Consider the following 57,671-nt stretch of genomic DNA (forward strand, 5'->3'; position numbering starts at 1 on the left):
AAGAACAACTGGAAGATTACCTTATCCTTACCCTGAACAAAGCCATCGCAAAAGCCACCAATATCAATGAAACCGAATTGGCCGCTGTGGCCAAGGAAGGTATGCCCAACATTCCGGGGTTGGATTCCTTCATGAAGTAGCTAGCTGTAAGTATTCAGATTACTGGATTACTGGATTACTGGATGTTTTCTACTTGAGCATGATACTTGAACTTTAAATGTCAGGTCGAGCGCAGTCGAGACCAATTTGTAATCCTTCTCCCCTACGCTCAAAGTGACAAATTCAACCTATGGTTGTCAGGATGTTTAAGAAATGCTGGTGCATCTCGTCCGTATAATCTAGATGGGTGACAATACGCAATTTCCCCTGACCCATTCCGATAATCGATACTTGGTTTTGGCTCAATTGTTCCAAAAATGTAGCAGAGGACATTTTGATTTCATCAATTTCAAAAATGATGATATTGGTTTCAATGGGCTCCACTTTTTTGATGAAATCCAAGGTAACGAGCGCCTCCCCTATTTCTTCTGCTTTTTGATGGTCCTCGGCCAATCTTTCAATATGGTGGTCCATGGCATAAATTCCGGCCGCAGCCAAAAATCCTGATTGTCTCATACCTCCACCAAATACCTTGCGAATGCGTAGGGCTTTATCGATATGTTCTTTACTGCCTACCAATACCGAACCTACCGGGCAACCCATGCCCTTGCTCAAACATACACTGATCGTATCGAACAACGTACCATAGTCTTTTGGGTCCTCCCCTTTCTTGACCAAGGCATTCCATAATCGGGCACCATCCAAGTGGTATTTGAGATTATGGTCTTCACAGACTTTACCAATTTTTTGTAGCTCCGTAAAATCCCAGCAAGCGCCACCGCCTTTGTTCGTTGTGTTTTCAATACAGACCAAAGTGGTCAACGGACTGTGGTAAAAATCGGGCGGGTTAATGGATGCTTCCACCTGCTCCGCAGTCATCATACCTCTATTTCCATCTACCAGTTTACAAGAAACCCCACTATTGAAGCTGACACCTCCCCCTTCATAATTGTAGATATGCGCATACTTGTCACAGATCAATTGGTCCCCTGGTTGTGTGTGGATTTTGATTGCTGTTTGGTTAGTCATGGTCCCACTTGGAAAAAATAGGGCCGCTTCCATACCAAAATACTCGGCTACTTTTGCTTCCAACGCATTTACCGTGGGATCGTTTTTAAAAACATCATCGCCCACCTTGGCATTCATCATAGCCTCCAACATGCCCGGAGTGGGCCTGGTGACCGTATCACTGATTAAATTTATTTCCATGCTGATGTAGACTAGTCCATGCAATCCATTCCAATGGGCGAACCATCCGGAATTTGTGGCACCTCAATAAGTTTAAATTTGGAAGGGTCTTTCATAAAATCATCAATGCGCTGCACCATTTCTGCTGCTATGGCATTCTTACCATTGCCTAACAATTGTGTCTTCAAATTCTTGAGGGCCTCCAAAGCAATGGCATTCACCTGTGGATGCACATCGGTATGGGCCGCCAAATTCATGATATGGTAAAGCACCCTAAAATTGACCGTGTTCTGTACTTCCTCCTCATAATCATCCCTGTGAGAAAGATCAAAAGTGCCCTTGATGGTTTCGTCCAATACTTCCTTGAGTCCCATTTGATTTTTGTCCAAACTTTTTTGTTGGATCAGGCGGGAAGCACGCTCGGGATGCAACAATAATCCAAGCGTCATATCCGCGGCCGTCTCGGCTACTGACAAGGCATCAAAGCTTACCCCTGTGCGTCCCTTAAACGATTCCCTTGTTCTGTTGAACCCAATGGCCCTTGGCGGAAAAAGGTCCAACTTGTCTTTAGGAACGGCGATGACTTCGGCATCCAAAGTTTTGAGGATAGATTTCATGGCCTGCTCCTGTACAGCAGCATTGATGGGTTTCACGGCAAATTGGCCACCTCCCTTAACCGCATAGTTATAATCCAAGCCACCTATGATCTTGGAAACTGCTTCGGCTTGGTACCTATGGAAAAAATACAGGGGAACAAACACATCTTCCAAAGTAGAATAGGCTTCTCCACTTCTAATGTTGTCTATGGAAAAATTATCGATGGCTTTTTTACGGATTTCGAGCATGCTCTCCAATTCTTGACTAGCACTTTTTCCATTGTCCCATAAATGGGCCAATAAGTGTGCCCCTCCTGTTGGGCGGGCATCCTGATCGGAGATGTAACGCAATCCTTCATCTTGGGCTTTTTTCAAAATGGCGTTCAACGCTTGCTTTTCATTTGTTCCCGTTGGAAAATCGGAATAGGAATAGGCTACGATCATCTTGTCCCACTCGCCTATACCGGTATCATATGCATTGGCGAAGCTGATGTTGTTCCCGTCCAGTTCAAATTGTGGATGTGGGTAGTCCATTACCGAAGATCTGTCCACGGTGCTTGCCGCAAAATTGTGCGCAAATCCAAGGGTGTGTCCAATTTCATGGGCAGAAAGCTGCCTGATCCTGGCCAAGGCCAGATCCAGCATGGGTTGATAGTTATCGTCACGTTCCGCAAACGGTTTGTTCATTAAAGCTTGAGCTATCATAAAATCCTGACGAATCCGTAGACTTCCCAAACTCACGTGACCTTTAATGATTTCTCCCGTACGTGGGTCGGTCACACTACTACCATAGCTCCATCCCCTAGTGGAACGGTGCACCCATTGCACCACATTGTACCGAACATCAAGGGGATCGGCATCATCGGGCAATATTTTCATTTGGAAGGCATCTTTATATCCCGCGGCTTCAAAGGCTTGGTTCCACCATTTGCCCCCTTCCATCAAAGCGGAACGAATGGGCTCTGGGGTACCATTATCCAAATAATAAACAATAGGCTCCACAGCTTCGCTCACTGCAGCACTTGGGTTTTTCTTCTCCAAACGATGTCTTCTGATGAATTGCTTCAAAATAGGTTCCTGAACCGGAGTAGCATAATCATAATAGGAAAAAGGATAGGAACCGCTACGTGGGTCAAAATCCCTTTTTTCATATTTATTGTCGGGCAACTCAACAAGGGAATGGTGTTGGGCCACAGTAACCAAGCTTGGGTCCGGGGTCACGGAGCGAATCCAGGCACCTTCCGGGTTGCCTTTAAAGGTAAGGGTTACATCAAACTCCACATTCTTTGGGAATGCCTTGGTACGTTCAAAGGCCAGGGCACTTTTGCTGGCGTCCACACTATAGGAACCTTGTTTGGACCTTTTCAGTCTGTTGGCCACTCCATGGGCATCGCGCATCAAAAAATCTGTAAAATCAATAAGGTAGCTTCCTTTGGACTCTTCCTCTATTTTAAATCCATGCAAAATGGATTTTGCAAAAGCCTGCTCGACTGACTTGCGTTCCAGTTCATTATCAGTAATCGCCCTAAAGGTTAAATTGGGTTGTACCAATAACAGTTTATTTCCTGCTTTTTTGAAGAATACCACCTGCTCGTTCCCCAATTGTCCACGATCTAGGCCAATATCGTTGCTACCTATCCCGCTACTTAAGGAATAGACGTATAAAAAATCCTTTTCAAGATCGTCGACCTGCAGATAAATCTTGTCAGTCTTGTCATCATAGAAAAAATTGAAATAGCCACTGAACTTTTGAAAATCCTTGGCCTTTTCAAAGGTCTGTGCACCTAAAGCGGAGCACACAAAATAAAACAATGCAATGAGGGTAGTTGAGTTCTTCATAGTTGGTTTGTAATAGACCTTAAAAGTATGGAATTCATTTTAAAAAACACGGTATCTAAAAAGGGATGGGCACAAAACTTAATTTGTTAAAAATTAAGGTTGATTTTTATCTGTTTCTTTGTTTGAGCCCCTCATTTTTATACAATGTTTATTTCATAAAATATTGAAAATCCATATTTTAATAAAAAAAGTATATGGGGCCAGATACAAATAAAACCATCTTTTCCAGTTATGTGCGGAAAGACGGGCTGTTCGATGAAGTTTTTGGAAAGGACGGAAACGTTAAATCAGTGTACCAGAAGCTATTGGACCTCTATGGGGCCAGGTCCATTGATGATTATGTTACCTTGAACAACAAGGCAAAATCTTCCTTTTTTAACCAAGGAATTACTTTTCAAGTGTACGGGGACAAGCAAAGCCAGGAGAAAATTTTCCCTTTTGACCTGTTTCCCAGAATCATCGACCCCAAAGAATGGGAAATCATTGAGAAAGGTGCCATTCAAAGGAGTTTGGCCCTGAACCATTTTCTGTGGGACGTTTATCATGATAAAAAAATAGTAAAGGATGGAATTGTGCCCATTGAACTTTTGAGCTCCTCGCCCAACTATCTGCACCAGATGATGGATGTGGACCCGCCCAGCAGGATTTACAACCATATTTCCGGTACCGATATCATCAAACATTCCGATGGCAACTATTATGTGTTGGAAGACAATATCCGATGTCCTTCTGGGGTCAGTTATGTAATCTGTAACCGAACTGCCCTGAAACGTGCCCTTTTTGGCGTGTTCAACCATTATAAAACGCACACCGTTACCGATTACGCCGAGAATTTGCTCAACCTGTTGGAAAGCGTAAAACCGCCTGGTGTGGACTCCCCTGTTTGTGTGGTGATTACACCGGGCATGTTCAATTCCGCCTATTACGAGCATTCCTACTTGGCCAAGGCCATGGGAGTTGAACTGGTGGAAGGTCGAGACCTTTTTGTGGAAAACGATTTTGTCTACATGAAAACCACACAAGGTCCTGTACGGGTGGATGTGGTATATCGAAGAATCGATGATTTGTTCATTGATCCTATGGAGTTTTATCCCGATTCTTCCTTGGGCGTACCCGGATTGTTCGCCGCGTACCGAAAAGGAAATGTGACGTTGGCAAATGCCCCAGGAACCGGTGTTGCGGACGATAAGGCCATTTATACCTATGTTCAGGATATCATTAAATATTATTTGGATGAGGAACCCATCCTCAAAAATGTCCATACCTATCATTGTAGCAGACCTGATGAACTACAATATGTATTGGACCATATCAGTGAACTGGTCATAAAACCCGTAGATGAAGCCGGGGGCTATGGTATTTCCATTGGAAATAAACTTACCAAGGAAGAAATTGAGGAAGTGAAGGTCAAATTAAAGGCCAGTCCAAGGAAATTTGTGGCGCAGCCCATTATGTCATTATCCGTACATCCTACATATATAGACGCCAAGGAATCTTTTGAACAAAGGCATATTGACCTTCGAACTTATACCGTATTGGGCCAGGACAAACAATTTGTATTGAAAGGCGGTTTGACCCGCGTGGCATTGAAAGAAGGAAATCTGATCGTGAATTCTTCCCAAGGTGGGGGTTCCAAGGACACTTGGGTATTAAAACAATAAGAACACTATGCTAGCAAGAGTAGCCAACAACCTGTTCTGGATGGGCAGGTATATTGAACGGGCCGAGCACGTGGCCCGTTTTATGAACGTGAATTATTTTTCTTCTTTGGATGCGCCCAACCAATTGTCCCAATCCAGGCAATTTGTGCTTCGGTCCATGTTGTTTATGGTCGGGGACCCTGTGTACGACGACTCCCTTGAACTGGATGAGGAAAGCGTGCTGTATGATATTGGATTGAATCCCGAAAAAAACTTTTCTATTATAAGTAGCATTAAGACCGCAAGGGAGAACGCCAATAGCTCACGTGATTTGATTTCCACGGAATTGTACGAAAGCTTGAACAAGTTCTATCACTTTGTGATGAACTATTCCAGGGAATTATTTGTGAAAACGAATCTGTACGATTTCACCGTGAACGTCACCGAAATGACAGCTGTACTGAGAGGAAAGATACGGGGTACGCTTTTACATGATGAAGTATATGCCATCATCATGTTGGGTGTCAACATTGAACGGGCCATTCAGGTAACCCGCATCATCAATACCAAATTCAACGATGCCCTTATGGCTCAAGGAAGCTATGGAGACACCATTGGCAATAGTTTTGAATGGAGCACCTTACTCAAATGCGCCGAAAGCTATGATATGATGCGTCGATTGTATAAAAAGTCGCCCAACAGCACCTCTACCATGGAGTTTCTGATCCTTAACGGTAGATGCCCCCGTTCCTTCATGAACTGCATCAACCAAGTGTACAAACACATTCAGGAACTGGACAAAAAAGTGGAATATGAGAAAAGTTCCACGGCCTTTATGGTCGGAAAAATAAGGGCGGAGTTCGAGTTTAAACAAATTGAGGAGATTCAGGACGACATTCAGGGCAACTTGGATATGATCCTTAATAAAATGTTCAAAATTAGTGAGAACATGGAGAAGGAATTCTTCAACTACTAACTAACTTGGCAGGATTGAATTGCGCTCACATGTTCTATGAATATGAAATAGATTATGATACCCAGAACTCCTATGAAAAAGGGCTGAGCGAGGCCTTTTGGCAGTTCATGGTGATTCCTGAGGACAACGACACCCAAGAGGTCACCTACTGGCATTTTGAGAACGATCTAGGGGAACGGAACAGTGTTTCAGAGAATGGATTGGGTTTTAAAACGGTACAGGTGCGGTCCAAAAGAGTTATTGACCATATCAAGTTCAATGCACATTTCAAACTGAAAAAGAAAGAAATCAACCCCTTTGATTTTGATCTACCCTTAAACTTAAATGATGAAATTGAGATTTTGAACAGTCTCGATTTCAAGGTGGACCATGAACCCTACTTGAGAAAAACCAGACTCACCATCCTTCCCGAACAACACAGGGACATATTCCTTTTCGATTCCGATAAATCCGTATTCGAGAATTTAACGGACCTAAATTATTGGGCATTCGGACATCTTTATTTTAAAGTTGGGGTCACCGATGTGGATACCCCTTTGGCGGAAATCATCGAAAAAAGACATGGGGTATGCCAAGATTTCACCCACCTGTTCTGTGCCATTGCCAAACACAACGGTATTCCCTGTAGATATGTCTCCGGATACCTGCATCAGGGCATTGGTTTTTTTGGGGATTCCCAAATGCATGCTTGGGCCGAGGCCTTTGTTCCCAATGTGGGTTGGATAGGGTTCGACCCCACGAACAACCTTTTGGCCAACCACAACCACATAAAGGTTTGCCATGGTAAGGATTACAACGATTGTGCACCTTTGAAAGGCGTTGTCTATACCTTGGGAAACAACGAGACCAAATATTCCGTACTCGTAAAAACTGCAGAAGAACAGCAGCAACAATAGATTATTTTATCTGCCGAAAGAAACCTATTTTTGCCCCAAAATTCAATTCATGGTAACTACAGATCACCAGAAAGATCTTATTGAGCGCCTTGGTGCGTTAAGGAGGTATCTTTGACATCGATGCCAAACTTATCGAAATAGAAAACGAGGAGGAAAAAACACTCGAACCCGGTTTTTGGGACAATCCACAAGAAGCCCAAATTCAAATGCAGACACTTAAATCCAAAAAGAAATGGGTAGAAGACTTTAATGAGGCTGAGGCCTTGGTCGGAGACCTTGAGGTGCTTATGGAGTTCCAGCAAGCTGGTGAGGTCACTGAGGCCGAAGTGGAACAGCAATACAAAAAAGCTGTCGACCTTATTGAAAACCTTGAGTTCAAAAACATGCTTTCGGATGAAGGTGATGAACTAACGGCCGTACTCCAGATTACCGCAGGTGCCGGGGGTACCGAAAGTTGTGATTGGGCTTCCATGTTGATGCGGATGTACTTGATGTGGGCCGAGAAACATAAATACAAGGTCAAGGAACTCAACTATCAGGAAGGTGATGTGGCCGGTGTAAAGACTGTAACCTTGGAGATTGAGGGTGAATATGCCTTTGGGTGGTTAAAAGGCGAAAACGGTGTGCACCGTTTGGTGCGCATCTCCCCTTTTGACAGCAATGCCAAAAGGCACACTTCTTTTGCATCCGTTTATGTGTATCCCTTGGTTGATGATACTATCGAAATCGAAATCAATCCCGCCGACATTGAAATCACCACGGCCCGTTCCAGTGGCGCCGGTGGACAGAACGTAAACAAGGTGGAAACCAAAGTACAGTTGTTCCACAAACCTACGGGCATCCAAATTTCTTGTTCCGATTCCCGTTCACAGCACGACAACCGAGCAACCGCCATGAAGATGTTGAAATCACAGTTGTATGAAATAGAACTGCGTAAAAAGCAAGAAGCACGGGCTGAAATAGAATCTTCCAAGATGAAAATCGAGTGGGGATCACAGATCAGGAACTACGTGATGCATCCCTACAAATTGGTGAAGGATGTGCGTACCGCTGAAGAAACTGGCAACGTGGATGCCGTAATGGATGGGGATATTGATGCCTTTTTAAAGGCCTACCTGATGATGATGGGCCAAAAGCAGGAAGAATAATTTAAATGCGGGCATCTGATGTCTGAAAAAATAAAAATGATCAAAATATATCATAACCCCCGGTGTGGGAAATCAAGGGAGGGATTGCAGATTCTGGAAAATTCCGGGAAGGATTTTGAAATCATCAAATATTTGGAGGATGTACCTACCAAAGAAGAACTTAAAACCCTGTTAGGGTATTTGGGCATTGCCCCCATAGATTTGGTTCGCCAAAACGAAACCATTTGGAAAGAAAAGTTCAAGGGCAAAAAGCTATCCGATGACGATATTTTGGAAGCCATGGCCAAGAATCCCAAACTCATTGAACGCCCCATCGTAGTGGTTGGAAAAAAAGCGGTCATTGGCAGGCCTCCAGAAAAAATCAACACCTTGTTATAATATTGATTGCCAGTGGAATTTAACATTCAATTTTCGTAATACATGTTACTAAATCATATCTTTAAAATATGAAAAACATAAAGACCCTAATCGTTTTATCCTTTGTTTTGGGATTGTTGTCCGTAAATGATGTTGCCGCCCAATATGGATACGGTTATGGATCCCCTTATGGTGGGCGTTATGGGAGACAGCAGAGTATGGTGCCCAACGGCGGACCTACCGAATCCAAAAAGGATGAAACCCCGCCGACTGCCGAAGAAATCGTCGACGGGCAAATGCCCTCGATTTCCGAAGAGTTGGGTTTGGATCCCTTTGAACAAGCTGTCGTAAGAACTGCACTATTACAATCCGTTCAACAAAAAATTGAACTCCACATCCTGGAATTGGAGCCCCTTAAGATGAAGGAAGAGTACCAAAAAATCGACAGCAAAATGCTGGAGGAGTTGAAAATGGGCCTTCCAGAGGAAAAATATAACGCTTTTATAACACTACAGGAAAACAGCTTCAAAACCAAAAACAAGAAAAAGAAGAAAAATAAAAAGGATTAACAATTCTTTAAGGTCATTCGCAGGCCCAAACATGTTGTTGGGAGACAAATATTTCTTCCCTACTTTTTTTCCGCACATTTTTGCCCCACTAAATTTAAACTATGCATAGGATTGTTATCCCATTGCTGTTACTGACCTTATCCACAATCAAAGGACAAGTAAGGCAAAATGAGCAAAACATAACCATATCTGGTAAAGTTATTGATGCCGAGTCTGGTCAACCCCTGGAGTATGCAACTTTTGTCCTTCAGGATGCCGACAATCCCGACAAAGTCACAGGAGGTATTACGGATACATCCGGTGAATTTTCCATTGAAACAGCCCCAGGCAAGTATAATATCAGGGTAGAGTTTCTTTCTTTCAAAACCTATTCCTTAAATGGACAAAACTATACTTCCTCAACAAATTTGGGCCCAATTCGCCTTGAAGCGGATGTTGCACAATTGGAAGCTGTAGAGGTTGTGGGGGAACGAACCACAGTAGAAGTCAGACTGGACAAAAAAATCTACAATATTGGGAAGGACATCACCACGAGCGGAGGAAACGTAAGCGATGCCCTGAACAACATCCCCTCTGTTTCTGTGGATGTGGAAGGTGCCATCAGCCTTCGTGGCAATGACAACGTTAGGATCTTGATCAATGGTAAACCTTCTGCCTTGGCCGGTTTTGGTTCTACTGATATTTTGCAACAATTGCCCGCGGATGCCATTGAAAAAGTGGAAGTGATCACCAGTCCATCGGCCCGATATGATGCCGAAGGAACTGCAGGTATCCTGAATATCGTGCTCAAAAAAGAAAAAACATTGGGTATCAACGGATCCGTGAACACTACGGTCGGTGTGCCCTTCAATGCCAGGGTGACCACCAATTTCAATATCAGGACCGAAAAGTTCAATATTTTCAACACCCTGGGTTATTTTCATAGGGAATCTCCTGGAAGTGGTTTGAACGACAACCGATATTTTTCCGATGCCAGTGATTTTGACAGAATCATCGAGGATAGGGACATTACCCGAAACGATGACGGATTCAATATCAATATTGGGATGGAGTATTTCCTGACTGATAAGTCCTCTGTTACCGGTAGCTTTTTCTACAGATGGTCAGATGAGAACGATGTGACCGAAAACGACAACCAACGGTTTACGGATGGCGATTTAAACAGTAGAACTTTAAGGACCGAAGATCAAGCACAAAAAGAAAATAGTAGACAGTTTTCCTTGAACTACACGAACAATATCAATGATGAAGGCCACAAATTGACCGCCGACCTTCAGTATTCGTATGACAATGAAGATGGATTGACGGGAATACAGGAAAACAACACCATTCCCAACAACGATCTTCTGGCCTTGGAAAACATCTACGATAACCAGAAACAGGACGACTTTTTGGCGCAAATAGATTATGTGCTACCCATGGGTGATGCCCAGTTTGAGGCCGGTTACCGTGGGAATTTTGAGAAGGAGGTAAACGATTATCAATTGGATACCCTAAACCAGAATACCGGACAGTTTGAGACCAATTACGATCTTACCAATGTATTTACCTATCGTGAAAACGTGAATGCCCTGTATACCCAATACGGCAACAAATACGGTAAGTTCTCCGTGTTGTTGGGTCTTCGTTTGGAAAATACCCAAATGAAGGGAAATGTGGACGCCAACATCGATAGCGAAGCCTTACAGGAAATTATAGGACAGGATGTGGATCTTAATTTTGATAAGAATTATTTGGGACTTTTCCCTACCGTCAACCTTATCTTTGAACTCTCCAAGACACAGAACATTTCCGTTGGGTACAACCGAAGGATCAATAGGCCACGCGGCTGGTTTATCAATCCTTTTCCTTCCAGATCTAGTAGAACGAATGTTTTTCAGGGGAATCCGGATTTAGATCCGGCCTATGCCAATGCCTATGATATTGGGTATATGAAAAGATGGAAAAAATTGACGCTTACCTCTTCCATCTATTATCAAAAAGAAACAAGGTCTTTTGAATTCATTAGGGAAGAAACGGGACAAGTAACTTCAGATGGGATTCAGATCATACGGTCATTGCCCATCAACCTATCCACCAACGAACGTATTGGAGCGGAAGCAGGTGTTATTTACAGCCCAGCCAAATGGTGGCGATTGAACAGTAGCTTTAACTTTTTCACCTTCACTTCGGATGGTGAGTTCAACGGGGTTGAGTATGGGACCACCAATTCAAGCTGGTTTGCCAGATTGAGCTCCAAGTTTACCCTCCCTGCTAAAATTGAGCTTCAGGCCAATTCGTTTTACATGGGTCCACGACAAACGGCACAAAGTGATACCAAAGGCATGTTCTCCATGAACCTGGCCATGAGCAAGGATGTGTTCAAGGATAAGGCCACGGTTTCCTTGAATGTGAGCGATGTGTTCAATTCAAGAAAAAGAAGATCCTTTACCGAAACACCTACTTTTACCTCGGATAGTGAATTTCAATGGAGAAAAAGACAAATAAACCTTTCTTTTATCTATCGTTTCAATCAACCTAAGGAGAAAAACAACCGAAGAGGGCCACAAGAGGACGGCGAAGAAGAGAGACAGTTTGAAGGATAAACCAACTGACCAACCTATACCAAAGAAAAAAAGAAGCCGAAATGGCTTCTTTTTTTATGCTATAGTTTTACGCAAACTAATTTATTTTCAAATGCTTTTATGGTAGGTATAAGAGCTGTCACCATAAAAACACCCTATCTTTCAAAACAAAAAAGAAGCCAAATTGGCTTCTTTTATTATTCTTCTAGTCTGGCCGCTTGCCTGGCCTCCTTTTTTTCTTTGTACAATTCCCTAAGGTTACCGATCAACCAATAAGGTACTACGAAGGTCAACAAGAAAATCATCAACCAAAAACCTATTGTCAAAATCGTTAAAAAAGCTAGAAAACCTAAATATTGGTCAAATTCGAACATTTTTTTTTCCTTTAGATGTAGCAAAGATACAATGAAAAAATAGTTTTAAACAAGGCCTCTTTTAAATTTTATGCGTTTTTCGAGCCAAAAAGTCTTTTCCTCAAAGTACCAAAAGCTGCTACGACACCTACGGCAATAATCTTCCAAAATTTGAGCAATGCAGCAAAGAACCCTACTTTGGCCAATACTTTGCCTGCAATCAATCCGCCTATACCGTAAGCTGCCACTTCGTCAAAATCTGGATCAAAATCCGAATAACGATTACCCGGATTGAATTCGGCACTGGATATGACCCTGTCTATGTTGTTCTGTACCAGATGTAATTTATCCATATCGCTGATGGCGTTCAGGTTCAAATATCCTTTTCTGCCCAATACCCTAATGTTGTAGTTGAGGGTGTTCATATCCATCCCTTCAAATTTTATCTCCTTGGCCCAATGCAATTTTTTGGCATTGTGGTCATAAAAAGGTTCAGCTGCCCATCCAACAATATCCGCGGTGGGATACCCCTGTTTTTTGCGCTCCTTGTTTTCTTCGATGGCACTCTCTTGCATATCTTCCAAAAGGTCATCATAATCAATATCGTCCGCATCGTCATCATCAATATAACCTTCTTCTGAGTAGGTGATTTCGATGGCATAGGTAAAATCATCGCCCAAAACGGAAATATCCTCGGGAAACAACATGCCTAAAGTTTCGGATGGCGGATTGCCCCAAAGTTCCGTAAGTACGTGTTGGCTCTGTTGGCCGTCCAAATATTTAAAGCCTTCGGGCACATGTAGTGTGGCAAGATCATTCCCAAGTTGTATGTTACCTTTCTGGAAAGTATAGGAATTATTGATGCTGTCCAGAATTTTTAAATAGATTTCTTCGTCCAATTCAAGACCTGTATCGGTTGAATCTGTTTGCGAGAAGACATGGGAAATACATAGCAAAAATGCTAAAATGGTTAAGTTTTTCATGGTTGGTGTTTTATACAAAGCCCAATTAAAACATAAAAGATGAAAGAAAAAAACTACAATGTCAATTTTAGTTGAAAAACAATATTATTCGGTTGACTTTTACATATGATACTATGATGGTTTATCTTTGTGGAACAACAAAATCATCATATTCCAATGAGTTTCAGAATAGAAAAAGATACCATGGGCGAGGTGAAAGTGCCCGCGGACAAATATTGGGGTGCACAGACAGAACGCTCCAGAAACAATTTTAAAATCGGCACCCCTGCCTCCATGCCGATGGACATCATCTACGGATTTGCCTATCTGAAAAAGGCCGCCGCTTATGCCAACCATGAGCTTGGTGTACTCAGTGTAGAAAAAAGAGACCTGATCGCACAAGTCTGTGAGGAAATCCTGGAAGGGAAACTCGACGACCAATTTCCATTGGTAATCTGGCAAACAGGCTCCGGCACGCAAAGCAATATGAACGTGAACGAAGTAATTGCCAACAGGGCGCATGAAATTGCCGGAAAAAAAATTGGGGAAGGTGAAAAAACCATCCAACCCAATGATGATGTGAACAAAAGCCAATCTTCCAATGATACCTTCCCGACCGGAATGCACATTGCGGCCTACAAGAAAATTGTGGAGGTCACCATCCCTGGTGTGGAGCGGCTCAAAAATACGTTGGACAAAAAATCCAAAGAATTCAAGAATGTTGTGAAAATTGGCAGGACCCACCTAATGGATGCCACTCCCCTAACCTTGGGGCAGGAATTCTCCGGATATGTTTCACAACTGGAGCACGGCATCAAGGCCCTTAAAAACACCCTGGCCCATCTTGGAGAACTGGCTTTAGGTGGAACCGCTGTGGGTACTGGATTGAACACCCCAAAAGGGTATGATGTGCTTGTAGCCAAATACATTGCCAAGTTCACAGGCCAGCCTTTTGTTACGGCTGAAAATAAGTTCGAAGCTTTGGCCGCACATGACGCCATTGTGGAGAGTCACGGGGCATTGAAACAATTAGCTGTTTCCTTAAACAAGATTGCGAATGATATTAGAATGATGGCCTCAGGTCCACGTTCCGGTATCGGGGAGATCATTATTCCTGCCAACGAGCCCGGTAGCTCCATTATGCCCGGTAAGGTGAACCCAACACAGTGTGAAGCCTTGACCATGGTCTGTGCCCAAGTAATGGGCAACGATGTGGCCATTAGTGTAGGTGGAACCCAGGGACATTATGAGCTTAACGTGTTCAAGCCTGTAATGGCTGCCAATATTTTACAGTCGGCCCAATTGTTGGGCGATGCCTGCGTAAGTTTTGATGAACATTGCGCCATGGGTATTGAGCCGAACCACGAAGTGATCAAGACGCTTTTGAACAACTCTTTGATGCTTGTTACCGCCTTGAATACCAAAATAGGATACTATAAAGCAGCAGAAATTGCGAATACGGCCCATAAAAATGGTACCACATTAAGGGAGGAAGCCGTTAACCTTGGTTACGTTACCCCAGAAGAATATGATGCATGGGTACGTCCAGAGGATATGGTGGGCAGTTTGAAATAGCTTTTCAAAAAATATTGAAGCATAAAAAAGGCCCGTCCAAATTTGGACGGGCCTTTTATTTATGATGGATAGTGTGTATTATTTCAACTCGAACTTGGAAGTACCCAACAATTTCAATTTGCTGTCATAAACATTTACCATGTAGTTACCTTTTTGGTAATCATCGGCTGGTTTGTTCACATAGTCACATACATCCAAGGCATCATTTTCGTAGTAGAAATTGGTTCCTTTGCTGTAAGTGATGGAAGCACCTTCCTCGGTTGACTTGCTGAAGCCATCACCAAGAACGTTTCCTTGTGGTCCCAAAACTTCGATGTAGAATTCCCTGTCACCAGCTTCGGCAATGGTATTGCTAGCCACGGTAAAGCAAACTTTAAGTTTATCGGTAGCTTTAGCTCTTGAAGTGGACACCAATTTACCGCTGCTTCTTTCTTTAACAGCATCTACACTGATAGTGGAAAGATTAAGGGCAGAACCTCTTTCGACGGCATCGGCCAATTGAGTGTTCTGAACGATCAAAGAATCGTTGAAAACGGTTTGTTTTTCCAATTCAACAAACGTGCTGTCCCTTTGCATGGCCAACAAGCTGTTAGATTGTGTCAAGGAATCTACTTGCTTCAACAACTTCTCCCTTTCAGCTTTAAGAACGCTTACTTGTCTCCTGTATCGAGAAAGAGAAGCAATATCAGCTTTCATCCCTTGTACAGAGTCAATGTACTTTGCAATATTGTCCCTAGCGGCAACCAATTCTTCGTTGGTAGCGTTGCTTTCCAAAATGGCCTTGTCATACTCGGATTTCAAGTTGTTCAAGTCCTCAACAACCAATTCCTTTTCTTGGGTAAGCGCTTCGGTTGTTTTCTTTTTGTCTTGGTAAAGGCTCACGGTATAGATAATGGTTCCCAAAAGAACTACACCCAACAACCCGGCAATTACCTTCAATCCATTGTTATTGCTTTTTGTTTCAGTCATAACTTTTTGATTTAATTGATTCTCGTTTAAATGTTTTGATCAATCGTGTTTGGTTTATATACGCTTCAGATTCTAGTTTGGATTATTTAACCAAAATTTTTTGTAAAAAAAATCATCATAATGTTAGAGAAACCTTATTTTTAGTGGAACTCAAAAATTCCATGATGAAAAGAATCATACCCATAATAGCATTAATGCTCTTCTTTGCCTGTAAACAAAACAAGCCTCAGAATGAAGCATCTACAGAAGTTGCCACCGAAGTGGAGACGGAGGTTCCCGAGGAAGCCACCATTATTCCGATAGAACATGCCACCGCTGTTTTGGAATGGGATGGAAATACCGTTTATATAGACCCTGTAGGTGGCAAAGAGGCTTTTGCGGGGCAAAAATCACCCACTTTAATTTTGATTACCGATATCCATGGTGATCATTTTAGTTTGGAGACCCTACAAGCGTTGGATACCGTAAAAGCAACCGTGGTGGCCCCAAAAGCAGTAGCTGACCAAATTCCAACCGATTTTGGTTCTCCTGTCGTTGTAATGAACAATGGGGATACCAAAAATTTCTCCGGAATCACCGTTGAGGCCATTCCCATGTACAATCTTCGTGAAGAAGCCCTTGATTTCCATACCAAGGGAAGGGGTAACGGATATGTGCTTACCGTTGGCCAAGAGCGTATTTATTTTTCTGGGGATACGGAAGATATTCCAGAAATGAGGGCATTGCAGAACATTGACAAAGCCTTTATTTGCATGAACCTGCCTTATACCATGACCGAGGAAAGTGCCGCCGATGCTGTGTTGGAATTCAAGCCCAAGGAGGTGTATCCTTACCACTATAGGGGCCGCCCCGATGTTAGTGATGTAGCGAAGTTCAAAGCCTTGGTCAATGAAGGAGACCCCAATATTAAGGTAGTCCAATTGGATTGGTATCCCAACGATGATTTTTGATTCATTATAATAATGCCGCCTTTTTGGCGTTAGCATAACAAACTATTAACCAAATCAAATACTTGACCATGGCCCCCAAATCCCATGTTTTAGTAGTTGCGGTATTATTTTTTGCCGTTCAAACTACCTTCGCAAACCAGTGTGATGCCTTTTATTCCAAAGTGACCTACGCACTCAACCATTGTAAAAAGGCGATGTCCGCCACCAATTTTGAACACCAGATGTACTTTGCCGAAAGGGCATGGGAAGCCCTGGAAAAGGCAAAAGCTTCCAAAGGTGAATGTGTTTGCTCCAAAGCAGACGAAAAAACCATAGATGCCATGGAGTCTTTGGACAAGGCCATTGAACCTGCAGACTGGGAAGCAGGAAGGTTCTTTACCAAAAAAGCACTGGGGCAGATCACCGAGTTGATCACGTTCCTTGATGAATGTACCATCGGTATTTCAACAACCGAAACCGTTGTGGAAGATACCGATACGGCCATTTTTGAAAACGAGGCACATCCACAACAAGAGGACACGGAATCCGTGAACAGCATGGAATTGGAAATGATCAAAATCTTTGACAAACACGCCCAAGATAAACTGCATTCCGCAGAAAGTGCCATTTCCCAATTGGTGGAACTATCCAAGACCATTGGAGCCAATCCTGCACAAGACAATGGTGACCCCAATAATTTGGCGGCCCATCAAAAAGCCTATTTGGAAAGGGCCAAGAAAATATTGGAAGAGGGAATCAAAAATCTCGGTGGAGAAGAATAATCCTCTTCTTATCTTATCAATTTTTTATACTTGATGCGCTTGGGCATGATATCACCGCCCAAGCGTTTCTTTTTGTTTTCCTCATAATCCGAGAAGGATCCCTCAAAGAAATAGACTTGCGAATCCCCTTCAAAAGCAAGAATGTGGGTACAGATCCTATCCAAGAACCATCTGTCGTGGGAAATTATTACCGCACAGCCTGCAAAGTTTTCCAAACCTTCTTCCAAAGCGCGGAGCGTGTTTACATCCAAATCGTTGGTGGGCTCATCCAAAAGTAAAACGTTGCCTTCTTCCTTTAGCGTCATTGCCAGGTGGAGCCGGTTTCGTTCACCACCCGAAAGCATGTTTACTTTCTTGTTCTGCTCACTTCCAGAGAAATTAAATCGGCTCAAATAGGCACGAGAATTTACCTGCTTGCCACCCATCATCACCAATTCCTGTCCATCACTGAAGTTTTCCCAAATGGTCTTTTCAGGATCGATGTTGGAATGGCTTTGGTCCACATAAGCAATTTTAGCCGTTTCTCCTACCACAAATTCACCTTTGTCAGGAGTTTCCTCCCCCATGATCATTTTAAAAATGGTGGTCTTACCAGCTCCGTTAGGTCCAATGATCCCAACGATACCCGCCTGCGGAAGGTTGAAGTTCAATCCTTCGTACAGCAATTTGTCCCCAAAAGCCTTACTGACACCTTTGGCCTCGATTACGTTGGTTCCCAAACGAGGACCATTGGGGATGTAGATCTCCAAATTTTCCTCTATCTGTTTTTGATCTTGGCTGAGAAGCTTGTCGTAGTTCTTTAAACGTGCCTTTTGTTTGGCCTGACGACCTTTGGCACCTTGTCGTACCCATTCCAACTCTCGCTCCAAAGTCTTTTGTCTTTTGGATGCCTGTTTGCTCTCTTGGGCCAATCGCTTGGCCTTTTGATCCAACCAACTGGAATAGTTCCCCTTCCATGGAATACCCTCTCCCCTGTCCAGTTCCAGAATCCAACCGGCAACATTATCCAAGAAGTAACGGTCGTGGGTCACGGCAATTACCGTTCCTTTATATTGTGCCAAGTGGTGTTCCAACCAATGAACCGATTCTGCATCCAAGTGGTTGGTAGGTTCATCCAACAAAAGTACATCGGGCTCCTGCAACAACAGACGGCACAAAGCCACCCGTCTTCTTTCCCCTCCGGAAAGCACACTAATTTTTTTGTCCGATTCCGGAGTACGAAGTGCATCCATGGCAATCTCCAGCTTGGTGTCCAGTTCCCAAGCATTGGTAGCATCGATTTTGTCCTGCAAAGCCGCTTGTTTGTCCATCAGCTTTTGCATCTTATCCGGATCTTCATACACTTCGGGCAAACCGAACATATCATTGATCTTATTGTACTCATCCAGAATGGCAACAGTTTCCGCAACCCCTTCCTTTACAACTTCCAGTACAGTTTTGTTCTCATCGAGAAGTGGCTCCTGCTCCAAATAGCCCACTGTATATCCTGGGGAAAAAACCACATCTCCTTGATAGTTTTTATCGACCCCCGCAATGATTTTGAGCAAAGTGGATTTACCAGAACCATTGAGACCCAAAATACCGATCTTGGCACCGTAGAAAAAACTGAGATAAATATTTTTAAGCACAGGGGTATTAGCCGTTTTATAGGTCTTGGTAACCCCGGACATTGAAAAAATGACCTTTTTATCGTCTGACATTTGGTTGTAATTAAAATGTTATGAAAAATTGAGCCTACACCCTACCCTTAAGTGCATTGAATACCCAGGCCACGGCAAAAAAACCAATGCCCACGGCCCCGAAACCATATCCTGCCACTTCGTCGTATTTGAATGCCCCAAGTGCTATCATTCCTATTCCCACAAAAATCATAATCCATGTGGCCCATGCGAGCACCGTGTTCTTGTTCATTCCCATTGTCTGTAGTTCTGAAGAGGTTCAAATATCGTAAAAAATGAAATAATGCAAAGGCAAAGCTTAGGATTAAGTTTCAAAAGGAAAGGTTATGCCGCATTTTTCACGGATTGTGTCCAATAATTCGGACAGATCTAAGCTGTTTTGGTGCGACCAAAGGTCACTTTCTATCTTTTCTTCCTTGAGACATTTGTTGACCTCCAAGATCTCATAGTAGTAACCAATCCCAGTCAACGGCATGGGAAATTCTTGTTCTTCCCCTTCTTTTACCAGTCTATAGCCATCCGCTTCATGCCATCTAGAGTTCAATAGCAGTTCTCCTTCAGTACAGGAAACTTCGGCTATCATACTAGACCGACTGGTCAGGCCAGAGTACAAAACCGCTTGCGCCTGGTCGTAGTCAAAAATCATGCTGGTCTGGAGTTCCGTTCCATTGGGGTGGAAATTGGAGGTAGCCAAAATTTTATCTGGCATCCCCAATAACAAGTATGCGAGAAAAACGGGGTAAATTCCAATATCCAATAATGAACTGGAAGCTAGTTCAAGATTCCAAATTCTGGAACCTTCATCCCTATCCAAAGCATAGAAGGCAAAATCAGCATGCAGGTAACAAAGCTTGCCCAACTCTCCATCATCGATCATTTGCTTTACCTTTTGGATGGTAGGATTAAATCGCGACCACATGGCTTCCATCAAAAAGACATTATTCCGTTTTGAGGCAGCCACCATCTCCTCCACCTCGGCCTTGCTTATCCCCAACGGTTTTTCGCAGAGCACATGTTTTCCATTTTCCATGGCCCTAATGGCCAAATCCTTATGAAAATTATGAGGTGTGGCAATATACAGCACGTCTACCTCAGGGGATTGAAACAGTTCTTCATAAGTACCAAAAACATGTGGCACCTCAAATTCATTGGCAAACTCCTGTGCCCTTTGCAAATTTCTAGATCCCACTCCTGTGAGTTCTGCATCTTTCACCAGTTTCAGGTCCGACGCAAATTTCCGTGCTATTTTTCCCGGGCCTACAACGCCCCATTTGATTTTGCTATCCATATATCCCAAAAGTAATGATTATAACTCCTTATCTTTAGCCGACTAAACGAATTTGGACAAAATGGACCTTACCTTCAATAAAAACGAAGACCATAATAAGCTAAAACTCTCCGAGTTACGAAAAATACTTGCAGAAGTAAAACTGGGTGGTGGCAAAAAAAGGATTGAAAAACTCCATGCCCAAGGTAAAATGACGGCAAGGGAGCGCATTGAATATTTGTTGGACAATAATTCCGCTTCCATTGAAATAGGCGCCTTTGCTGGCGAGGGCATGTATGCAGAGCACGGTGGTTGCCCTTCGGGTGGTGTGGTAGTGAAAATAGGTTATGTAAAGGGGAAACAATGTGTAGTGGTCGCCAATGATGCCACCGTAAAGGCCGGGGCCTGGTTTCCCATCACCGGGAAAAAGAATTTGAGGGCCCAAGAAATAGCCATGGAAAACAGATTGCCCATTATTTACTTGGTGGACAGTGCCGGGGTATACCTCCCCATGCAGGATGAGATCTTTCCAGACAAGGAGCATTTTGGTCGTATTTTTAGGAACAATGCCATCATGAGCAGTATGGGAATCACACAAATTGCTGCAGTGATGGGTAGCTGTGTAGCCGGGGGTGCCTACTTGCCCATCATGAGTGATGAAGCTCTGATCGTTGACAAAACAGGAAGCATTTTTTTGGCGGGCAGTTATCTGGTAAAGGCCGCTATTGGAGAAAGCATAGACAATGAAACACTCGGTGGGGCTACCACCCATTCAGAAATCAGTGGGGTTACCGATTACAAAGCCAAGGATGACAAAGATGCTTTGGACAGAATCAAAAACATAGTGGACAAGATTGGAGATTTTGAAAAAGCTGGGTACAACAGAGCTGAGGCCAAGTCACCCATCGACAATCCGGAGGATATTTACGGACTTTTGCCTTCATCCCGAAGTGATCAGTACGACATGTTGGAAATCATCAAACGCTTGGTAGACAATTCCGAATTTGAACAGTACAAAGAGGGCTATGGCAAAACCATTCTGACCGGTTATGCCCGTATTGATGGCTGGGCCGTAGGCATTGTGGCCAATCAGCGAAAAGTGGTAAAAACCAAACAGGGAGAGATGCAGTTTGGAGGCGTAATCTATTCCGATTCTGCCGACAAGGCCACCCGTTTTATTGCCAATTGCAACCAAAAGAAAATTCCATTGGTGTTTCTTCAAGATGTTACGGGATTCATGGTGGGAAGCAAGAGCGAGCATGGAGGCATCATAAAAGATGGTGCAAAAATGGTTAATGCCGTGAGCAATTCCGTTGTGCCCAAATTCACTATAGTGATCGGGAACAGTTACGGCGCCGGTAATTATGCCATGTGTGGAAAAGCGTATGACCCACGTTTAATTGTGGCATGGCCCAGTGCGGAACTTGCTGTGATGAGCGGGAATTCAGCGGCCAAGGTATTGCTTCAGATAGAGAAAGCCTCATTGGAAAAAAATGGAGAGCCTCTCGACCCTGAAAAGGAAACCGCACTTTTTGACAAGATTAAACAGCGTTACGACCATCAAATATCCCCATATTACGCTGCAGCCCGACTTTGGACCGACGCCATCATTGATCCTTTGGATACCCGCAAATGGATTTCCATGGGTATTGAGGCAGCCAATCATGCACCGATTGAGAAGAAATTCAACTTGGGTGTTCTTCAAGTTTGATGGAATTAATTTCGAACCACTAGCGAAGGTAATTCCAGGTCGAACAGAAACTGGTTGGCACCTTTTAATCCCAATCTGAATACTTTGATTTCCTTACTTTGCAGCTTGCTTCCATAATTTCTGTATATGGTAGCCTTTAAGTAAGTAGGCGTCAATTGCTTATTGCCATGATACGTAGCGTTCACTTTCCAGGTTCCCGGCAGTTCATCATCCAAGAGAAAGTCGGCCATGGAATAGCCCAGCTTCTTTTCGGAACGAATGCGCTCTGGCATGTCCTCTATGGTATGCTTCCAGTTGAAATATTGATTGTTTGGGTTCACAAACTGTAGGTCGAACTCCGCTTCGGAATCGTTCCATTCAAAAACCAATCTTGTGCTTATTCCCTGCTCCTCCAAGTTGAAGGTTCGCTCCCTAATTTTGGTAGCATTGTTATCGATAGCAAACAAATTATCAAGCTCCCGACCCACTATCTTGGACAAATCCAGACTATCCGTTGGCAATAAACCTTCCTCCTGCAAATAGGCATGCCTTGCAAAAAGTGAAGTGGCGGATTCCGTTAACCCCAAGTTCCGATAACTATTGGCCATATCTACAAAGCTTTGGGCATATTCCGGACGCAGCATATATACGCGTTTATAGAGCTCATGTGCTTTTTCAAACCGATTTTGTGACTCGTACAAATAGGCCAGTACCTTCAACCAAACAGGATTTTCTTGGAACTGGACAACGTTTTCATCCAAGATTTCATCGGCTTCTTTCCCACCATATTTTTCAAACATCAACCTGTAACAATCCAAATAGAAATAGGGAACCTTGGAGAACAATTTTTCATATTCAGTATAGATTCTAAGGGTCTCTTCCAAACTAGTTGCGCCATCCATCATTTTTAAATAAGAAGGGTATTCTTCCTTCAATTCTGTATTGGAGATCACCTTCCCAGTCACAAAATTGTTGCGTAGCCTTGCCCTGTCATAATGCTTGTTGCTGTTCTCCTCCCGTAAACCATGCACACCATTGACCGTATTAATGACCACAACCCCGCCGCTGGCAATATGGCCATAACGCCAAACGGCCTGTAGTCCTGGGATGATCCCAACCCGAAGTACCATGGAAACATCCAACCAGTTCGGTGGATCGGTATGTATCATACCATCAACCTCGTAGAGCACTGGTATTTTTTTCAATGAAGACCCCAAAGTTCTAGTCATGAATAAGGTGCGAACGGGTACTTTATCCGGGTAATATGTTTCAACATTTATACCTGACCTTCTACTGGCAATGGCTGACAACAAATCCAATCCCGGATGGAATTCAGAGCCGTCTATAACCTTAAGATGATAGGCGCTTGTAGCTGGACTGATATAACCGAAGGAAGTATTGACCACTGTAGAATCCGTAAAATAATCCATGGCCAATTTTTTCTGTCTACTGATTTTCTTTTCAACCACGACTTCATCCAACTGTTCCACCTTGGGATACATTTCAATATTCAGAATATGGGTGACATCCTCCACAATAATTGAAATTGTGTCCATGCCAAGGTAGGTGAACATCAATTCCTCCTTTGGCCGAGCCTGGATCACATATAAACCATTGTCATCAGAGCCTGTTATTGTACCAGAAGCAATATTGGTAATATGAACACTGGGCAATGGTTTGCCATCACTGGTAATGCGGCCCTTAACGATATTTTGTCCCAAAAGGGTTCCAATGGAACAAAAGATAATTATTAAGGATGTACAGATTCTCATCATGAACAAATCCGATGGCTTAGTTGTGGGCCACCACAGAGGGTAGCTTCAGATTGAACAGGTGTTGGTTGTAGCCGGTCAGTCCCAGCTTGAACACTTTGACCTCCTTACTCTGTAACTTGCTCCCATAGTTTCTATAAACAGTAACTTTTAAATAGGTGGGAGTGAGTTGTTTGTTTCCTAAATAATTTGCATTGATGCTCCATGTCCCTGGAAGTTTATCATCCAATAAAAAGTCGGCCATGGAGTAGCCCAGTTCTTTTTCGGAATAGATTCTGTCCGGCATATCTTCCATGGTATGTTTCCATTGAAAATATTGGTTTTCGGGATTTACAAATTGAAGGTCAAATTCGGCCTCCGAATCGTTCCATTCAAAAACCAATCTTGTACTGATGCCCTCCTCTTCCAACAAAGCTTTTCTTTTGTTTATTTTGAGGGTTCCATTGTCCAAAGCGAAGAGGTTTTCCAGTTCACGTTCCATAATCTTGGCAAGGTCAACGGTGTCCCTAGGTAATAATCCTTCATCCAAAAGATAGGAATGTCTCGCATACAGGGAAGCTGCCGCTTCCGGTTTTTTTAAGTTACGGTAGCTATTGGCCATGTCAATAAAGCTCTGGGCATATTCTGGCCGTAGGGTGTATACCTCTTTGTAAATTTCGTGAGCCTTCTGCCATCTTCCTTCTGATTCATAGCTATAGGCCAATGCCTTTAGAGCCACTGGATTGTTTTCAAATGCACTTTTTTGGTCGGAAATGATTTTATCCGCAAAATCCTGATCGTTCCATTGCTCCATAAAGTATTGGTAGTTATCCAGTGTAAACCAATAGGAACCAGAATAGGTCTTGGCATTCTTTTCGTATAAAACGATGGCATCGGATTTCTGTGGACTGGCATAAAGATCCTTTACATATTGAGGGGCATTATTGGCTACCTTTTCAGTCCCCAAAGCCTTTTGGTCATAAAAATTGTTCCTGAGCTTGGCACGATCAAAAGGTTTGCCATCGTTTTCTTTTGATGTGACTGTTCCTGCTTTAGTATTGATGATTACTACCCCGCCTTTTCCCATGGCCCCATATCGTGTAAGGGCGGCATAGGAAGGTATAAAAGCAATCCTTTTCACATTTCCATTGAGCCAGCTGCAATTCACTTCGGTCAAAATTTGCCCGTCCACATCAAAAATGGCATCGCCAGCAAGCGTTAAGCTATTTGTTGGTCTCATGGCCACAATGAACTTATCTGTATCCGGTCTGCAACTTGCGTATACCCCTGCAAACCTTCCATTGACCAAAAAATTAAGATTAGGGGCCTTGTCCACTTCTTCCTCACCTATTATCCGTAATGAAAAATTGGATGTGTTCTTGTCCATAAAACCAAAAGCCGTTTTGATAACATTGGGATTGGTATCATATTCCAATTCCAGTTCTTTTTGGCTTTTTAAAATGGTTTTGGATACAGTAACCTCGTCCAACTCTTCCATTTTTTGGGGTAGTTTCACATTCAAGACTCTGGTCACATCTTCTACCTTTATCTTTACCGTTTTCATCCCCACATGGGAATACACCAAAGTCTCCCCTTTTTGGGTTTTTATCTCATACTTTCCACCACTATCCGAAACCGTACCCTTTTCAGTGCCTTCAATTTGTACACTTACATTTTTAAGGGGACCAAAATCATCGGAAATGGTACCATAGACCTTTTTTGGGTTTTGTTGGGCCAAGGAAATGGCCATGAATAGAAAAAAGGAACAGAATGCAGCAATTTTTTTCATAGCAGTTTTTTTAAGAAACGTAATATTTCCATGCTTAAGTTACTAAATAATGGCATTCAATTGACATGCAGGGACTTGATGTTACGCTTTTCGTTCGGCTGGGTAAAGTACACCACAAGCTGTTCCTCCTTCTGGTTCGGCTTGCCAAAGTTCGTGTAGAGATGACATTTCAAAACCAAGGGCAGGGTGTCCGTTTCCGATAGGTTCTCCAAAAATTTGGCGTTCACCACCCAATTGCCCTTCGCCTCTTGGCCGTAAAACTCGAACTCCTCGATGGTCAGGCCCTCCTCGATGCCCTGTTTTATCCTTTCTGGTTTGGCATTGGAATATTCCCAGTTGAAGAACCGGTTCTGCGGGTTCACGAACTGGATCTCAAACTCCGCCTCCGGGTTGTTCCACTCAAAGACAAAGCGTGCATCGTACATCACATTGTTTTGGTATTTGGGGTCCACTTGGGTCATATCCATCTGTCCCCCTTTTTGATGAATCAGGTTTTTGATGTCCCTATCCAAGGTCTTGGATATCAAGGAGGTACTCAAATTCTGAAAGCCCTGTCCCCTGTTGCGCAGGGCGATAAGGGCATCCAGTTCCCCTTTAGGTGAGCCATTACCCAAATAATGTGCCTTGTTGTACTGGGCCATAATATTGTTGCCGTCCAGTTCTAAAATTTGGTCGTTCACAAGGGCCGCTAGTTCATTTTTCCCCAATTGGGACAGACATAGCTCCACCATCTTGAGGGTACGGCCATCATCAGGGTGCAGTTCCCATAGATCGGTGATTACTTTGGCGGCCCTTGTCTTGTCCCTTTCCGCAAAAAACGCATAGCTGTCCAGGTAGAACTTCGTATTGTCCAGGTTCAGACTCCGTAGGGAAAGATAGGTCACAAAAGATTCCTCTAGGTTTTCTGCCTGTGCGAACAGATTATAAAAGGGGGAATCCCCGGGTGCTGCCAGTCGCTCCTCCTTGTCGTACACGTTGTTCTTCAACCGGGCCCTATCCTCCACTTGGCCCTCGTTCACCGTGGGCACCTTGGCAGTCTTGGTGGTGATGAGCAACACCCCGTTGCGGCCTATTTCACCATACTTGTTGGTTGCAGCCAATCCCTTAAGGACGGTGATACTGGCAATACTATTGGGATCCAAGAAATTAAAGCGTGCCACTGCCGCACCTCCGGACCCAGATTGTTCCATAGGAATCCCATTGACAACAACAAGCCCGTAATTGTTGCCCAGCATGGTCCAGTCCGTCCGCATTTTCACCAATCCCAATTCCGGTTCCTGGCCCGGAGCCGCGGATTTCACTTCCACACCGGAAAAACGGTTCTGTACCACCGTGGAGACATTGGTGTTGATATCCGTGATCTCGTCTTCCCCTATGGTCTGTATGGCCACCCCTACCCGCTTCTCGTCAATATCCCCATACGCCGTGGTCTTGGTGACCAATTTTTCCTTGCGCTCTTCTACCAACACTACTTCGTCCAAGGCCACAACCTTGGAGGATAGGAAGATCTTGTTGTTGTCCATATCGGACACGGCATAATCCAATACCACCCCCTTTTCACCGCTGCGTATGTATAGACTGTCGTTCCTGCCCGCGGGAATACTAAAATTCCCTTCCGCATCGGTATAATAGAACTCGTCCGTTCCCTTGATTCCAATAGCCACATGAGGAGAGGGCACATTATCAATATACACCCTTCCCGTTACCAAACTGCTTGTGGCATTAGCATTTTTCTGCCGGTTTCCAATATCCAATATGGAAGCGTAATCCATCAACCTAGCACGATTGATCAAAGCTGTCCGCTTGAGAAAATCCTCGTTCCTTGCCAAGGCACTGTTCACAATTATACTGCCCTTCTCCAACAACAGCCTGTCACTCTTGAAAAGGGTGTTGCCATCGGTGAACACATACACCTTCTTTCCCTCTATTCTTTCATTGAGCTTGGAATAAATTGTCGCACCGACATAAGGAAGATTTTCCAGTCTTTGTTTTAGACTTGACCAATCGCCTCCTTGTACCCTATATCTTTCCTCTACCACTTCCGTCCCGAATAAATAAAGGACGATTTCCTGGTCTGGTTTGTTCGCTATTGCCTTACCCAAAAATTCGAAATCTTTTTCCACGTCCCTGTCCATCATGGAAAGGGAGGTGTCCCAACAAATAAACAATTGTCCAGGATCTGCCTGCGGATACATTTTCACGGACAGGCAGCAGAGTAGAATACAAAGAATCATAGGTAGCCTCATATCTTTTTTGTTGGATGGTTACCTAAGTTACAAAAAATCAGTTGCCCAATTGAGGTTTTGGTCTTGGAATGAGAAGCATTTTAGTTTGCCTTCCATTCACGTATCTAAACCCATCTTCCCCATAAAATCCAGGTTCTTCGAGCATGATGCGGATATCACGATTCCATTCGGGGATATTCACGGTAGCATTGAGCTCTATAGCATAGGCAGTGTTGGGGTTTAGGGGATAGTTTTCCCCATCATCTTTCATGACACCTCCCTGTGCATCCCACATGCCAATAGTGGTTCCGGCTGAGTGGCCATAGGTTCCCAAGGGATGGGTATAAATGGATGGCCGAAGACCGGCTTCTTTGGCATCTTGTAAGGCCTTGGCCAAAATAGCATTGCCCACCTTTCCTTTGATCATGTTCTGTGTCAAGAAATCCTGTACGCGATTGCCATCTTTCAAAGCATTTACCAAAAATTCAGGGGCATCTCTTTCTTCTGGCAATAAAACATAGCCCATTTCTTGGCAGTCTGTATTGAGTCGTAGGTAAGTAATTCCAAAGTCGCAATGCAACAAATCCCCAGGTAAGATCACTTTTTCTGCTTCACCTGCTGAAAATGCGGTCAGGTGACTTACCAATCCTTCATTGTTTCTTTGGATATCCACAGTGGGATGGAACCATGTTTCCAACCCAAGGTCGGTGACCTTTTGGCGCATCCACCACACCACATCATCTGTTGTGGTAATGCCAGGGGTAATTACTTTTTCCGAAAAAGCTTCCGCAACAATGCTATGGGTGATATCCGTCAATTGGGCAAATATGGCCATTTCCCGAGGGGTACGGGTTTCAATCCAACGTACGGCCAGTTGTTCAGCAGAGCCTACCCTAGAATGGAATTTCTTGGGAAGGTTGGCCATAAACTCATCATAATCCGTTTTGTCCAGTCCATCGGCTATATTGTGGTCCTTGGAAAAATTGAGTCCAATTTTTTGGGGATTTCGTTCCGCTATCAGTTCCATCAAACGTTTCCACTGATCGGGTTCCTTTTCCTTGTCCCAGGCCGATATAATACTCTTACCCACATTGTAACGGGCCACTGCCAATTTATCGATCGTGTTTTTTTCCTTGTTTCGATAAAACAGAAGAATGGTTCGCCTTCTGGCATTCAACCACGTGGCAGGTAGCATGGTCCTGATCACGGGGTCCTCATTGTATTCCCTGGAAATAACGACCCACATATCCAAACCTGTATCGTCCATCAGTTTTGGCAGCAAATGGTTGAATCGCTCCTCCAATATTTCATCCGCTACCCGAGCCCTTTCTTTTTCTGAAAGGATCTCTTGTGACATCACAAAAAAGGGAAGAAGAAGCAGAATTAGGTTAATGGTTTTTCGCATGGTTGATTTTTGGTTTATGAAAATACTGAAATTATAAGATTTGCTGTACTGTTTTTTCTCGGTGAATTTTTTGCGTCGTGGTTTCCACAAAAGATTTTACAAAGTAAATCTCCTTGGGAACTTCATATTTTGAGATATCCTTTAAGGATTTAATCTGTTTAAGGAGTGCTTCTTTTGGTGTAGGCTCCCCTTCAATGACCAGTACCAGTTTTTGTCCCAACGCCTGATCGGGTACGTCCGTGACAAAAAAACGCGAATTCATGACAGGGGCTAACTTGGCTTCAATGGTTTCTGGCATCAATTTAATGCCGCCAGAATTGATTACACTATCATACCGACCTAGCCATTTAAATCGGGTTTCACTAACCAATTCGACCAGATCATTGGTAACAACTTTCTCTTCGGATATTTTGGGAGCCTCGATTACCAAACAGCCCCTATCATCCGTTGCCAAAGTAACATGGGGAAGGGTTTCAAAATAAGGGCTTGGTTTAGGAACTATTTCTTTTACTGCTATATGGGTAATGGTCTCCGTCATACCATAGGTTTCATAGGCCTTCAAGTGAATTTTAAGCAACTCAGAGCGCAATTTTTCATCCACTGGGGCTCCACCAATGATCAAAGTCTTGATTCGTGACAAATCCTCCAAGGAGTTTTGGACCTGTAGCGGAACCATCGCGGTAAAATCGTACTGTTTTTGATTGTGGGACAAAGGGGTTGATGTAGGTTCCACTTCATCCAAATGCAGACCAAGGACCATGGCTCGTACCAACATCATTTTTCCTGCAATACCTGTGCAAGGCAAACATAAAAGGGCAGATTGTTTGGGTCGTAACTTAAAATATTCCCCAGTGGCCAAGGCGGAATTGACCATATGTTCCTTGTGCAGTACAATTTTTTTGGGCTTCCCAGTAGAACCTGAGGTAAACACTTCCAAAGTGGGTCTGTTCGATATCCAATCCAACAAAAAATCCCCCATTGGAATTTCATGGCCATTGCCCTCCTTCACGAGGCTGTATCCTATCTCGGACAAATCATCCCAATCGTAGGTTACCCTATTTAATTTGAAATCAGGGTGTATGTTATGCCAAATCGGAATCTCCATCAGTGAGGGCTACAAATTCTTCCTTTGTCAATACTTTTCCAAAAAGTCGTTCCTTCCAGTTTTTCCAACCATACTTCTTTGAAAAAATAAGGATGAGGATGGGATAGAATACAAAAACAGGTACCAGAACATCCCACCCCAACACAGGATCGGAAACATCCTTGTAAATGGAATTGGTATGGAAAGCGGTCCAGTCTGCGGTGACCAAAAGTGCTGTGAAAAGGTTGTTGGCCGCATGAAAACCAAGTGGAAGCTCCAACCCTTCGTCCATCAAGGTCAAGATGCCCAAAAAAAACCCTGTGCCTATATAAAATACCAAAATTCCATAGCCCAATTTTTCAACTTCCGGATTGAAGATATGCAGAAGCCCAAAAAGAGATGAACTGATGACAAAGGGCAACCATCTGGTCTTTGAGCCAATCCCAATACCCTGCATAAGATACCCTCTGGTAAAATATTCCTCAAAACTGGTTTGTATGGGTACAAAAATGATGGAGATCACAAAGAGGACAAAAAATGGCATGGGTTCAAAATTGAACACATAGTTTTCTGGAGAGAGATAAATATCCAGCACAACCATGACCGATGAAACAATGCCCCAAAGTCCGAATGCAAAAAGAATACGTTTCCAGTCCACTTTTTTACGGGAGGTCGTGAAGCTGGTAAAAGATTGCTTGTGCAGGAACCGGACCACAACCCAAAGGCTCCCCATGGCCGCGACAAAGGTGAGCAGTACCAAAAGGAAAAACAGGTTCAACCCCAAAATATTGGCCATGGCCCCATAATCCGAGGGGAGGTTCATGGAGTCCGATTTGAGCAAGAGAGCAGCCACAAGTGGAATCCCCCCCAATATCTGCCAGCCAAAAAAGATGATCAAAAGCCCAACCACGTAGCGCCATCCTTCGCTAAATCCTTTATATCCTTGTTCTATGTACATATTTTCTCAATTTCTTCCCGGTTCCAATCCCTAGATCGGTTATAACATACTTTACCTTGGAAAACCTCCAAAGGACTCTCAAAATTATTCGTGTACAAACTTCCCGTGCCCAATCCCTGTGGCATGGCGGGATGTAATGTGTAGGTCCATTGTGCAATGGCATTCAACCCAATATTGCTCTCCAGCGCGCTGGTGACCCACCAACCTATATTGTACTTTTCCGCCAAGTTGATCCATTGTTTGGACCCTGCAAAACCACCCACTAAACTAGGTTTTAATATAATATATTGTGGTCTTATGGTTTGTAGTAATCTTTCTTTTTCCGTTACGTAAAAAACACCGATCAATTCTTCATCCAAAGCTATGGGTAGCGGGGTTTGCTCACATAGCCTTGCCATTTCTTCCCACTGCTTGGGTTTTATGGGCTGTTCTATGGAATGTAATTGAAATTCTGCCAAGCGTTCCAATTTTGCCATGGCTTCATCAGGAGGAAACGCCCCGTTGGCGTCGACACGCAGCTCTATTTCCTCTGGGCCAAAATTCTCGCGAATGGATTTTAATATGGCAATCTCCTTTTCAAAATCAATGGCGCCTATCTTCATTTTGATACACTTGAACCCATCCTCTAATTTTTGCTGCAATTGTGATAACATAAAAGCTTCATCACCCATCCAGATTAATCCATTAATGGGAATGGGTGCTTCTTTTTGAGTAAAGTCTGAAGGGAAAAGTTCAAAAGGATCATTGGATGAAAGGGAAAGCAATGCCTGCTCCAGACCAAACTGGATGGAAGGAAATTCCATCAATTCCTCCAATAACCGTTCTTTCCCTAAATGGATATGGCTACAGACCCAAGCCAATTTCTGCTCGTACTCGGGGACATCGTCAATGCTCAATCCCTTTAATAGGCCACACTCTCCTATCCCAAAACCATGATCACCGTGCAAAACCAGGAAATAGGTTTCCTTCTGTGTCAATATGCCACGCGAGGTTCCACTGGGAACTTTAAAAATAAGGGTGTACTTTTTATAGGTCGCTTTCATCCTGTGCCCTCAAATTTAACTATATTTTGCCTCTAAAAGGGAAGTTATGGCAAGTATCAAAGGAAAAACAATTTGGATAACCGGGGCTTCATCCGGCATTGGAAAAAGTTTGGCTTTGGAACTTTGCCGATATCCTTGCAACCTTATTCTATCATCAAGGAAAGAAGCGGATTTGATCAAGGTGAAGGAAGCCTGTGGAGGTTCCGATAATATTTCGATATTGCCCATAGACCTTAAGGATCATGACCAAATGGTCCAAATCTCGGAAAAGGCCATCTCATTTTATGGAAAGGTCGATATCTTGGTCAACAATGCGGGAATCAGTCAACGTTCGTTGATCAAGGACACGGATTTGGACGTTTACAAACAACTTATTGATATTGATTATTTGGGAACCGTGGCCTTGTCCAAGGCAATCCTTCCCCATTTTTTGGCCAATGGGATCGGGCATTATGTTACCGTCACCAGTTTGATGGGAAAATTTGGGTCTCCTTATCGTTCAGGCTATTGTGGGGCTAAACACGCCCTTCATGGTTTTTTTGATGTGATGAGGATGGAACATGAGAAAGATGGCATACAAGTGACCTTAGTGTGCCCTGGCTTTGTACAGACCAATGTGGCCAAAAATGCACTTACGGCAGATGGTTCTCCCCAGAAGACGGACGATACGGCCACACAGAATGGGATTACCCCAAAATTAGCAGCAAAAAAGATGGTTTCCGCAATAGAAAAAGGAAAATTTGAAGTGTACATTGGAGGTAAAGAAGTAAGCGGAGCTTACTTAAAACGATTTTTTCCCAAACTGCTACACAAGGTCGTTCTCAAAAGCCAAGTGAGATGATTCAACTAAAGTTGAACCAAAACCTGACTCCCTCGGATTGCTTGTCGATGTTGAGCTTGGACTGCAATTGGTTCACCAATCGGTTGATCAGGCGTATTCCCATGGAGGAATGGGTTCTTTCCTCGGTATCTTCGGGCAGTCCCACCCCATTATCGGTATATTCAAAATAGCCTTGATCCCCATTTTTGCGAAGGTGGATGTAAATTTTTCCATTTTCATCATTCTCCGGGAAGGCATATTTGAATGAATTGGAAACCAGTTCGTTCAAAATCAATCCAAATGGAATGGCCCTATCAATATCCAATTCGGTTCCTTCGGCATCTATGGTAATGCTAATGTTGTGCCCACCTTTTTTGTAAACGGACTGTACACTGTTGATCAAACTTTCGATATAGCCCTGCATTTCGATGACGGATAGGTCATCGTTCTGATACAATTTTTGATGGATCAAGGCCATGGCCTTCACCCTACTCTTCCCTTCTTCCAAAGCTTCAATGGCAGCCTTGCTTCTCGTATTTTTGGTTTGGAGACTGAGCAAGCTGGATACCATTTGAAGGTTGTTCTTTACCCTGTGATGGATTTCCTTCAAAAGAGAATCCTTTTCAATCAAAGCATTCTCAATAATGTGATTTTGCTCAGCAATCAATCGTTGGTTCTTGATACTCTTCAAATAGGCATATACCAAACCGGCAAATCCCAACAAAGTGAATATCAGCGATATGAAAACTAGGTTGATGCGCTCATCCTTGGCCTTCATTTCACTACGAGCCAATTCGTTTATCCTTTTCTGTTCATCGATCAACCGCTGGGAGTTTTCCAGATCCTCGTTGGCCACAATGGTCACCAATTGCTGCTTTATGAGGGCAGATTGCTTTTGGGACATGGAATCCTTTATTCTTTCATTTCGTTTGTAGTATATGGCTGCGTTCCTAAAGTTTTCTACCTTGTCATAATAAGCAGCCAGCAAACTGTTTCGTTTAATGACCTGAAAAACGGTTATGTGATCAAATTCAACATCCAGGTATTTTTTGGCTTCTGTGTAGTGCTCCATTTTTAGATTGGCATCGGCCAAATACAGGGTGTTCTCCACTACTTCGCTCTGGTCACTGTTCTTGGGTGATGTCTTCAGGACTTCGATGCTGTTCTGCAATAAGGGCAATGCTTCCTCATACTCCCCGAGCATTACATGACATTTGGCAATGTTCCCTTCAATTTCGGCCTTAAGAAGATCACTTTCAAAAATATCAGATTCGCTTTTTTGGGTAGAAATGTCATTGAGGTACACATCCAAGTAGGCTTTGGCCTTTTTTAACTCACTCAAGGCCGTAGGGGCAGAATTGTCCAACCTGAGATAGTTTCCAACCTTGCTGTGGTATTTGGCCAGACCATAGGAGTCATTATCCGCGATGGTCGGCTTTACCTCCATGATATATTGGTTCCTTGCCTTTGTGTACAGTCCAAGGTTACTGTAGATATCGTAAAAGGATACGTTGTCCGTAATACCCAATTCGCGTTTTTTCTTCCTGATTTCAATCTGCTTGTCGTACAACTGCAGGTTGGCATAATTGTCGTCCAAAACGTCCAGGATAATCTTTTTGGATTCGGTATCCAAAGAATCCTTTGACTCGTACAACTCCTTGGCCAGGGCCGTACTCTTGTCATATTCCCCCAAATCGTTGTACACCTGCGCCTCCATGACCCTATAGAGTTTGGATGCTATGGTATCGTTGGTTTTTTCGGCGTTCGCCAGATATATTTTGATGGTATCCAACCAATCGTACGCGGAGTTGGTATTGTAGCGGTTTACCGAGTTGAAGAAAACATCGAACCTGCCGGACGGCATGTTGGAATCCTGGAATTCCTTTAACACACTCCGTTCCTCATCAGTTGAGATTTGAGCCGAGGCATGAAAAAGAAAAACGAAATATAATGTGGTGAATAAAAATCTTACGTAACGTCCCATTAATTTTCTTGATATAGCAACCACAATCCATAGGATGCAGTCCCATATTATTTGTGCCCTTTTTTCCTTTATAGCCCCAATACACAAATCACTTCAGAGACGAAAACCATCAGCTGAAAAACAAGTATGGGGTATATAAAGAACGTTAGTTTAGTCCCAAAATTAAATTCCATACAACAGACTTGTTCACTATTGTTGTGAAAACCCCGTATTCTGTTGTGAAAAGTACATCGATGTATGTCAAGTGGTATTATATCGATGTTTTGTGCACTTCATGGAATTCTCCAAGGTTTACTTGGCTATCAAAATCAAAAAAGGCCTTGCCGATTAAACAAGACCCTTTTACGAGAACACTATATGAAAATGAAAAAATTACTTTCTGAATTATTAACACTGCTAAAGTATGGGCATGCTCGTAGATGCTGAAATTTATGTTGTGAACGCCATAAAAGTTGTGGTCTTTTTCTTTAAAAATAGTTGTGGTATAAAAAAAGCACCCTTAAAGGGTGCTCTGAATATATTTTAAATAAATGTCCGGTCTTTTCTTTCCTAGCTGTTCATGGACGAAAGAATGAATTCCTTAAAGTCCTTGGAAATAGGAATCAAGTTGTTATTGATTACAATATCCTTTGAATTGATGGCATCAATATGATCCACATTCACGATATAGGACTTATGAGCCCTATAGAATTTATTCTGTGGCAATTTTTCCAGATAATCCTTTAACGGCGAACGAACCAAAAATTTCTTGTCTGCGGTGTTCACTTCCAAATACACATTGTCCGCCTTGATGAACTGGATGTCCTTAAACTGTATCCTGTAATAAAGGTGTTGCTTCTTCACAAAGATGGAATCCTTCAGTACGGAGTTGGATGTGAAGCTTTCTCCTGCTTCCTCAAACTCCTTACTGTTTTCCTTTCGGGCGTAGCTAAAATTGGAAAGGGCAATCTCGATAGAGGTGTAAAGATCTTGTTGCTCAAAAGGTTTTACCAAATAACCATCAGGCTTCACCGTTTTGGCATTCTCCACAGTGGCCCTATCGGAGTTGGAGGTCACGAATATGAACGGAATGTTATAATTCTCCCTGATATGTTTTCCTAGGTCGATACCTGTCTTGTCCGAAGCCAAGATGATATCGATCAACACCAAATCAACATGGTTGTTCTTCAATACCTCTACGGCTTGTTCGTATACAATGACATTATCCACAATCTCATACCCAATTTCCTCGAGCATCGATTGCATGTCATCCGCAATGATGACATTGTCCTCTACGATTAGAATTTTGATTGGATGTTCCAAGTTCCTTTAAGTTTATCTGGTTGTTAATCAAATTTACAAAAAAATATTTACAGCTATGAAGAAGAGTATGGCAAGTAAGAAAGTACTCAATGCCAACTTTTTCAGTTCCCCATCCAGCTTCACCGGCTCGTGGGTCAACATCACCTTTCTCAAGTGGATCAATAGAGGCACAAAGGCAAGCATAAAAAAGGAATGGCTCCAATGGATGCCTTCCCATACGATGTAGACCAAAAAGAGCAACAACGCCATAGATATCAAAAAGAAATGGTACCGTTTCCCATTTTCATACCCCATTTTAACTACCAAGGTATTCTTACCATGTTTTTTATCGGAAACCACATCCCTCAAATTATTGAGATTGAGCACTCCTACGCATAGCAGTCCAATGGCCACTGCGGGTAAAATGGATGGCCCATCTAACCTTTTTGTGAATAAGAACATGCTTCCCAACACGCCAAGCAATCCAAAGAACAAAAACACGAAAAGATCACCGAGACCCTTATATCCATATGGATTAGAGCCCATGGTATACTTGAGTGCCGCCCAAATGCTCAGCACCCCAAGTACGGTAAATAGGATAATGTAAGGAAGGTTTTCCCATCCAAAAGCTTGATAGACCAACACCAAGGCCAAAGCCATGGAAATTGCAATAGAAATGATGATACCTTTTTTTAGCGTTGCCCTAGTAAGTAAACCGCTTTGCAATGCCCTTGCTGGCCCAATTCGATCTTCATTGTCGGTGCCTTTTACTCCATCGCCATAGTCGTTGGCAAAATTGGAGGTCACCTGAAAACCTATAGTAGTAAGGAGTGCCAATATAAAAATGGAAAGTTCAAAAAAGCCTTGTTTTCTGGCCAAGGCAGCACCTACAATAATTCCGGACAAGGAAAGTGGAAGTGTTCTTAATCGAGCGGCCTGTATCCAGGTCTTAATATTTCCCAAGCTTAAAAAGGATCTTCTATTTTAACTCTTTTACCGTCTTGATATGAGGCCACAAATGCATCCTTAAAGCCCATCTGTACCAATTGCTTTCTGAAGGATTGGGCTTCCTGCAAGGTTTCAAAATTACCCAGGGAGTAGGCATAAAAGGGATTTGTTTTTACAAAAAGGGTGTTGGTCAAAGCTTCGGATGCCAAGGTCACATTGTTGTCCACAAAAGATTTGACCTGAACGGAATAAATTTTTTCCTTGTTCAGAAACTCCTTGGCCAAATAGAATTCCTTGACCAAACTCAACTCCTCATTTTGTGATTTTAGGTTATCGATCCTTGCCTTGATCACATCCAAACTGTCAATGGAGACCAATACGTTGCTTTGGTTTTCGAAGGATTGTTTGCTAGTGAGTCCGGCAGTAAAGGAAGTGATGGCCAACGTTCCAATGACGAACAATCCCACAAAACCCAATAGAATGTTCCTTTGCACTTTCAATTTGCGCAAATCTTTATTCTTATACTTTATCTGATCCAGTAGTCGTTCGTTGATAATCTGGGCCTTATCTATATCCTTATGAAGGTCCAACAAATCGCTTTCTTCAATAAAAGGCATATTGTCAAGGGGTTATGGGTTAAATGTTATGACAAATACATAACAATCAATAAGTTGGTACGTATACCTACAAATGTAAAATATTTAGTTAAAGAAAAAAACTCAACGGTATGGAAATAACTCACTTACCAAAAAAAAAACATATTGATGGAATTGATCTTCACAACAATCGAATGCCATCTTCTTGAATGGTGATCTTGCGCTGTCTGTAAAGAATGCCTACTCCTTTTTTAAAGGCCTTCTTGCTCAAATGGAGTTGGCTCTGGATTTCTTCGGGTGAAGACTTGTCATGCAAGGGTAAAAAACCATTGTTCTGTTGCAGTTTATCAAAAATGATCTTGGCAGTGGGCTCCAACATTTTGGCCCCAATGGGCTGAAGGGAAATATCAATTTTATGATCGTCCCTGACTTTCTTGACATAGCCCTTGATTTGACTGCCAACCGATACGGGTTTAAAGATATCGCTGTCGAAAATAAGCCCTTTGTACTTGTTGTCCACTATAACCTCCCAGCCCAAGGGGGTTTTTCGGTATACCAAAAGATCCACCTCTGTATTGGGTTTGTAGTCGGCGCCTTCATTGACAAGAAATTTATCCAATTTACTGGATCCTGTCAGCCTCATACTCTCCTCATCCATGTAGCAATATACCATGTATTTCTTCCCTTCCTCCATGCGCTGGGCCTGTTCCCTAAAGGGAACCAAAAGATGTTTTTCCAATCCCCATTCTAAAAATGCACCATAGGCACTTACCTCCGCTACCTTCAAATAGGCAAAGCCATTTCGGAATATGTACGGCTTCAAGGTAGTGGCAACGGGGCGTTCGCTGTTGTCCAAGTAACAGAACACCTCCATTTCGGTATCGATTTTAAAATCTTCTGGGACATACTTGTTGGGCAAAAGAATTTCCGTGCCCTCTTCATCTTCCAAAAAAAGACCGACACTGGTAGCCCTAACAATTTTCAGCGTATTGTAATCCCCTAATTTTATCATGGCACAAAGGTAGATGTAAATTGTGTGTATAAAAAAAGCCGCCCGTAATGGACAGCTTTATTAAGCGGTTAACCATTTTAATTATAAACGGATTCCTTTCCAAAATGTTTGGCCAACATATAGTAGATGACCGCCCTATGCTTGTTTTTTTCAGATTGTCCGTATTTGGCAATGACTTTGTTGATGCCCTCCATTAAGGCAGGACTATCCACAAGCCCTAATTTTTTGATCAAGAAGTTGTTCTTTACGGTTTCCAGTTCCTTTTCGTCAGATCCAGAAACTTTGGAAGCATCCAGGTTATATATGGCAGGGCCAAGTCCAACGGCAACCTTGGTCAATAGATCCATATTAGGGGTCTCCCCAAATTTGGACTTGATATCCTCTGCGTACTTTTCAATTAACTCGTCTCTTTTGCTCATGATCGATCAGTGTTTTTATGATTTATAGCGTAGCCCCTAAGATATGAAATCGAAGTAGCCAAGCAAAATTTTATTGTTCAGGTCCCTAGGCGTGAAAATCTCCAATATCCTTGGTTTTTGTGATGGATCATAAAGATGTTGCAGGTTTCCGATAAGTTCCATTTCATTTTCTGCCTTGAAATATTCAAACCCATACATGTTGGCCAAATGCTCGGCGGAAAGATCGTGATGGGTCTCAAAAAAGGTCTCGAATTCTACTGTGTCCTCCTTGCCCGGCAAGATCCTGAAAATTCCCCCTCCCCCATTGTTGATAAGGATTATCCTGAAATCGGGTCGTATGTGATTGTTCCAAAGTGCATTGCTATCGTAGAAGAAACTGAGGTCCCCCGTAATCAACAGTGTAGGCTCTGGGTTGTGTATCGATGCCCCGACAGCCGTGGACGAGCTACCATCGATACCACTGGTACCCCGGTTGCAAAAGACTTTAAGAGACTCGTGCATGGGGAATAGCTGTGCATAACGCACTGTGGAGCTATTGGCGAGATGCACCTGATACCCTTTGGGTATGCTTTCCATGATTTTGTCAAAAACCGTAAAATCAGAAAATGGAATCTGATTTAGGTAGGCCTGTCGTTTTTCTTCATATTGGGTTTTCACCCCTTCCCAATACGTTTTGTATTCGCTCACTGTATCTTGCGAAGATCCCAACACCTTGAAGAACTCATTCGGGCTCGTTTTTATATGTTCCGAAAGGCAATAAAAAGTATTATAGGCCTTCTTTTCATCTATATGCCAATGATGTTTGGGCTTGTATTTTCGGAGAAAGGCCTTGATTTTTTTGGAAACGATCAAACCGCCGAAAGTTACCAACAAATCGGGTTGTAACTTTTTGAACAGTTCATCCACGTTTGTTGATTTTTCAATGGGAGCGATAATGCTGTCGATGCTCAGGAAAAAATCAGGATGGTGCAGATTGGACGTGGTTTCCGTAAATACCAAGGTATTCCCATCTTTGGCCAATAAATCCATAACTGTTTGATCCGTGGTTCCGGGATGATTTACGCCAACCAAGACCATTTTGCGCGGACTTTCATGCCATATTTTGGCCAGCTCTTCCCAATTTTGGATCTCAGGGGGGGGTGGAAACGAAATCGCGCTTTTCCCTATGGTCACTGACGGGGATTCCATCCTTCCGTACAAAGGTTCCTCAAAAGGTATGTTGATATGGACAGGGGCTTTTTCATGAAAAGCTGTTTGCAGTGCTTTTCCTATTTCGTTTTCATTAAAGGCCTGAACGGCTTCCTGGCTTTCCTCCAACAGGTTTGGGCCATAGGCGGCAACTTTCTCGGTGGCATGCGAAATATCCTGCTTTAAATTGGCCGCATAACCGATATGCCTGTCCAAAACGTTTTCTTGTCGAATGGTCTGTCCATCCCCTATATCGATTCGATAACCAGGGCGGTCTGCTGATACCACGATCAAAGGAATGTCACTATAGAATGCCTCGGCCACAGCTGGGTAGTAATTTAAAAGGGCGCTCCCCGAGGTACAGACCACCGCCACCGGTTCCTGCAATTGTTGGGCCATCCCCAGTGCAAAAAATGCTGCACAACGCTCATCCACAACGCTATAGCATTTGAAAAATGGGTTTTTGGTAAAACTGATGGTCAACGGAGCATTCCGAGATCCAGGCGAAATGACAATATGTTTAACTCCCTTGGATTTGAAATACAGCACCAAGGTCTGTGCAGAGGGAATATCTGAGTACATCATGGACCACAAAAATACATTTGAAAAACATATTCCCATAGCATGGAAGCAACTTATTACAAGATGCCGAGCATGGTTTTGCTTTTGTTCTGTGTCTCAATCCATTCCTGTTCCGGGAAAGAACTAGCGGTTATGCCCCCTCCTACGAATATGGTGGCATGATCGCCCAAAAGTTCCATGCACCTCAAATTCACGAACAGGGAGGTCTCCTTTGGTGCCCAAAGGTTTAATTCCCCCAAAAAACCCGTGTAAAAAGTACGCTGGTAATTCTCGTTTTGTAAGATGAAATCCTGGGCTTCCTTGGTAGGTATGCCGCATACGGCCGGGGTGGGATGTAAAGAGTTGATGATTTCCGATAGACTGGTATTGGGGAGTGGTACTCCCTTGACCTCAGATCTTAAGTGCCAGAGTTTCCCTGCCCTGATGGACTCAGCTTTTTCAATGATAAGGTTTTCCATCAAGTTGCCTAAGGAATCCTTGATATGGTCCGATACCATTTGCTGTTCTTCGATTTCTTTTGCACCCCATTGCGGCTGTTTATTTTCCTCGTAGGGCAAGGTAGCGGCCAAGGACATGGTTTTCAGTTGTCCATCCTTGGTCCTGACCAAGGTCTCCGGAGTGGCCCCGCACCAGGCACCCACTTTGGGATGGTGGAAGAAATAGCAAAAAGCATTGGGGTAATTCCCCAACAAATCTTTGAGAATCTGGATTGGATTTTTTGAAATTTTCCGATCAATTTTTCTGGAAAGAACCACTTTTTTCAATTCACCCGACTGGATGGCCTGTATGCCTTTTTCCACAAGATGGATATGCTCTTTTTGTCCATCTTCGGAAATGACAAGTTCTTTGTTTCTTACTTCACTTTCAAAATGAGCATGGGTTTGAAATACTTCATCCGGTTGGATAAGGACCACTCCTTCCTCAAGTGAAAAAGGTGCAAAAACAAAACCGCTGTCTTCAAAATCTTTGGTGGTATTTAAATTGGCATTGGACTGAAAAATAGCCGTGAGCAGCTGTGCATTGGGTTTTCTGAATGCTACAAAGGGTAGTCCTATTTCCAGGCCTAAACCCATTCTTTTAAAAATGTATTCAGGTTCCTTATTTTCTGGGTAAAGCAATGGTAGTCAATTTACAGTTGGAAATGAGGTCGCCCTCCTCATTGGTAATCTTTATTTCCCAAAGTTGGGTGGTACGGCCTTTATGGAGAATGGAAGCCCTTGCGTACACATAGCCTTCCTTAATGGATTTCACATGATTGGCCGCAATTTCAATCCCTCGGACAAAAAACTCCTTGCCATCCAAAAAAATATAAGATGCCGCACTACCCACACTTTCCGCCAGCGCTACGGATGCCCCACCATGGAGCACCCCGTCAGGTTGATGGACCTTTGGCGTTACGGGCATTCGGGCCAAGAGAAAATTTTCACCTACATCGATGTACGTAATGTCCAGTGTTTCCATCAAGGTGCCTTTGCAGATTTCGTTGCAAACGGCCAAAATCTTCTCTTTGTGCTCGTTCATTCTTGTATTTTTTGTAAAATTACATAAAGCTTTGGCAATTTCTAATCAACCCCCGTGATTATGCCCAATATTGAAAAGTCGGTTACCTATACCTCTGAAAACACGTATTTAACACTCAATAAAATAACCCCAAAGACCCAAAATGTTTGGTTGGTCTTTCATGGAATCGGTTATCTGAGCCGTTATTTTGTCAAATATTTTGAAAGTTTGGATTCTGATGAAAATTATGTCATTGTTCCCCAAGCTCCTTCCAAATATTACTTGAAAAACGAATATAAGTATGTGGGTGCCAGTTGGCTTACCAAGGAAAATACTGCTGCGGAAATTGAAAATGTCATCAATTATATTGATGCCGTTTTAGCAGAGGAAAACCTACCAAACAACCTGAACCTTAATTTATTTGGCTTTTCCCAAGGCGTTTCGGTTTTGACACGCTGGTTGGTCCGAAAGAAATTATTTTGCAACATGGTGGTGCTTTACGCCGGAGGCATCCCAAACGAGCTTACCGCAGATGATTTTGCATTCCTGGATTTCGATACCACTAAAATCAAGATCATTTATGGGGACAAGGACGAGTTTCTGACCCCGGACCGATTGGTAGCCGAGCACGCCAAAATTGAAACTTTGTTCGGAGGACACGCAGAAACCATCATTTTTGAAGGGGGGCATGAGGTTAAACCAAAAATTATCCGAAAGTTACTTTTAGAGCCTTCTGATTCTACATCCGCCGATTAACGGTCAATCTTCTCTTTAGGAGTTTCTTCCTCGGGATAATATTTAATGACCCTTGTGGTATACGTATTATCTGGGGTTATAATCTTTTTTACCCAGTTCTTTGGTGTATGGCTATCAAATTGAAAGATATATTCGTCCACGGCTTCCGTGTTCAAGGTCTTGGTGATCACTTTTTGCAACACCCCTTCTTTGTATTGATAGAACAGTTTTTTTTGCGAAACGAACTCCTTCTCTCCAATATCATATAAAAAATCCTCTTGGGTCAACAATTTGCCTTCGGGACCATAAACCTCTTCCACAGCGGTATTGGGTTCACCATCCAAATATTCCTTGGTCAAGACTACCTTTTGGGTACCCTTCGAACCCTTTCTTTCTGAGGTTCTCACTGATTTTTCCAAAATACCATTGGTGAAGGTACTTATGGTCAATTCATTCTTATAGGGAGTATACTCAAAAGCGGTCTCATCTACCCCATCAACGTTTGAAGAGATGATACGCACTAGTTTTCCTTCCTCATTGTATTGGTATTCCTCCTTTTCCAAAAACTGTTTGTCGTATGAAATAATCTTTTCCACCACTTTACGTGTGGGTACTGTATCCACGGTATAAAAGTTGGCCATGGAAGTAGATTCGTCCAACACATTGTTCTTGTAACTCTCCATGCGTTTTTCCAACAACTCCCCGTTACTATACCTGTAATCGGTGATGTCCTGGTCGGAATCATTATATTGGGTGATGGTTTTTGTAAGGATGCCCTCTTCGTTGAACTCGAAAAATTCACGCCCATAATCTGTGATCACCAGACACGATTTCACTTTCCCTTTTAGATCAAAGTCTTCTACCTTGAAAATTTGGACATCTTGGGACCATACTCCAAAAACTTGAAAAAAAGAGAAAAATAAAAGGGTGGTGTAGTGTCTTTTCATACTGTAAAATTAGCTCTTAATACGGCAACTAAAAAATTTATAGCACACACTATGCCCAATTTAACCCAAAGAAAATATTATTGGCTAAAACTTACGTTCTGGATAAAAAGGGGTGATATCCATTGATAATTTATCACTGGAAATCAGTTCTGTAACCAACTTACCGGTGGCGGGGCCCAAGCTCCAGCCCATCATGGCGTGCCCTGTGGCCACAATGAGGTTATCAAATGCCTTGGGTCTTCCAATGTAAGGTAACCCGTCGGGAGAAACGGGACGTAGGCCGCATTGCGCACTTTCCTTGTCCTTTTCAGGTACCTGCAGTCCTTGGTAGTATTGTTCCACCCCTTGGGCAATGGCCTCTACCCTTTCCTTTCGGATGATGTGGTTGATTCCTGAAAACTCCATGGTGCCCGCAAAACGGGTAAACCCTTCCATGGGGGTCACGGCAATCTTTTTCTCCATTAAAATGGCGGGCATGGTGATGCCTGTTGGGGCATCCATGTTGATTCGATACCCTTTCCCAGCTTGTAATGGCAGATTCAAGTTCAACTTTTTGGAGATTTTCCCGGTCCAAGATCCAGCGGCAAAGACCACTTCGTCAGGTTTATAACTGGCCTTGTCCGTTTTAATTTCGGTGACTTTACCTCCGGAAGTGATAATATTCAGGACTTCTTCATTTTTATGTATTTCAACCCCACTTTTGATAAGGTGTTCCAACATTTTTTTCATGATCTGAGGCGGTGTGGTATGCCTGTCGCATTCCCAGAGAATGGCACCTTTGGCATTAAAGTCTACATTGGGTTCCAATGCTTTCAGCTCTCCCATGGACAATTCTCTTCCCTCCAATCCCAATCCGGCCGCTTTGACCAAAACTTCCATTTCATGGTCACGGGCTTCATTGGTTTGGTACACCATCAACAATCCCCGTTCACCAATCTGAAAATCGCCCAAATCCCCTGATGTCTTGATGTCCTCATAAAGCTCCCGACTTAAAAGGTTAATATCCCTAATGATGGGCATCGCTTTTTCCACCTTTTCCTTGGTGGATGATTTTTTGAAATACCAGGCCCATTTGATGAATTCGGGATCGAGTCTGGGCTTCATGTAAAATGGACTGGACGAATTGAACATGTACTTCAGTCCTTTGGAAATCATTCCAGGTGCAGCTAACGAGACAATATGGCTTGGGGTAAGGTAGCCTGCATTCACAAAAGATGCCCCAGCAGAAATGTCCGATTTGTCCAAAACGGTTACCTTATGCCCTTGCTTCTGTAAATAATAAGCGGTGGAAAGTCCGACGATACCGCCCCCCACTACGACTACACTTTTCGTATTGCCCATGTCCTTGGATTTTTATGGTTGCATGTTGATTTGAAACAAGGAGCCAATTTACGCAATGGGCAGGAAAAAGTTAATGGGAAGGTTATCTTTTCTTTAGCAATGTTTTACCTATTTTTGGGAAATTTTGAAAACAAACCACACATGAAAAAATTATCCCTACTTGCCCTAGGTTTTGTGATGGCGTGCAATTCGACCCAAAAAACGACATCGGATGCGCCCAAGACCAAAACGGCAGGAGACCCGGTACCCTTTGCGGAGACCATAACCCAAGATGATCTCAAAGAACACCTTTACACCTATGCCTCTGATGAGTTCGAAGGAAGGGAAACAGGTAAGCCTGGTCAGAAAAAAGCAGTAGAATATCTCAAGGCTTTCTATAAATCGCATAGCATAGCCGCTGCCCAAGGAAACGGTGACTACTTTCAAGAAGTTCCCTTGGAAGTTTCCAAAGTTCCTGAAGGAAATATTACCATTAATGGTACTAACTTTCCCTTGGGAGAAGATGTAATTACATTCTCTTCTGCACAGGGGACCTACAACAATGTAATCTATGTGGGCTACGGTGTTGAGGAAGGTGATTATTCCGATTACAACGGAGTGGATGTAAGTGGAAAATTGGTGCTCATCAAAGCTGGGGAACCCATGAACGCAGATGGAACCTATTTGATTTCCGGAACCTCTGAAAAATCTGCTTGGGGGAACATGTCTGAAGGGATGGGTAAAAAATCCGAGCTTGCTGTTGAAAAAGGCGCCAAAGGAGTTTTGTACATGGATGAGCAGAATTTTGCCCGGTACAAAGGCTATTTCAATTATATGAAGAACAACGACAGCGGTCGTATGGAGTTGGCCGCGGACCACAATGATAATATGTTGTTCGTTTTGGATGAAAAGGCAGCCAAGGCCATCAAAAGTGATATAGCCGATGCCACAAAGGCCAGTTCTGTTCCTGTAACCCTAAACCTTAGTGTGACCAGCGGCAATGAAAAGCTGAGTTCTGAGAACGTGGCTGCCATTATTAAAGGTACCGAAAAACCTGATGAGTATGTGATCATTTCTTCCCACTTGGACCATATTGGTATCACTGGAAATGGGGAAATCAACAATGGCGCTGATGATGATGGTTCGGGTACGGTTTCCTTATTGGAAATTGCACAAGCTTTCAAAAAAGCGGCCGATGCCGGGGAAGGTCCAAAACGTTCCGTTGTTTTCTTACATGTGACCGGGGAAGAAAAAGGTCTTTTGGGTTCCAGATACTATACCGATATTGATCCCATTGTTCCGTTATCCGAAACCGTAGTGGACCTGAACATCGATATGATCGGAAGGATCGACCCCAATTACAAAGGCGCAAGAAACTACCTCTATTTGATCGGGTCGGACAAGTTGAGCACCGAGCTGCACAACCTTTCGGAGGCCATCAACAAAAAGTACACGAACATTGAGTTCGATTACACCTATAATGACGAGAACGACCCCAATAGGTTTTATTATAGGAGCGACCATTACAATTTTGCAAAGAACAACATCCCGATCATCTTCTATTTCAACGGTACCCACGCGGATTACCACCGTCCTAGCGATACACCGGATAAAATCAATTATGATTTGATGGAAAACCGTGCCCGTTTGATTTTTTACACGGCATGGGAAATTGCAAACCTGGACCATCGTTTGGTGGTGGACAAGGCATCTAAATAAATCTTAGCGATTACAAAATAGTAAGCCCTTATTTTATAAGGGCTTTTTTTATTTTACCTCAAAAGCTATAGCTATGCCCAAAGGTTATGGTCAGTTCATGGGAATCTCCTGTAGATAGGTTTCTTAACAATTGAATCAGATTTAAATTGAAATTATGTTTCTTTTTCCATTCATACGAGGCATTGGCCCTTAGGTTAGTGATTTTGGTACTTGAGTTAGTCGAATTGTTAGTGTTATGGGAAATCCCAAAATTGGTGATCAAGGTATTCTCAAAAAATTTGTGGTTAATGTTCAAGGTCGGCCCCCAGGTGGTTGAGTCTTCCATACCTATGGTATTTAGGGTTCCATTCAAAGCTGCTGTAATGTTCATTCCTTTTTCTGGAAATCCCAAAGTATACGAAACATTTCCATTGTGGAAAGTGGAGGCATTCCCAATATGTACTACCCCGTCTTTGGCGTTGGACACATCGGCCAAGGCATAGTTGATGTTCAAATTCTGCTGTAAACGTTGCTTTTGGGAAAGTATGTAATTGATGTTGATATTGGCATTCTGCGAAAGTTGCTTATAGTCCAATTGTTCATCAGGATTATCCAATAGATCATCATCATTGATTACGTCAAATTGGTTCACTTTGGCATTGGTAAAGGTACTGAAATTGGAATACGAGCCTGAAAGCACAAGTCTTTCCGATGCATTGTAGGCTATGTTGACAGCTCCCACCGTACGTTTGATCGCCTGTTGTTTTTGTTTTTCCAAATCATCCCTCTGATACCCTATGTTGAAGGATAAGTGTACTTTATTGTTGAACAAGATCGTACTACTGTTTAGGGTAATATTCTCAAAATCACTATTGAAGTAATAGGCCCCCAAGGTTTCGTAACCTGGATCTATCCGTTCATAGGCCAAACCAATGCTAGATTTATTAAATATATAATCCAACCCTGTCCTAATAGCGGTGAAATACTCGGTCGATGCCCTATTCTTAAGAAACAAACCTGTGATATTACCCCTCCCATTATCCAATACGTCCGCACGTAGATCTTGCGTGATTCCTGTGGAAGCATATTCCGCGCCCACCTTTAGATTTTCCAAGATTTTATAGCAACCTTCAAAGCTCAGTACCATATTCTCTTTTGGGGTGATACCTTTATCGTCGGGCACGGCCAAAATGGAATTGATTTCATCCTTGGCATAAAAACCTGTCATGCCCAAAATATATCGCTCCTTTTCATAGCCCACTTTCAATCCATAGCCCATGCGCCGGAAAGCAGGAATGGTTCGCTCTTCACCATCTTCTTCAGTGGCCTTGAGCAGTCGCCCTACCATGGTACTTACCTTCCATGGGCCATTGGGTGTCAGTTCCAAACCGCCTCCGGTAAATTGATGCCCATTAAGGGTATATGGGGAAAATCCCATGGAACCATCCCCAATATGCCCCTGAATCCATTTGTATTTGGGATGCAAGCTCAATCTATTGAAATTAAAGGGTAGATTATAATTGAGTTGTTCCCCTTGGTTGGAGTAACTATAACTCACAGGCATACTGAACTGATAGAACATGATATTAAGATTACCTTGTAAAAAATAGGTGAACGGTTGCCGCCCGATTTCTTGATCAGAATCATAAAAAACGGTGTTGGCAGATACTCCCCCTCCTAGTTTAAAGGCCTTTCCCTTTCCCAAGGTTTCCAAGTCCACTGTTTGGGCCATTAATGGGATGGAAAAGAGTAAAAAATAAACAAACCAAGGTATAATTCCTTTGGGGTAAACCATTATATAGATTATAGTTTTAAGTAAGAATTGGGCTATTCTGTTTCAAATAGGTGAAGAATCATTCGACTTAGCAGATTAACAGGAATTTGGTCTTTTGCCAATTGGGACGGGCATTCGCCCGTCCCAATAAAAAATAATCCTATGCCTGTAATGAACCTCTAAAACCCATAACAGGACAACAGTTCATTATTTTCGTTGATGAATACCCTGTTATCTATATCATCCACAAGATAATTCGGCGTCTTGTCCAAAAGGCCGATTTCCTTTTCAATCTTCCCCGTTGCCTTATTGACCATATAGATGGCATGATCGGTCGGTGCGGATTCATTCCTGTTCTTGGCAACAATAAATTGGTGGTCGTTGGTTTGTTTCGAATTAAAATAACGGGTGCGTGTGGTTTCTAAAACCGTTTGCATATTGCCCTGGCCACTACCTACATAAAGCCCGAATGTTGTGGATGTTTCATCTCTTGCCCCATTTTGATCCAAAGTCTGGCGGTATACTCCGTTGGACAAATCTGTCAACATGTTGATATTCTCAATGGATCCCTCAATATCCAAATCCACCCCAAGCGCATTACCTGCTAAATTTCCAAGGGCAAACAGCGTATTGTTTGAAGAGGGCTCCTTATAATAATCGGTATACACCAATTTTCCTTTGTTCGACAGTAGGGACACATGTTGATCCGAGAATAAAAAATAGCCCGTGTTCTCAATATACTCGGCTTCCAAAGGTGTTTTTTTGGTAACATTTTCCAGTTCAACATTTTCCGCAAACAAATCAATGTCCCCTGTCCTCAAATCAAATTTATAGCCTTTGCCATCTTCAAAAATGATGACCTTGTCCTCTTGCCAATCATAGGTGACCGCAGGAATGGAACGAAACTTTACATCCTTTTTCCATATATCCTTTCCAGTAGTGTAGTCTATAATGTTTGCACGTTCCGTGGAAATGTACATGACCCCTTTTTCCGTTAAGCTGTTGTAGTATGCATACCCCCTAATCTTGGCATCCCATACTTTTTTGCCTTCTGCATCCACTTTGGCCATTAAGCCCAGTTTTTCACCAGCGCCGATCGCATAAAAGTCATTTCCTTTAGGAATAACCTCTGTTAAAGGATCTATTTTAAAGCTTTTCTTCCAAAGCAAGTTGTTGGTTTTGGGATCTATGAGATTAAATCCTTCGGATTCCAACAGTATCAGATTGTCCGAATCATCATCTTTTACGAGGTCGATCATGTATCCTCTTAGTTTCAATTTTCCTGGTGTAATATCCTCACCTGTTGCCGGGTCGAATATGACCAATCTGTTGGATTTTTTGACGCCCAGATACAGGTTGTTGTTGATTGGGGAATATACCAATGCCTTGATCTTGTTTTTGGCTTCATAGTTCCATACCAAGCTACCATCCTTTGGGTTCAAGACATATATATCATCCCCTATGCCTATGATCATGTTTCCCTGTCGGTCAAATTGGGGCTCATGGTCTATGAACGAGGGGTTTCCGAGCACTTTCTTCAACAGACCCAGTTTGTTTTCACCTACCGGGGCAATCCATTCCTTTTCCCAAGTTTCCAAACTAAATTTCATAAGATACCTAGTCTTGTCCTTGATCATTTCAAAGAGGATCATGGCCTGTTCTGGAATGACCAAAAAGTTTTTTATCCTGTACTCTTCCTCTTGCGTATCGAACAGGATGTCGCCATTGCTGGAGTTCATGAGTAATCCCCTACTCTTGCCCAATAAAGAACTGTACTCGATATAGAACATGGGCAATTGGGGGATGTTCAGAAAAGAATTCCGATCTACCGATTTAAGATCTTCATTTTGCCAGACCACTTTTCCTGTATTGTTGTTTAAGGCCATAAAACCCTTGGCTCCCGCAGCGAGGATCAGACCATCATTGGATTGTTCTATCCAACCCACTTTATACAGGGATTCTTTTAAATTGACCTCCCAAATTTTTTCTTGGGCCTGCATGTTGCAAATGCACCAAAATGTCAGTGCAATCAAATAACTTTTACGTAGCATAAGTATGTTTTAATTGATTAAATTTTATCCTTGTCCATTTGTTGTTAGAAAACCTCGTTTCCATTGTTGGGCAAAGACTTGACTTGGGGTTATGCTGCGCTATATGGTCTTTGGATTATGTCATATTCAAGTTTATTTATTTTAATCATATTAGGCACGAGCATGATGCTCGCGCTAGCATGGGAACGGTAATCTTTCTGTCAAACGTTTGTTTTTGGTTGTAGTTCTTGCCATTAATTTGAGCGCATGAAACCAAGGATAGCAACAGTACAATTACAATAATATATATTCTCATAATCTAGTATTCCCCATTTAGATATTTTATATACGAAAACTCAGAGATTGAGGTTCCTATCTTATCTGTGGGATATGGGTTCTTAGTGTTATTATGAAAATTATATTCAACATAAGTTGTTAAGAGCCAATCTTTTTTTTCATTGGAATAAGTAAAAGTTATTAAGCATTCTGTTACAGCATCTTCCTTTAATACCAGCATAATTTTGTTATCTACTAAATCAATATCTTTCAAAGGGTCTCCCATTTCATAATACTCTTTGATACTATCAAGTTTTGGGTCATTAACCTTAACATCTGGATGGTAATCCTCAAACCATAACGGGTATATATTATCAAATTCTCTAAACTTGGTAAACGTACTATCATTGACTTTTTGGTAGATGCATAACTTTCTTAAGTCACCATTTTTTCTATCTTTATTTCCTAGTTTAATGGCAACATCAATTAATCCATCATTATTAAAATCAAATTCATCAAATAAATGATATATCATTTCGTTTTTTGAGACACAGATTGATTCAGGTAATTCATTTTCAATCCATTTGGCCCAGGATGTTTTATAACATTCTTTGACAGCTTTCTTCTGCTGAGCATTGCAAGAACAACAAAAAAATATTATCAACATTAAAATCATTTTTTTCATTTTTTATCACATTTATATAGTTTAATATCTGAGATAAGTCTGTCATAATTTTGTTTTCTCTGTTCTTTCTTATCACTTGCAGTGTTGACTTTTTTGGTTACCTGATATGAAATCATATTATCCAAAGTGGAAATGGGTTTAAAATTGTTTAAGAACCAAGAGGTAGCAGAATAGATAATAGATTCGGTATCGGTAGCTAATTGCTCGGGATTTGTTTCCCAATCAAAAATAGTTCCATAAGTTGCGTTTGCTTTGGTTGATGCGTTTCTATAATTCTCGCGACCTGTTAGTTGTATAATGCCACGACCTTTGTATTTCCATCCATCCCCATCTTTGTTGTTACCGTTTTTATTTTTATAAACAAGGTTAAAAAGGTTTTCTCCGTTCGCTTCGGAATTAATTCTTTTCAGGTTATAGACAGCCGTTGAATCTTTGCTCTTTGAAAATGATTTTGGAAATGATATGGATAGTGAACCCCTAGATTTGGTGATTTTATCAGTAGATGTTTTATACTTTGTTGAAGTGGTATCTTCCGGTTTTTTAATATATCTGTGGGGGCATTTATTTGAGCTTATATAATTGATATACTTTTCATCATCCCAAAAAGATTGGGAATATATGGTTTCTTGAGTATCATTCCCCGTTTGTCTTCCAAAGGTATCGTAAATATTTAATAGTTTGAACCAATACCCTTCCTCAAAGTCCTTAAAATTATTACACTCTAAGATGATTTGAGAAAAGAAATGAGCGTGCTGTTTGCAGGTTGTAAAGCCACCATCTTTTAAGGCTTTTGTAAAAATAGTTGCGGTGTTTGTTGTCAGATATTCACTTTCAGAATCTTCAAATATCTTTTTTAATTTAGCCAATGTTACTGTCAAATCCCTTCCACAAACCTCACAACAATAACCACTGGTGCATTCTTTTTGCATTCTAAACTCATGTTTATAAATGGTATCATTCACCTTAAGTTCTGCCAAATACTCCCCCGAAGGGATTGAATCAAAATCCACTTCCCAATCTTCATTATATTTCACGCTCTTCCAACTATCCTTACTTGGAAAAAATAGGTCTTTGGCTTCATCATTTGGAATAACCCTTAATTTCATCTGTACTGTTTTTGTAGCTGTAGAATCCTCTTTTTTGTATCTCAATTTTAATTTGTTGCATTCTTTGATAATTTCATTATGCTTGTCAAACTTTACGATACTATCGCAATAATCGATTTTAAAATCTTTATTCCTTAGCCCGTCCTCTGCAATTGCGGCAATTTCCTTTATCCGTTCCCTTCGTTTGGTATCTGCATTGGATAAAGTCTCGATTTCCTGTGGGGTCAATTCAGAACTGGAAACGATGCTGCCCTCCTGTTTTAAACTTTCCAGTTCATCCTGCAATTCTTGTGGTAGATTTTCCTTATTTGGAATTTGGTCTATTTGTTGACCTATCGTTACCTCTAGGTTATTAATTTGCGAGATGATGCCCTGTTGTTCCTCAAAACCATCAGCATCCGAGAGTTGTTCCAGAAGCTCTTCCTTTTGGGAGAAAAGTTCTGTCAGTAAATGACTTATGTCCTGGATGAATTCGTCCACATACACAATTCCAGACCAGTTGGCATCATAACTGGTTTCTACCATTCCTTCCACCATTTGATGGTCGGTATTGATCTTGATGTTCTTGAACTCCACCCGTATCTTGGTATCCGCTAGATAGGGAACGGTCATAAAACCCCACCCCGAGAACCTTCCACCACCATGGTCGTCAACCCATTTCACCGTAATGGGAAAATCCCCTGCAGTGAAGACTTCATTGGCCTCCAAGTTTGGTAGTGGATCTTGGTTGTCGATCTCCACCTCGGGGGGCATACCGCAGTTGTAATAGGCCATTTCCTCCTCGGTGGGCATAGTGAACTCATGCACTGCCGAGTATGCGAGACCTGCTTGGGGCGTACACTCGCCCCCCACCCTAAACTCGTAGGTCTGCCCTGCTTCCAGATTCTGAATGGTCACTTCACTGTTCTGCGTCCAAAACTCGAACCAATCCTTCTCCCCATAACCCTTTTTTCGATATTGCAGTTGATAACGGAGATGGGTGCCGTTCTGCCATGTGATCCTTACCGTTCTAGAGTTTTTGGCCTCGGAAAGGACGTACATGGGAGCCGAACAATTGGCTGTATAGGTAAAATGGTAGACCTCACTTTGACCATTGTTCCTGAAAAGGGAAGTACTCGTGCCCCCGTCACCTGTAAAGGCCCTTACTTGCCATGCATAGGTCTTTCCCTCCAAAAGTTGTATATCTGCCGGCCCATACAACAATGTGGTGGCAAAGGTAGTGGTCTGGTACAATGGTGGACTTGCCATGAAGGCTGCCTGGGGGTCTATGCCCGTGTCCCACAACTCTTTTAGGGTAAACTCATACTGAACCGATGGTGCGTTGAAATGTCTAGGGGTCCAATTGAACACGATGTTTTGGGGATTCTGTGCCGTGACCAGATCCCCTCGACCGGGAACATTCAGAAAAGGAGGATCGTTCAGGAGGAGAAACATCGTGGCACAGCTCTTTTTGGATATTCGCTTTCCAGAAAGCATATCGTACACCTCAAAACAGATGTCATATTTTCCTTCGGGCAAGGGCTGTCCGTACTGTGCCGGTGAGATTCCCACCAAATTGGTAAGTTCAAAATAGGGCTGTAGCTCCAGATTGGTCAACCGAAGGTTGATGCCCCCGTCCAACAGAATGGGAGAAGCACCCGCCACAAAATCCAAGGTCTGTATGTGGAGCCCCTGCCCTTCCATGTACATTTTTAACCTGACCTGTCTCCCCGATTCCTGTACATCGGTGAGCAGTAGGTTCAATATCATTTTTTCATTGGTTGCTGTCTTATAATCGGAAAGCCTGAAACTGTATGGTGGTACCAATTGGGGTGTTACCTGCACTGGGTAGACTTGGGCGGTGGCCACCGAAATGAACAATAAACAACAAACAATGAATAGTTTGTTTAAAGACGATAGGTACATCCTACATTCAGTTTCAGACCACAGGAGATTCTTCACTTTGTTCAGAATGACTATAATGTAATTGTCAAACATTTGGTTATTGCTTATTGATGATTGTCCATTGTTCATTGTTTCTGTACTTTAATATCGACCAGGATATAGGAATCAAGCCCGGCTTGGATAAACTCCTTGATCTTGATGGCTCCCTTGCGACCATCGGATGTTTTGAAAAGGATGATCCTTGGAACCATCGCATCATCGAAGTCTTGGGTTCCTTCCAAGGTTTCCTCAATGTTCAAAGATTGTAGGAGGGTATCATCTTCCATGGCATCGAATTGATCCATGGTCAAAGCAGCCGAACAATTACAAGATTCCTGAAGGTTGATGAATTTTGTATGGTTTGCATTGGGGATAGCGTCGAATGTGTATTCCTGTACCTCATCGGGCGATATGAACTTGTTGAACGTAAAATCAGCATTCAGACCGAAAAAGGCAATATCGACCAAGCTTCCATCTAAATTGGGAAGGTCATCTTTTGAATAGACCATCCTTGTTTTCGTTGAAAAAAATGCCCCATTCGAGTTAGTGTTATGTGCTGTGTTGATACCCAGCCTAACATTACTGAATATTCTAAGATTGGTATTGGGGAACAAGGTCACCTGCTTCGAAATGGTCTGTGATGCTTTCCCATTATTGGCCTTGAGTTGTATAGAATAGGTTCCGTGATTATTGAATACCACTTGTGGATCTTCCCCATTATTTGTTGTTGGGTTGCCACCTTCAAATGTCCATTCGTATTCGGTTGCACTGATACTATTATTTTTCAACATCAGGGTAACGGGAACTTGCAGATCATCATCCTCAAACACAGGTTCAAAATCAAAATCTGCCAAAAGATGTGAAGCTACACTTACCGTTTGTTCCACAATTTTTGATTCCCTTCCATTACTGGCTTCCATCCTTACCCGATAATCTCCGGGTTCTTCAAAAACAACGACGCCAGGCTCACGATCAAAGGATAGGGAAGGTTCCCCTCCTTCAAAAGTCCACTGAAAGCTTTTCGCGCCTTCGGTGGTATTTAAAATGTTAACCATTACGGGAGGGAAATGGTCATCCACAACAATTGCTTTAAAGCCTGCTATAATATCCGCATCGGTGGTCACCTTGATTTCTTTGGAACCTTCACTACCATCTTTATTGGATGCTTGCAAGCGAATTGTATAGTCTCCAGCGTTGGAATACTGGATAATTCCCGGATTCTTATCGGTTGAGATGGATGGCGAACCACCTTCAAAAGTCCAATGGTATGTATCTGCGTCTTGGGTTTGATTGATGATCTTGATAAGAACTGGAACCGAATAGTCTTGGTTTTCCACTTTTACATAAAAATCTACCTGAACGGGCACTGCTTCCTCCTTGGCACAGCTTACGCACCAAAAAAACAGAAGATAGACCATGAACCGAACCTTATGCCCCATCACAGTACCACTATCTTTCTAAATTGATTCTCCTTGGCCGTTTCCAAAACGAGCAGATAGACCCCTGATGCCAAATTCATCGAATAGGAAATTTCGTAATCAGAATTTCCTTGTAGCTGTCGGTCATCAAATAATTGATTGGTACCAAAACCGAACAGGCGCAATGATACCGATGATTCTTCCTGTAAGGACAATGCAACGGTAAATGAACCGGTGGAAGGATTTGGAAACACCTTAAATTCTTTGATGAAAGGGGAAATTGCATCCCCTACATCCGGCAATTGTCTGGCCTCTGCCACCACAATACTCTTTGTGTAATCTTCATAACAATCATATTGATGGTTTCGAAGAGTGACTTCATACACCCCTGGATCATCAAAACGAACCACTATAAATCCTGGGCTTTTCTCCACTATGATGGCATTTTCCGGAAACATCCAATCTTCCGAAGTCCCCAAGGGATTGCTCGTGTTTACCAATACTACTTCCTCTGTTGCAAAGACCTGTGAGGTGATAAGGAATTCGGCATCCATATCCACATTGTTGCGCAAGATTTCAATGGTGTCGGTCCCGATACATCCTTGGCCTGTGGTAACTTTTGCAGTATAAGTTCCTTCATCGGCTACGGAAATATTTGGTGATGTACTGTGGAATCCGTTGGTGGAAGTCCATTCATATATAGCATTGGGATCATCAATGGTAATATCCATGTCGTGAAACTGACCCTTGCACAGTGTCCTGTCCTTGCCCAAATCCACCAAAATGGGGGAAGGTGATTCAAGAGCAACTTCAACATAGGCCTTGCAACCACCTGCATCGGTAACCAACAAGGCATACAAACCCTCTGTAAGAGCGGAAATGGATACGGTTGTCTCTTCATTGTCCCACAGATACATATATGGGGCGGTTCCTCCTGTTACTTCAACGGCTATGCTACCATCGTCACCACTGTAACAGGTTGGATTTTTCTGCTCCGTTATTTGAATGTCCAATCCACCCGCTTGCTCAATCGTTACCTGCCCACTGATCTCACAACCCAAGGCATCCATTACATACACGATATAAGTTCCCGCAA

47 protein-coding genes (2 of these 47 running past the window's edge) are annotated in these 57,671 nt (G+C 42.7%); 15 read left to right on the forward strand and 32 right to left on the reverse strand.

Features of this window, described 5'->3' with window-relative positions; translation table 11 throughout:
• A protein-coding gene (locus tag D2U88_RS17010) for a YbaB/EbfC family nucleoid-associated protein (RefSeq protein WP_119641709.1) crosses the window boundary here: on the forward strand, positions 1–140 show its final stretch. 187 nt of this gene lie to the left of the window's left edge; 140 of the gene's 327 nt are visible here — the last part of the coding sequence; its start codon lies off the left edge, out of view; its stop codon occupies positions 138–140.
• A gap of 142 nt (positions 141–282) precedes the next feature.
• On the opposite strand, the gene D2U88_RS17015 is transcribed toward D2U88_RS17010, so the two are convergent.
• Complete coding sequence (locus tag D2U88_RS17015; protein WP_119641710.1) at positions 283–1,308, reverse strand: threonine aldolase family protein; 1,026 nt, start codon at positions 1,306–1,308, stop codon at positions 283–285.
• A gap of 11 nt (positions 1,309–1,319) precedes the next feature.
• Positions 1,320–3,722: a zinc-dependent metalloprotease gene (locus tag D2U88_RS17020; RefSeq protein ID WP_119641711.1), complete on the reverse strand. Its 2,403-nt coding sequence runs from the start codon at positions 3,720–3,722 to the stop codon at positions 1,320–1,322.
• A gap of 194 nt (positions 3,723–3,916) precedes the next feature.
• Here D2U88_RS17020 and D2U88_RS17025 point away from each other — a divergent pair, with 194 nt between their 5' ends.
• The 7 genes from D2U88_RS17025 (at position 3,917) to D2U88_RS17055 (ending at position 11,893) form a co-directional block, all read left to right on the forward strand.
• Entirely contained in the window at positions 3,917–5,383 is a 1,467-nt protein-coding gene (locus tag D2U88_RS17025) for a circularly permuted type 2 ATP-grasp protein (protein ID WP_119641712.1), read from the forward strand.
• A 7-nt stretch (positions 5,384–5,390) separates the two neighbouring features.
• Positions 5,391–6,338: an alpha-E domain-containing protein gene (locus D2U88_RS17030; RefSeq protein WP_119641713.1), complete on the forward strand. Its 948-nt coding sequence runs from the start codon at positions 5,391–5,393 to the stop codon at positions 6,336–6,338.
• Between the two features lie 29 nt (positions 6,339–6,367).
• Positions 6,368–7,234, forward strand: coding sequence for a transglutaminase-like domain-containing protein (locus tag D2U88_RS17035; RefSeq protein WP_119641714.1), 867 nt, complete (start codon positions 6,368–6,370; stop codon positions 7,232–7,234).
• Positions 7,235–7,283: 49 nt separating this feature from the next.
• Positions 7,284–8,382 (forward strand): peptide chain release factor 2 gene (gene prfB, locus D2U88_RS17040; protein WP_119641715.1). Its coding sequence is split into 2 segments (ribosomal slippage): positions 7,284–7,346 and positions 7,348–8,382, totalling 1,098 coding nucleotides; the frame shifts between segments, so codons are not numbered across the junction.
• A 36-nt stretch (positions 8,383–8,418) separates the two neighbouring features.
• Entirely contained in the window at positions 8,419–8,760 is a 342-nt protein-coding gene (gene arsC / locus D2U88_RS17045; RefSeq protein ID WP_119641877.1) for an arsenate reductase (glutaredoxin), read from the forward strand.
• A gap of 68 nt (positions 8,761–8,828) precedes the next feature.
• Positions 8,829–9,308, forward strand: coding sequence for a hypothetical protein (locus D2U88_RS17050; RefSeq protein WP_119641716.1), 480 nt, complete (start codon positions 8,829–8,831; stop codon positions 9,306–9,308).
• Between the two features lie 101 nt (positions 9,309–9,409).
• Positions 9,410–11,893: a TonB-dependent receptor gene (locus D2U88_RS17055; protein WP_119641717.1), complete on the forward strand. Its 2,484-nt coding sequence runs from the start codon at positions 9,410–9,412 to the stop codon at positions 11,891–11,893.
• Between the two features lie 176 nt (positions 11,894–12,069).
• On the opposite strand, the gene D2U88_RS19685 is transcribed toward D2U88_RS17055, so the two are convergent.
• Entirely contained in the window at positions 12,070–12,246 is a 177-nt protein-coding gene (locus D2U88_RS19685; RefSeq protein WP_183114785.1) for a hypothetical protein, read from the reverse strand.
• A gap of 68 nt (positions 12,247–12,314) precedes the next feature.
• Positions 12,315–13,208 (reverse strand): DUF2167 domain-containing protein, encoded by an 894-nt coding sequence (locus D2U88_RS17060; RefSeq protein WP_119641718.1) that lies wholly within the window; start codon positions 13,206–13,208, stop codon positions 12,315–12,317.
• Positions 13,209–13,364: 156 nt separating this feature from the next.
• Here D2U88_RS17060 and fumC point away from each other — a divergent pair, with 156 nt between their 5' ends.
• Entirely contained in the window at positions 13,365–14,762 is a 1,398-nt protein-coding gene (fumC, locus tag D2U88_RS17065; RefSeq protein ID WP_119641719.1) for a class II fumarate hydratase, read from the forward strand.
• Positions 14,763–14,840: 78 nt separating this feature from the next.
• Here the strand turns inward: fumC and D2U88_RS17070 are convergent, their stop codons facing one another.
• Positions 14,841–15,731: a hypothetical protein gene (locus tag D2U88_RS17070; protein WP_119641720.1), complete on the reverse strand. Its 891-nt coding sequence runs from the start codon at positions 15,729–15,731 to the stop codon at positions 14,841–14,843.
• A gap of 161 nt (positions 15,732–15,892) precedes the next feature.
• Here D2U88_RS17070 and D2U88_RS17075 point away from each other — a divergent pair, with 161 nt between their 5' ends.
• Both D2U88_RS17075 and D2U88_RS17080 read left to right on the forward strand, forming a co-directional pair.
• A complete protein-coding gene (locus tag D2U88_RS17075) occupies positions 15,893–16,681 on the forward strand; it encodes an MBL fold metallo-hydrolase (RefSeq protein ID WP_119641878.1) in 789 nt (262 codons plus the stop codon).
• Between the two features lie 68 nt (positions 16,682–16,749).
• Complete coding sequence (locus D2U88_RS17080; RefSeq protein ID WP_119641721.1) at positions 16,750–17,442, forward strand: hypothetical protein; 693 nt, start codon at positions 16,750–16,752, stop codon at positions 17,440–17,442.
• 8 nt (positions 17,443–17,450) lie between these two features.
• Here D2U88_RS17080 and ettA read toward each other — a convergent pair whose 3' ends face one another.
• The 3 genes from ettA to D2U88_RS17095 form a co-directional block, all read right to left on the reverse strand.
• Positions 17,451–19,142 (reverse strand): energy-dependent translational throttle protein EttA, encoded by a 1,692-nt coding sequence (gene ettA, locus D2U88_RS17085; RefSeq protein ID WP_119641722.1) that lies wholly within the window; start codon positions 19,140–19,142, stop codon positions 17,451–17,453.
• A 34-nt stretch (positions 19,143–19,176) separates the two neighbouring features.
• On the reverse strand, positions 19,177–19,353 hold the full coding sequence (locus D2U88_RS17090; protein WP_231562643.1) for a CAL67264 family membrane protein: 177 nt from the start codon (positions 19,351–19,353) through the stop codon (positions 19,177–19,179).
• Positions 19,354–19,425: 72 nt separating this feature from the next.
• Positions 19,426–20,409: a Gfo/Idh/MocA family protein gene (locus tag D2U88_RS17095; RefSeq protein ID WP_119641723.1), complete on the reverse strand. Its 984-nt coding sequence runs from the start codon at positions 20,407–20,409 to the stop codon at positions 19,426–19,428.
• A 61-nt stretch (positions 20,410–20,470) separates the two neighbouring features.
• Between D2U88_RS17095 and D2U88_RS17100 the strand changes: the two genes are divergently transcribed.
• Positions 20,471–22,099 carry an acyl-CoA carboxylase subunit beta gene (locus D2U88_RS17100; RefSeq protein WP_119641724.1) on the forward strand — a complete coding sequence of 543 codons (1,629 nt, stop codon included), beginning with the start codon at positions 20,471–20,473 and terminating at the stop codon, positions 22,097–22,099.
• Between the two features lie 5 nt (positions 22,100–22,104).
• Here D2U88_RS17100 and D2U88_RS17105 read toward each other — a convergent pair whose 3' ends face one another.
• The 7 genes from D2U88_RS17105 to D2U88_RS17135 form a co-directional block, all read right to left on the reverse strand.
• Entirely contained in the window at positions 22,105–23,799 is a 1,695-nt protein-coding gene (locus D2U88_RS17105) for a tetratricopeptide repeat protein (protein ID WP_182859206.1), read from the reverse strand.
• A gap of 70 nt (positions 23,800–23,869) precedes the next feature.
• Positions 23,870–25,618, reverse strand: a complete 1,749-nt coding sequence (locus D2U88_RS17110) for a carboxypeptidase-like regulatory domain-containing protein (protein WP_119641726.1) — start codon at positions 25,616–25,618, stop codon at positions 23,870–23,872.
• Positions 25,619–25,674: 56 nt separating this feature from the next.
• Positions 25,675–27,864 (reverse strand): TonB-dependent receptor plug domain-containing protein, encoded by a 2,190-nt coding sequence (locus D2U88_RS17115; protein WP_119641727.1) that lies wholly within the window; start codon positions 27,862–27,864, stop codon positions 25,675–25,677.
• A 37-nt stretch (positions 27,865–27,901) separates the two neighbouring features.
• Positions 27,902–29,248 carry a M24 family metallopeptidase gene (locus D2U88_RS17120; RefSeq protein WP_119641879.1) on the reverse strand — a complete coding sequence of 449 codons (1,347 nt, stop codon included), beginning with the start codon at positions 29,246–29,248 and terminating at the stop codon, positions 27,902–27,904.
• Positions 29,249–29,279: 31 nt separating this feature from the next.
• Positions 29,280–30,353, reverse strand: coding sequence for an AMP-binding protein (locus D2U88_RS17125; protein WP_119641728.1), 1,074 nt, complete (start codon positions 30,351–30,353; stop codon positions 29,280–29,282).
• Positions 30,331–31,290 carry a CPBP family intramembrane glutamic endopeptidase gene (locus tag D2U88_RS17130; RefSeq protein WP_119641729.1) on the reverse strand — a complete coding sequence of 320 codons (960 nt, stop codon included), beginning with the start codon at positions 31,288–31,290 and terminating at the stop codon, positions 30,331–30,333. Before D2U88_RS17130 ends, D2U88_RS17125 begins: the two co-directional genes overlap by 23 nt.
• Positions 31,281–32,333, reverse strand: a complete 1,053-nt coding sequence (locus tag D2U88_RS17135) for an o-succinylbenzoate synthase (RefSeq protein WP_119641730.1) — start codon at positions 32,331–32,333, stop codon at positions 31,281–31,283. Before D2U88_RS17135 ends, D2U88_RS17130 begins: the two co-directional genes overlap by 10 nt.
• A gap of 46 nt (positions 32,334–32,379) precedes the next feature.
• On the opposite strand from D2U88_RS17135, the gene D2U88_RS17140 reads away from it, so the two are divergent.
• Entirely contained in the window at positions 32,380–33,174 is a 795-nt protein-coding gene (locus D2U88_RS17140; RefSeq protein ID WP_119641731.1) for an SDR family oxidoreductase, read from the forward strand.
• Position 33,175: 1 nt separating this feature from the next.
• Here the strand turns inward: D2U88_RS17140 and D2U88_RS17145 are convergent, their stop codons facing one another.
• The 9 genes from D2U88_RS17145 to D2U88_RS17185 all read right to left on the reverse strand — a co-directional run bounded on the left by D2U88_RS17145 (position 33,176) and on the right by D2U88_RS17185 (position 42,684).
• On the reverse strand, positions 33,176–35,137 hold the full coding sequence (locus D2U88_RS17145; protein WP_119641732.1) for a sensor histidine kinase: 1,962 nt from the start codon (positions 35,135–35,137) through the stop codon (positions 33,176–33,178).
• A gap of 549 nt (positions 35,138–35,686) precedes the next feature.
• Complete coding sequence (locus tag D2U88_RS17150; RefSeq protein WP_119641733.1) at positions 35,687–36,439, reverse strand: LytR/AlgR family response regulator transcription factor; 753 nt, start codon at positions 36,437–36,439, stop codon at positions 35,687–35,689.
• A 33-nt stretch (positions 36,440–36,472) separates the two neighbouring features.
• Positions 36,473–37,381 carry a 1,4-dihydroxy-2-naphthoate octaprenyltransferase gene (gene menA, locus D2U88_RS17155; RefSeq protein WP_119641734.1) on the reverse strand — a complete coding sequence of 303 codons (909 nt, stop codon included), beginning with the start codon at positions 37,379–37,381 and terminating at the stop codon, positions 36,473–36,475.
• A 2-nt stretch (positions 37,382–37,383) separates the two neighbouring features.
• Positions 37,384–37,983, reverse strand: a complete 600-nt coding sequence (locus tag D2U88_RS17160) for an SPOR domain-containing protein (RefSeq protein ID WP_119641735.1) — start codon at positions 37,981–37,983, stop codon at positions 37,384–37,386.
• Positions 37,984–38,143: 160 nt separating this feature from the next.
• Positions 38,144–38,974, reverse strand: coding sequence for a CvfB family protein (locus D2U88_RS17165; protein WP_119641736.1), 831 nt, complete (start codon positions 38,972–38,974; stop codon positions 38,144–38,146).
• Between the two features lie 77 nt (positions 38,975–39,051).
• Entirely contained in the window at positions 39,052–39,393 is a 342-nt protein-coding gene (locus tag D2U88_RS17170; protein ID WP_119641737.1) for a DUF2853 family protein, read from the reverse strand.
• 36 nt (positions 39,394–39,429) lie between these two features.
• Positions 39,430–41,166, reverse strand: a complete 1,737-nt coding sequence (menD, locus tag D2U88_RS17175; protein WP_119641738.1) for a 2-succinyl-5-enolpyruvyl-6-hydroxy-3-cyclohexene-1-carboxylic-acid synthase — start codon at positions 41,164–41,166, stop codon at positions 39,430–39,432.
• 53 nt (positions 41,167–41,219) lie between these two features.
• Entirely contained in the window at positions 41,220–42,236 is a 1,017-nt protein-coding gene (locus tag D2U88_RS17180) for a chorismate-binding protein (RefSeq protein ID WP_119641880.1), read from the reverse strand.
• A gap of 25 nt (positions 42,237–42,261) precedes the next feature.
• Complete coding sequence (locus D2U88_RS17185) at positions 42,262–42,684, reverse strand: PaaI family thioesterase (protein ID WP_119641739.1); 423 nt, start codon at positions 42,682–42,684, stop codon at positions 42,262–42,264.
• A 60-nt stretch (positions 42,685–42,744) separates the two neighbouring features.
• Between D2U88_RS17185 and D2U88_RS17190 the strand changes: the two genes are divergently transcribed.
• Positions 42,745–43,419 (forward strand): alpha/beta hydrolase, encoded by a 675-nt coding sequence (locus D2U88_RS17190; RefSeq protein ID WP_119641740.1) that lies wholly within the window; start codon positions 42,745–42,747, stop codon positions 43,417–43,419.
• Here D2U88_RS17190 and D2U88_RS17195 read toward each other — a convergent pair.
• Positions 43,416–44,345, reverse strand: coding sequence for a hypothetical protein (locus tag D2U88_RS17195; protein ID WP_119641741.1), 930 nt, complete (start codon positions 44,343–44,345; stop codon positions 43,416–43,418). The two genes, D2U88_RS17190 and D2U88_RS17195, sit on opposite strands and share 4 nt — an antisense overlap.
• An 84-nt stretch (positions 44,346–44,429) precedes the next feature.
• Positions 44,430–45,686 (reverse strand): NAD(P)/FAD-dependent oxidoreductase, encoded by a 1,257-nt coding sequence (locus D2U88_RS17200; RefSeq protein WP_119641742.1) that lies wholly within the window; start codon positions 45,684–45,686, stop codon positions 44,430–44,432.
• 141 nt (positions 45,687–45,827) lie between these two features.
• Here D2U88_RS17200 and D2U88_RS17205 point away from each other — a divergent pair, with 141 nt between their 5' ends.
• Complete coding sequence (locus D2U88_RS17205) at positions 45,828–47,384, forward strand: M28 family peptidase (RefSeq protein WP_119641881.1); 1,557 nt, start codon at positions 45,828–45,830, stop codon at positions 47,382–47,384.
• Between the two features lie 58 nt (positions 47,385–47,442).
• On the opposite strand, the gene D2U88_RS17210 is transcribed toward D2U88_RS17205, so the two are convergent.
• The 6 genes from D2U88_RS17210 to D2U88_RS17235 all read right to left on the reverse strand — a co-directional run.
• Positions 47,443–49,095, reverse strand: coding sequence for a hypothetical protein (locus D2U88_RS17210; RefSeq protein WP_119641743.1), 1,653 nt, complete (start codon positions 49,093–49,095; stop codon positions 47,443–47,445).
• A 221-nt stretch (positions 49,096–49,316) separates the two neighbouring features.
• The gene (locus D2U88_RS17215) at positions 49,317–51,188 is read right to left on the reverse strand and encodes an outer membrane protein assembly factor BamB family protein (RefSeq protein ID WP_119641744.1); all 1,872 of its coding nucleotides are present in this window, start codon (positions 51,186–51,188) and stop codon (positions 49,317–49,319) included.
• A gap of 298 nt (positions 51,189–51,486) precedes the next feature.
• Positions 51,487–52,128, reverse strand: coding sequence for a hypothetical protein (locus tag D2U88_RS17220; protein ID WP_119641745.1), 642 nt, complete (start codon positions 52,126–52,128; stop codon positions 51,487–51,489).
• Positions 52,125–55,139: a fibronectin type III domain-containing protein gene (locus tag D2U88_RS17225; RefSeq protein ID WP_187265375.1), complete on the reverse strand. Its 3,015-nt coding sequence runs from the start codon at positions 55,137–55,139 to the stop codon at positions 52,125–52,127. The genes D2U88_RS17220 and D2U88_RS17225 overlap by 4 nt, the downstream gene beginning before the upstream one ends.
• A gap of 104 nt (positions 55,140–55,243) precedes the next feature.
• Positions 55,244–56,575, reverse strand: a complete 1,332-nt coding sequence (locus D2U88_RS17230) for a PKD domain-containing protein (RefSeq protein ID WP_182859208.1) — start codon at positions 56,573–56,575, stop codon at positions 55,244–55,246.
• Positions 56,576–56,595: 20 nt separating this feature from the next.
• Positions 56,596–57,671 carry the final stretch of a T9SS type A sorting domain-containing protein gene (locus D2U88_RS17235; protein ID WP_182859209.1) on the reverse strand. The gene runs 1,951 nt beyond the window's last position, so only the last 1,076 of its 3,027 coding nucleotides appear in the window; its start codon lies off the right edge, out of view; it ends in the stop codon at positions 56,596–56,598.

Source organism: Flagellimonas aequoris, from assembly GCF_003584165.1.
In the GTDB taxonomy this organism is placed as follows: Bacteria; Bacteroidota; Bacteroidia; order Flavobacteriales; family Flavobacteriaceae; genus Flagellimonas; species Flagellimonas aequoris.

What these genes read in the sequence shown, in the direction of transcription:
- D2U88_RS17120 (WP_119641879.1), bottom strand. Translation starts at nt 29,248, where the DNA reads ATGCGAAAAACCATTAACCTAATTCTGCTTCTTCTTCCCTTTTTTGTG.
- D2U88_RS17060 (WP_119641718.1), bottom strand. Translation starts at nt 13,208, where the DNA reads ATGAAAAACTTAACCATTTTAGCATTTTTGCTATGTATTTCCCATGTC.
- D2U88_RS17050 (WP_119641716.1), top strand. Translation starts at nt 8,829, where the DNA reads ATGAAAAACATAAAGACCCTAATCGTTTTATCCTTTGTTTTGGGATTG.
- D2U88_RS17015 (WP_119641710.1), bottom strand. Translation starts at nt 1,308, where the DNA reads ATGGAAATAAATTTAATCAGTGATACGGTCACCAGGCCCACTCCGGGC.
- D2U88_RS17125 (WP_119641728.1), bottom strand. Translation starts at nt 30,353, where the DNA reads ATGGAGATTCCGATTTGGCATAACATACACCCTGATTTCAAATTAAAT.
- D2U88_RS17025 (WP_119641712.1), top strand. Translation starts at nt 3,917, where the DNA reads ATGGGGCCAGATACAAATAAAACCATCTTTTCCAGTTATGTGCGGAAA.
- D2U88_RS19685 (WP_183114785.1), bottom strand. Translation starts at nt 12,246, where the DNA reads ATGTTCGAATTTGACCAATATTTAGGTTTTCTAGCTTTTTTAACGATT.
- D2U88_RS17190 (WP_119641740.1), top strand. Translation starts at nt 42,745, where the DNA reads ATGCCCAATATTGAAAAGTCGGTTACCTATACCTCTGAAAACACGTAT.
- D2U88_RS17110 (WP_119641726.1), bottom strand. Translation starts at nt 25,618, where the DNA reads ATGAAAAAAATTGCTGCATTCTGTTCCTTTTTTCTATTCATGGCCATT.
- D2U88_RS17030 (WP_119641713.1), top strand. Translation starts at nt 5,391, where the DNA reads ATGCTAGCAAGAGTAGCCAACAACCTGTTCTGGATGGGCAGGTATATT.
- menD (WP_119641738.1), bottom strand. Translation starts at nt 41,166, where the DNA reads ATGATGTACTCAGATATTCCCTCTGCACAGACCTTGGTGCTGTATTTC.
- D2U88_RS17210 (WP_119641743.1), bottom strand. Translation starts at nt 49,095, where the DNA reads ATGGCCCAAACAGTGGACTTGGAAACCTTGGGAAAGGGAAAGGCCTTT.
- arsC (WP_119641877.1), top strand. Translation starts at nt 8,419, where the DNA reads ATGATCAAAATATATCATAACCCCCGGTGTGGGAAATCAAGGGAGGGA.
- D2U88_RS17165 (WP_119641736.1), bottom strand. Translation starts at nt 38,974, where the DNA reads ATGATAAAATTAGGGGATTACAATACGCTGAAAATTGTTAGGGCTACC.
- D2U88_RS17090 (WP_231562643.1), bottom strand. Translation starts at nt 19,353, where the DNA reads ATGAACAAGAACACGGTGCTCGCATGGGCCACATGGATTATGATTTTT.
- D2U88_RS17145 (WP_119641732.1), bottom strand. Translation starts at nt 35,137, where the DNA reads ATGGGACGTTACGTAAGATTTTTATTCACCACATTATATTTCGTTTTT.
- D2U88_RS17200 (WP_119641742.1), bottom strand. Translation starts at nt 45,686, where the DNA reads ATGGGCAATACGAAAAGTGTAGTCGTAGTGGGGGGCGGTATCGTCGGA.
- D2U88_RS17205 (WP_119641881.1), top strand. Translation starts at nt 45,828, where the DNA reads ATGAAAAAATTATCCCTACTTGCCCTAGGTTTTGTGATGGCGTGCAAT.
- D2U88_RS17020 (WP_119641711.1), bottom strand. Translation starts at nt 3,722, where the DNA reads ATGAAGAACTCAACTACCCTCATTGCATTGTTTTATTTTGTGTGCTCC.
- D2U88_RS17070 (WP_119641720.1), bottom strand. Translation starts at nt 15,731, where the DNA reads ATGACTGAAACAAAAAGCAATAACAATGGATTGAAGGTAATTGCCGGG.
- D2U88_RS17225 (WP_187265375.1), bottom strand. Translation starts at nt 55,139, where the DNA reads ATGTACCTATCGTCTTTAAACAAACTATTCATTGTTTGTTGTTTATTG.
- ettA (WP_119641722.1), bottom strand. Translation starts at nt 19,142, where the DNA reads ATGTCAGACGATAAAAAGGTCATTTTTTCAATGTCCGGGGTTACCAAG.
- D2U88_RS17185 (WP_119641739.1), bottom strand. Translation starts at nt 42,684, where the DNA reads ATGAACGAGCACAAAGAGAAGATTTTGGCCGTTTGCAACGAAATCTGC.
- D2U88_RS17080 (WP_119641721.1), top strand. Translation starts at nt 16,750, where the DNA reads ATGGCCCCCAAATCCCATGTTTTAGTAGTTGCGGTATTATTTTTTGCC.
- D2U88_RS17055 (WP_119641717.1), top strand. Translation starts at nt 9,410, where the DNA reads ATGCATAGGATTGTTATCCCATTGCTGTTACTGACCTTATCCACAATC.
- D2U88_RS17215 (WP_119641744.1), bottom strand. Translation starts at nt 51,188, where the DNA reads ATGCTACGTAAAAGTTATTTGATTGCACTGACATTTTGGTGCATTTGC.
- D2U88_RS17100 (WP_119641724.1), top strand. Translation starts at nt 20,471, where the DNA reads ATGGACCTTACCTTCAATAAAAACGAAGACCATAATAAGCTAAAACTC.
- D2U88_RS17180 (WP_119641880.1), bottom strand. Translation starts at nt 42,236, where the DNA reads ATGGGTTTAGGCCTGGAAATAGGACTACCCTTTGTAGCATTCAGAAAA.
- D2U88_RS17230 (WP_182859208.1), bottom strand. Translation starts at nt 56,575, where the DNA reads ATGGTCTATCTTCTGTTTTTTTGGTGCGTAAGCTGTGCCAAGGAGGAA.
- D2U88_RS17220 (WP_119641745.1), bottom strand. Translation starts at nt 52,128, where the DNA reads ATGAAAAAAATGATTTTAATGTTGATAATATTTTTTTGTTGTTCTTGC.
- D2U88_RS17035 (WP_119641714.1), top strand. Translation starts at nt 6,368, where the DNA reads ATGTTCTATGAATATGAAATAGATTATGATACCCAGAACTCCTATGAA.
- D2U88_RS17140 (WP_119641731.1), top strand. Translation starts at nt 32,380, where the DNA reads ATGGCAAGTATCAAAGGAAAAACAATTTGGATAACCGGGGCTTCATCC.
- D2U88_RS17095 (WP_119641723.1), bottom strand. Translation starts at nt 20,409, where the DNA reads ATGGATAGCAAAATCAAATGGGGCGTTGTAGGCCCGGGAAAAATAGCA.
- D2U88_RS17160 (WP_119641735.1), bottom strand. Translation starts at nt 37,983, where the DNA reads ATGCCTTTTATTGAAGAAAGCGATTTGTTGGACCTTCATAAGGATATA.
- D2U88_RS17115 (WP_119641727.1), bottom strand. Translation starts at nt 27,864, where the DNA reads ATGAGGCTACCTATGATTCTTTGTATTCTACTCTGCTGCCTGTCCGTG.
- D2U88_RS17195 (WP_119641741.1), bottom strand. Translation starts at nt 44,345, where the DNA reads ATGAAAAGACACTACACCACCCTTTTATTTTTCTCTTTTTTTCAAGTT.
- D2U88_RS17075 (WP_119641878.1), top strand. Translation starts at nt 15,893, where the DNA reads ATGATGAAAAGAATCATACCCATAATAGCATTAATGCTCTTCTTTGCC.
- fumC (WP_119641719.1), top strand. Translation starts at nt 13,365, where the DNA reads ATGAGTTTCAGAATAGAAAAAGATACCATGGGCGAGGTGAAAGTGCCC.
- D2U88_RS17170 (WP_119641737.1), bottom strand. Translation starts at nt 39,393, where the DNA reads ATGAGCAAAAGAGACGAGTTAATTGAAAAGTACGCAGAGGATATCAAG.
- D2U88_RS17130 (WP_119641729.1), bottom strand. Translation starts at nt 31,290, where the DNA reads ATGTACATAGAACAAGGATATAAAGGATTTAGCGAAGGATGGCGCTAC.
- D2U88_RS17135 (WP_119641730.1), bottom strand. Translation starts at nt 32,333, where the DNA reads ATGAAAGCGACCTATAAAAAGTACACCCTTATTTTTAAAGTTCCCAGT.